Below are 57671 nucleotides of genomic sequence, written 5' to 3' on the forward strand. Positions count from 1 at the left end.
ACCAGGTGGTCAACGCACCAATGGGAACAACAATGATGACGAAGCCCATCGCAAACATGATGAAGATAGCAAGCACCATGTTCGCGTCGAACTCAATCATGGATTTCATCAGCCCGGAGGCCTCCGCCACCGACGCGACCGAGGCGACAGTGCTGTTCTTCGTCAACGCAATCAGAGTATTGCCGAGCGGGGTAATGGCGCCGCGTAGAGCCTGAGGGAAAATCACCAGGCGGGCGGTGTCGAAGAAACCCAGACCGATAGCGCGTGCCGCCTCAGCCTGACCCTTCGGCACGGTGTTCACACCCGAACGGATCGCCTCGCAGATAAACGCCGAATGGTAAATCGACAGGGCAATGACCGCGTACACGAAGAAGTTCGTGTCGAAATCGTGCGAGAAGGAGAGCTGGAACTGCGTCCACACACCCAAAATGGCGAAAGTCATCATGATGGTGAGCGGAGTATTACGGACAGTATGCACATAGGCGGTGCCCACCCAGCGCAGGGACGGGACGGGGCTGATGCGCATGAGCGCCAGCACAGTACCGAGAACGAACGAGCCAAGAGCCGCCCAGAAGGTCAGCTGAATATTGGTCATGAAGGCGCCAACCACATCGTACTTGGACAGGAGGGTGCCGAGTTGGTCAAAGAATGACATTCGTGAACCTCTCTAGAGGCCTAGGCGCAGGAGGTGCCCAGGTGCGGCGGGTTGGTTTCGGTGTTGTAGTGGTAGCCGGTGCCTTCGGTGTACTTGGTGATGAGCTTCTCCCAGGTACCGTCGGCAACCATCTCGTTGATGGCGTTGTTCACGGCTTCGCACTTGTCGGTGCCCTTGGGCAGACCCACGCCGTAGCGTTCGGTCGTGAAGGGGGAGCCGACCACTTTCAGCTTGCCCTTGTTCGCTTTGGTGGCTGCCAGACCGGCGAGGGTAATGTCGTCGGTGGTGACGGCGTCCACCACGCCGCCGTTGAGGGCGACCACGCAGTCGGAGTAGCTGTTCTGCTTGACCAGGTTCACGTTCTTGGCGAACTTGTCCTGCACCTTCTGGGCGCTGGTGGAGCCGGTGACGGAGCAGAGGTTCTTGCCGTTGAGGTCGTCCGGTCCCTTGATGTCGGTGTTGTCGGCACGCACGAGCAGGTCCTGACCTGCGGTGTAGTAGGGGCCTGCGAAGTCCACAGTCTTCTTGCGGCTTTCAGAGATGGAGTAGGTCGCAAAAATCATGTCTACCTGGCCGGTGTTGAGCATGTTTTCGCGGTTAGCGGCGGGGGATTCTACGAACTCAATCTGCTCTTCGGAGTATCCGAGCTTGCCGGCGACGTAGCGTGCCACCTCCACGTCGAAACCGGTGTAGGTGTTGCCGTCCTGATAACCGAGGCCGGGCTGGTCTACTTTGATGCCGATGCGGATCTTGTGGTCGCTGTCTGCGCTGGAGCATCCGGCGAGGACGCCGGTCAGAGCGAGGGATGCTGCTGCGGCGAGTGCCGCGAGCCTACGTGAATATTTTTGCATGTCGGTCCCTCTGATTTAGTGGTTGATAATCTTGGAGAGGAAGTCCTTGGCGCGCTCGCTCTTCGGGTTGGTGAAGAACTCGTCCGGGTGCGCCTCTTCGATGATCTCGCCGTCGGCAAGGAAGACGATGCGGTCTGCCGCCTTGCGGGCAAAACCCATCTCGTGGGTCACCACGATCATGGTCATGCCTTCCCTTGCGAGGGAGACCATGGTGTCGAGCACTTCGTTGACCATTTCGGGGTCGAGCGCGCTGGTGGGTTCGTCGAAGAGCATGACCTTGGGCTTCATGGCGAGTGCACGGGCGATGGCGACGCGCTGCTGCTGACCGCCGGAAAGCTCTGCGGGCATCTTGTGCACCTGGGAATCCACACCGACCTTCGCGAGCAGGTTCATGGCTTCTGCTTCTGCCTCTGACTTGGACATTTTGCGGATTCGGCGGGGCCCAAGGGTTACGTTATCGAGGATGTTCTTGTGCGCGAAGAGGTTGTAGGACTGGAAAACCATGCCGACTTCGGCGCGGAGCTTGGCGAGTGCGCGGCCTTCTTCGGGTAGTTCTTGTCCGTCAATGGTGATGGATCCGCTGGTGATAGTTTCGAGGCGGTTGATGGTTCGGCAGAGGGTGGATTTGCCGGAACCGGAGGGGCCGAGGAGGACGACGACCTCACCTTTTCCCACGGAAAGATTGATGTTCTTCAGAACGTGGTTGGTGCCGTAGTACTTGTTGACGTTGGCGATTTCGATGAGGTTTTTCTGCGCTTCGGGAGCTGCCTGTGCGGACATTTTGAACCCTTTCACGTGAGGTGCGTCTATGATGCGGGTTGTCTGTATGCTGAGTTTTCAGCTTACGCCTCAGGCGGTTTCCTGTCTGCAAAATATTCACTTTACTGGGTAAGCAATGTGAATTTTTAAGCATGAATGCATAGTTATAGTATTTTTGACGTAAAAATATGGGTAAAAAACACCCCATCTTCACAAAAGGCTCTGACTAGGGAATATATTCTTCCCTTTCTCTACGCACTCACGAGGTGTCAAACGCCTTTGGGGAGGTAGTCACGACTTGGTAAAAATTTCGAAAAAAGCGCAAAAAAGTGCCCGATAGGTGAGATAAACACCTATCGGGCACTCTTCAACACCCCTCACAAGAGGCTAAAACAGCTTAGGCTTCGTAACCGTTGGGGTTGTTCTTCTGCCAGTTCCAGTGGTCGCGAACCATGGTCTTAATGTCGCGGCTAGCGCTCCAGCCCAGATCCGCCAGAGCAGAGGAAGGATCAGCGTAAGAGACCGCAACGTCACCGGGGCGACGATCCACAATCTTGTACGGCAGCTCCTTACCGCACGCCTCCTCGAACGCGTGCAGAACCTGCAGAACCGAGTAGCCGTTACCGGTACCCAGGTTCCAGGTGTGCAGGCCGCCGTGCTCAGTAATGTAGTTCAGCGCCTTCAGGTGACCGTCAGCCAGGTCAACCACGTGGATGTAGTCGCGCACGCCGGTACCGTCAACGGTCGGGTAGTCGTTACCGAAGACGTTCAGGTGCTCGCGGCGACCCACAGCAACCTGCGCGATGAAGGGCACCAAGTTGTTCGGGATGCCCGCCGGGTCCTCACCGATACGGCCGGACTCATGCGCACCAACGGGGTTGAAGTAACGCAGCAGAGCAATGTTCCACTTGGAGTCGGAAGCAGCCAGGTCAACCAGCATGTCCTCAATGTGCTCCTTGGTGCGGCCGTAGCAGGACTGCGCATCCATGTTCATCTTCTCGATCAGAGGCATGGACTCGGGCTCACCGTACACGGTAGCGGAGGAGGAGAACACGATGGAGTGGCAGTCAGCTTCGTCCATTGCGTACAGCAGGTTCAGGGTGCCAGCCACGTTGGTCTGGTAGTACCACAGCGGCTTCTCAGCGGACTCGCCCACAGCCTTCAGGCCCGCAAAGTGAATCACAGCGTCGGGGCGAACCTGCTTGAAGAGAGCCTTCATACCTTCGAGGTCGAGCAGGTCAACCTTGTGGAACTCGGGGGCGCGGCCAGCGAGTTCAGCGACGCGCTTGAGGGACTCCTCGGAAGAGTTCGCGAGGTTATCCATGACGACGACGTCGTGGCCTGCCTTGAGCAGTTCAAGTACAGTGTGGGAGCCGATGTAGCCGGCGCCGCCGGTAACGAGTACCTTCATGATGTCCTTTCGGGCTTTATATATCCGGAAAAAGTGCTCCGGATGGGGGACAAAAGCTGTTGAGCTGTATCTAATGGTACAGCTGTGCATGGGGTGTAAGTACTGCGGGACACTGTGCGCTTGTGCACTCTGGTGTGAGCATGTGGGAAGCGTTCTTTAGGTGTGTCGCCACTCGCCCCCACCTCGCTGTATAGCTTGCGTCTAATCCCACCAGAAATACCACTGGCGGCTCTGGTGAATAAACTCCGTCAGCTGCTCAAAATCCTCAAACACCTGGAACGGAAGATCGGAACAGAATGCGAATTGCTCGACCGCCACCTTCTTCGCCTCGACCGGGTCTGCTACGGGGCGTTCCACCAGAAACTCCAGGCAGTCAGCACCGTCAAGAGCCGCCGGGATGGCACCGTACTTTTCACGCCAATAGTGGGTGAATGCCAGCTGCGTTTGAGCGTCCGGGCAGTCATTCCAGCCGCCGAAGGGCAGGTACGCGGGAATATCGGCGGGGTCATCGGTCGGAATCTGTAGCAGGAGCATCTCGCCTTTCTCTTCTTCATCCAGGAGCTCATAGCAGAGTAGGGCGGAAAGAGTCGGGGCGTCATCTTCGGGCTCCTCATCGGGCAGAAAATCGGAGCTCATAAACTCGTCGACAAGCTCGTTGAGGTTGAAGTCGTCCGGGTCGTTCTCGTGAGTCTCTTCGCCATCGTCCATAACCTGGCGCAACTGCTGAGCAATGGCGGCGCTACCGTACTCTTCGGCGGAGGCGGCACCCCGGGCGGTACGGTAACGCTGCAGGACAGCACGAGTGTAGGCGCTCACCTGCTCGGGGGTTAGAGTCTCAACATCGTCAATGATGTCGTGCTCAATAGACACCGCAATGACCATGCTTTCAAGCACCGTATCGTTCAGGTTCAGGAAGAAGGGGACGAACCCCTGCGCGCGCCCCAGCTTAGCCAGCTCATCGTAACGAGCCATGGCATCAGCGGCAGGAGCGCCCACTGGAATACGCTCGTGCGGGTAGGGGAAGAGACGCGTAAAGTGCCGGTAGGTTTCGCTCATCGTCGACTTTGACTTAGTCGATTCGGGCATCTGAATTCCTCTCTGAACTGTACAAGTGGTCAGTCATAGCGGGTGTGCTGTACCCGGTACTACCAGCCTAGCGAAAGCCCGAGCCGTACGCCCTGAAAACGGTCATCGTAGCCGCCGCGGATTCGCGCCCAGCCTGTAAACGCGGCGGACGAGGGAACACAGGGCACAGAAAAGGGGCCGGGATGCTTTACGCATCCCGACCCCTAAAGCCGATCCCTAAAGTTCGCGGGCCGACCCCCAACGTTCGCAAGGGCAACCAGCGCTAGTCCAGGTACAGACTAGTTCAGGTGCAGACTAGTTCAGGTGTAGCGCCTCGTTCAGCTCCACGGTGTTCTTCGCACGCGGCAGAACCTCAATCGCGCCGCTAATCGAATTGCGGCGGAACAGCAGATTCGACACACCGGACAGCTCCGCAGCCTTCACCACGCGCGCCTCCTGACCGGGCAGCAGGACGCTCACGCGCGAACCAGCGGTCACATACAGGCCAGCCTCAACCACGCAGTCATCACCCAGGGCAATACCGATACCGGACTCCGCACCCAGCAGAGAACGCTCACCAATGGACACACGCTGAGTGCCGCCACCGGAGAGGGTACCCATCGTGGAGGCGCCGCCACCCACATCCGAGCCGTCGCCCACCACAACGCCCTGAGAAATACGGCCCTCAACCATGGAGGTGCCCAGGGTACCGGCGTTGAAGTTCACGAAGCCTTCGTGCATCACGGTCGTGCCGGACGCCAGGTGTGCACCCAGGCGCAGACGGTCACCGTCACCAATACGCACGCCGGCGGGAACCACGTAATCCACCAGGCGCGGGAACTTATCAATGTGGCTCACGCTCAGGTTGCCCAGCTTGCGCAGACCAATTGCGAGCTTCTGGAACTCGGCGGCAAGCACCGGGCCGTGGTTGGTCCACGCAACATTCGCCAGGGTGCCGAACAGGCCGTCCAGGTTCAGCTCGTTGGGGCGAACCAGAGTGTGGGAGAGCAGGTGCAGACGCAGGTACGCGTCGACCGCGTCTTCGGGTGCCTCATCCAGGTTGATGGAGGCGGTACGCACCTCGGTACGGGCGTTGCGCGCAGGGTGCTCAACGGCCAGGTCCTCCAGCTCGTCCGCGATGGACAGGTCGGGGGTCTGGGTGAGGGAGGGGGCGGGGAACCAGGCATCCAGGACGGTGCCGGCGTGCTCGCCAGAGACAACAACATTGACCAGTGCGACGCCGGAGGCGTAACGGGGAGTGTTTTCAGACATGCCACCCATTATAGTTTTGGGGGTGAGAGCCCCTTCAAGACCGTCTCATATGCTCGATATGGAAGTTGTGGGCGCGGGTGTGTGTACCGGGGAACCTGTAAGGTGGAAGGATGAGCGTTTCCCCGAATATTTCTGAGCGTCACCCTGTACCGCAGCCGCCCCTGAACCTGGACGTGTCCATGCCCGAGCTGACGCGTGCCCTGCTGGATTACGAGTCGGTTTCCGGCAATGAGCAGCCAATTGCTGACGCCGTGCACATGGCGCTGTCGTTCTGCCCGCACCTGCACCTGACCCGCGACGGGGACGCCATTATCGCCCGCACCGAATTCCCGCCGCTGCCCGGCGCTGAGGGGGAACGCACCCGCATTATTCTTGCCGGTCACCTGGATACCGTGCCCCTGCCCACCGTTGAGGGCTCGCTGGGTACCGTGCCGTCCACGGTGCGTGAAGAAGAGGACGGGTACGTGCTCTACGGCCGCGGCGCAACCGATATGAAGGGCGGCGTGGCGGTCCAGTTGAAACTTGCCGCCGAACTGACCGCGCAGGACACCGACTACAACCTGACCTACATCTTCTACGACAACGAAGAGGTCGCCAGCGAACTTTCCGGCCTGGCGCGTCTAATCCGCAACCACGGCGAGCTCATCACTGACGCAGACTTCGGTGTGCTGCTTGAACCGACCAACGGCACCATTGAGGGCGGTTGCAACGGCACCATGCGTTTCTTCGTGCGCACCCGCGGCCTTGCCGCCCACTCGGGTCGTGCATGGCGCGGCGAGAACGCAATTCACGCACTGGCACCGGCGTTGGCGGCGCTCGCCTCCTACGAACCGAAGACTATTGCGGTGGAGGGTCTGGACTATCGTGAGGGTCTGAACGCGGTGCAGATTTCTGGTGGTGTTGCCGGTAACGTGATTCCTGATGCTGCGGCAATGCACGTGAACTACCGGTTTGCCCCTGATAAGACCCTGGATGAGGCGGTCGCCCACGTGCGTGAGGTCTTCGCCGGATACGAGCTGGATTTTGTGGATCTTTCCCCGGCGGCACGCCCCGGACTGGACACCCCGCTGGCAGCTTCCCTGATTGAGGCGGTGGGACAGGAGCCTCAGCCGAAGTACGGTTGGACGGACGTAGCGCGCCTGAGCGAGATCGGTATTCCCGCGGTGAACTTCGGCCCCGGTGACGCTCTGCTGGCTCACACCGATAACGAGCACGTGAGCTTTAGCCAGCTGACCCGCTGCCACGCCGATTTGCGTGCCTGGCTGCTCAGCGACCGCGACGAGGACTAACCGCGACGAGGACTAACCGCGACGCTAACTCTGTTGGTGCTGATTCTGCCGGTGCTGATTCTGCCGGTGCTGATTCTGCCGGTGCTGATTCTGCCGGTGCTGGCGCTACTATTTGAATTTAGGTGACCGTCAGGGGTTGACGGTCCTGCATGATATGAGATTGACATGAACTTTCTTCTGATTCTGCTTGCCCTGCTGATTTCGGGCATTGCGGTGCTCTCCGTTGTGGCGCTCTCCGGTGAGCGTGCCGTGCCCGGTGCCGCGTTCTTCAGCGGTGTGGGCCGTGATGGTTTGGGCACCTTTGACCGTGTGGAGGATTTCGGCTTTATCGCTCCTCTCGTCGGTGCTCCCGAAGATGACAAGGCACTCGAGAACGCACCCGCCGCGGAGGCTACCGCTTCGGCTACAGAATCTGCTGATGCTAACGTCGCTGCCGCTGAGCCGGTTCGTCGCGGTGCGGTTCCGCTGGCTGATGATGCGGAGAGCACCTTGAGCGCGCATGACTTTGTGGAGAAGCGAAAGAACCCGCAGGCTGAGGGGAACTAACGCCCGTGAGTGTTTCGCCTGAACGTAATAGTGCTTCCCCCGCGTATTCTCCCGCGCAGGGTGCCGCCACCCCCGCCTCCGGCGAGGAACGGAGCGAGTCTTTTGATGAGCTTCTGACCTGGGCGTATACCGCCGCCGGTGAGCGTTTGCGCAGGGTGGGGGAGCGTCTGCGTGCCCTGCCCGCGTGGCTGTCGGTGCTACTGATTTACGGTCTGTCCCGAGTATGGGGTTTCGTGGTGTTTGCCGTGGTCGGTCAGCAGCAGCTGCGCAGCCCGTGGGGTCAGCATCTGGATTATTTGTCGTTCATTAGCATCTGGGATGCCGGCTGGTATGAGCAGATCGCGGTACAGGGTTACCCGAGTGAGCTGCCGGTGAATGCGGCGGGTGTGGTTCAGCAGAATCAGTGGGCTTTTTACCCGATTTTCCCGCAGCTTTCCGGTGCTATTAGCCATGCGACGGGCATCGGGTACTACCCGGTGGCGGCGACGGTTGCTCTGCTTGCTGGTTTTGCGGCGGCGTGGGTGATTTACCTGCTGTTTGAGGCGTCGTTGAAGGCGACCGGTTTCAAGAGTGAGGAGTCGCCTTCTGCGCTGTCCATGTGGGCTGTGGCGTTGGTGTCGTTCTTGCCGGTGGCGCCGGTGCTTCAGGTGCCGTATGCGGAGTCGCTGAACCTGGTGTTCCTTGCCGGTGCGCTGCTGTGCCTGGTTCAGGGACGATACGGTCTGCTGGTTCCTGTGGCGGCGTTGGCGTGCCTGTCCCGCCCGGTGGGTGTGCCCCTGGGCGCGGCTGCCGGCCTGTGGTGGTTTGCGTGCTGGGTGCGTTCGAGCCGCCAGTCGGGCATGGGCACGGCGTTTGTGCGTCATCTGGGGCAGCTGGTCAGCGCCTTGGTGGTGTGTGCGTGTGCGCTGGTGTGGCCTGCGATTGCGTGGTGGGCTACGGGCCGTGTGGATGCGTACACCGCCACGGAGACGGCGTGGCGCGGTACCCATTTGGCGCCGATTCAGCCGTGGCTTTCGCAGGGGTACCTGTACTTTGGGTATGCGGCTCCGGTGTTGCTGACTCTTCTGATTTTGGGCTTTATCGCTCTGTGTTTGAGCCCGCTGGCGCGTAGGGTTTTGGCGGCTCCGCTGAACCTGTGGTGCCTGAGCTATTTTGCGTATTTGATTCTGTTTTTGAATCCGCAGTCGTCGACGTTCCGTCTGTTGTTGCCGTTGTTCCCGTTGGTGATTGTGGTGGCGGCGGCGAGCCGTTCGCGGGCGTATCGTTGGGCGTTGCTGGTGGCGGGTGCGTGTGCGCAGTGGGGCTGGGTTGGCTGGCTGTGGCATTGGAAGCAGCTGCCCGGCGGTGGAGACTACCCGCCGTAAACCGAATATCGTGACTGGAGACCGCCGGTGTGCTGCCGGCGGTCTTTTGCGTTCGGGAGGCGGGCGTGCCTGCGGTTGGAGCCGCAGCGTTTTAACCCGGCGGCGGAGACTACCCGCCGTAAACCGCTGAATCTATCCAACGGATGTTTGAGACCGCCGGTGTGTTGCCGGCGGTCTTTTGCGTTCGGGAGGCGGGCGTGCCTGCGGTTGGAGCCGCAGCGTTTTAACCCGGCGATGGAGATTATCCGCCGTAAACCGCTGATGTGGCGTTCTTAGCCGTGGGCGCAATGCCCTTCCGCGGTGCTGTAGCGTACGCCTTCTGCTTGTCCAGAGCTTAAAGACACGTCCAGAAAGCGCCGCGGGTTCGGCGGTGCTGGCTCGGAACTGATAATCTATATTCTGTGTTTGGTATTAGTGGCACCGAGTTGATTATTTTGGCCATCATCACGTTTGTGGTGATTGGCCCCGAACGCATGCCCGAATACGCCCGCCAGATTCGTGAATTCGTCAAGACTGTGCGCCGCATGGCGTTCGACGCGAAGGACGACTTCAAGGAAGCCCTGGGCGAGACGGGTCTGGAAGATATTAACTGGCGCCAGTACGACCCCCGCCAGTACGATCCGCGCGTGATTGTGAAGCAGGCATTCGCTGAGGATGACGCCGAGCGTGAGCGTGAGGCGAAGGAACGTGAAGAGGCGCTGCTGAAGGAGAAGGAAAAGTCGGAGAGCCGTGCTCTTCCGCGAGGCGCATACGCCCCCTTCGACGTGGACGCAACCTAAGATTTTGAATAGATAAGAACCCCGCACCGTGATGGTGCGGGGTTCTTTCTATTCTCAGCTGTTTGGCCGTCAGCTTCTAGACGCTCAATCTCTAAACGAAGAGCGGCAGGTTCTGACCCGCCCTCGACTCGCCCGACTGCAGCAGCTGCGAGGCGATGGACTGGATTTCTTCTGCGGTGGCGGAGTCGGGGTAACCCCACACGACAGGCATGCCATCGTCACCGCCGGTACGCAGGTTCACATCCAGCGGGACGGAACCGAGCAGCGGTACCGGGTAGGAGAGCGCCTCCGAAAGACGCTCAGCGAGCACCTGACCGCCGCCAGAACCGAACATGTCGAGCACGGTACCGTCCGGCAGGGTCATGGCAGCCATGTTCTCCACCACGCCCACGACCTTCTGACCGGTCTGCAAGCTCAGGGTGCCGGCACGCTCCGCCACATCCACCGCGGCGTGCTGCGGGGTGGAAATGAGCACCAGCTCCGCATTCGGCAGCAGCTGAGCCATGGAGATGGCAATATCGCCGGTGCCGGGCGGCAAATCGAGTAGCAACACATCCAGGGCGCCGAAGTGCACGTCCATGATGAACTGCTCCAGGGCACGGTGCAGCATGGGGCCGCGCCACGCCACCGGCTCGTTGCCCTTGAGGAACATGCCGATAGAAATCACTCGAATAAAGCCGCCGCTGACCTTCTGCTCACCCCAACGCTGGGCGGGGGCGGGAACGTCCACGGTCGGCGGAAGAATCAGGTCATCCAGGCGGGTCGGGGCGTCGGTAATACCCAGCAGACCCGGAATGGAGAAGCCGTGCACATCCGCGTCAATAATGCCCACCGCAAGCCCGCGTGAAGCGAACGCGGCGGCAAGATTCGCGGTCATGGAGGACTTACCCACGCCACCCTTACCGGACACCACACCGAACACGCGGGTCAGCGAACCGGGCGCGGTAAACGGGTTGGAACGCTCCGGCTTGAGCATCGAACGCAGGGCGGAACGCTGCTGCGGGTTCATCGCACCCACCTGCAGCTGCACACGCTCAATACCCTCAACAGTGGCGGCGGCGTCACGAACCTGCTGCTCGATGGTGTTCTTCAGCGGGCAACCCTCAATAGTGAGTAGCACCGTGACCTCAGCCCAGTGGCGGCCGGGAATCGGCTCACCGTGCTCATCCAGTTCAGGATGCACGAGCGCAGTCTCCACCATGCCCAGCTCCGTAATGGGGCGGCGCAGTTCGGGATCCTCGACGCGGGCGAGTGCCGCGTAGAGCGCATCCTGCAGGGGCGAATTAGCGGTCACGGGCGCCTCCCTCACGGGTGCGCTCTGCCTGCTGCTGTGCCTGCTGGGATTCGCGGCTCTGAGGCTGGCTCAAATCGCCTCGGTGGGGATCCTGTGCGGAGTCCTTCGCAGAGCGTTCAGCCTTGTCAGAAGCCTGCTCGGTACCGTTCTCGGTGCCTTCAGAGCTCTTTCCCTCAGTGCCCTGCTCCTCAGCCTCCTGCTCCTCAGCGTCCTTTTCCTCGCCCTCGGAGATATCGATATCGTCGATAGCCTCCTCCAGGTCCTCAATGTCCTCACTGATGTCCTGCAGCTGCTCGGCGTGACGCTCCTGCTCCTGCGCAATGTTCTGCAGTTCCTCAAGAATGTCACGCAGCTCGCTACGAACGAAGTCACGGGTCGCAACCTCACGCAGAGCAATACGCAGCGAAGCAATCTCGCGGGTCAGGTACTGGGTCTCCTCCAGGTTCTGCTGGTCACGCTTACGGTCCTCAGAGGCCACCACGCGGTCGCGGTCATCCTGACGGTTCTGCGCCAACAGCAGCAGGGGAGCAGCGTAAGAAGCCTGCAGGGACAGCATCAGGGTCAGCAGGGTGAAGTTCAGGCTACGCGGGTCGAACTGCATCTCCTCCGGCGCCAGGGAGTTCCACGCCAGCCACACGCCACAGAAAATGGTCATCCACATCAGGAACTGCGGGGTACCCATGTAGCGTGCAAAACCCTCGGTCATGCGGCCGAAAGCGTCCGGGTTGGGGCTTGAGAACAGCTTCGGCTTGCGGGTGCCGGGGGTGCTCAGCTGTGAGTCGCTACGCTGCGGGCGGGAGTCGCCGCGCTCGCGGTTGCGTTCAGCGTACTTCTTCTCCAGGCGGTCCTTGAGGATGCGCGCCTTATCGATGCGGGGGTTCTCTTCGGTACGGTTTGCGTCGCGGCGGTTCGAATCAGGCAAAGCGTCGTCCTACCTTTCGTACGGGAGTTCCATCATCGTAAGTGCGCCAGTCTTCGGGCAGGAGCGCATCGAGCACGTCGTCGATGGTCACTGCGCCTACCAGACGGTGCGATTCGTTCACAATGGGAACGATGGTCAGGTCATAGGTCGCCAGCACGCGTGCCAGCTCTTCCAAACTTGCCTGGTCAGAGACAGGCTCAGTGTCGGTATCGAGGATGTGACCAATCGGCTCACTCGGCGGCACACGCAGCAGCTTCTGCATGTGCACCAGACCCAGGTACTTGCCGGTCGGCGTTTCCAGGGGCGGGCGCGTCACCATGACGGCAGCCGCCATTGCCGGAGGAATTTCCTCGGCGCGGATGTGCGCGAGCGCCTCCGCAACGGTCGCCTCCGGGGAGAGGATGATCGGCACCGGGTTCATGAGCGAACCAGCGGTACCCTCGTCATATTCGAGCAGTCGACGCACGTCGTCTGCTTCGTCGGGTTCCATGAGTTCGAGCAGCTTTTCACGCTGGGCGTCGTCCAGCTCGATGAGAAGGTCGGCGGCGTCGTCCGGTTCCATCTCTTCGAGGACCTGCGCGGCACGCTCGTCGTCCAGGTGCGAGAGAATCTGCACCTGGTCCTCGGCGGGCAGCTCCTGCAGAACGTCCGCGAGGCGTTCATCCTGAAGCTCGGCGGCGATTTCGACCATGCGCTTATCGCTCATCTCGTGGATAGCATCCGCAAGGTCGGCGGGCTTGGAGTTCTCGTGGTTCGCCACGAACGCGGTTGCCGCCTGCGGTTCCACGTCGGTGGAGAGCACCGCCTCGTCCCAATCGACGATGAGGGTCTCCTTGGAACGGCGGCGCCACGTGCTGGAGGCGGAGCTGACGCGGGAAACGAACAGCTCGGTCACGCCCCAGTCGCCGTTGCGGCGCTGCTCAATGGCGACGTCCTCAATGACGGCGTCGCCGCTGCCGTCGAGCAGGCGCACGCGGCGGTCAAAGAGCTCACCCACGATGAGAGTCTCAGAGTTGCGCTGTTCGAAGCGGCGCAGGTTCACCAGGCCGGTTGAAATGATCTGTGAAGCGTCGATACTTCGCACACGGGTCATGGGCATGAACACGCGTTTCTTGCCGAGCACCTCAACGATGATGCCGACAACAATGGGTTCGGTGCCCTTGGCGGGGCGGGCGCCCGCAATGGATGCGCCCAGGCCACGTTTGAGTACGACGACGTCTCGGAGACGGCCGAGGCGGTCACCGAAGGGGTCAAAAACGTCGAGGCCCAGAAGGCGGGCAATATAAATCTTGCTGGGGGTGCTGAACTTCGAATTGCTCACCTCTCTAGGGTACGCTCCGCCGCGGGGATTCGCACTTTGAGGGGCTTATTTGAACAGGTGTTCGCTACGCCTGTAGAGGAGCTGACTACCCACCGGGTCCAGGGTTAGGGCGGGCGGTAGAATAGGAGCCATGACTTCTAACCTGCCGAATATTCCCTCGACCCCGCCTTCTTCGTACTTGGCGTCGCGCCTGGCGCAGGCTCAGGGCAAGCCCCTGCCCGCCGGTGAAGCGATCGCCTCCTTCGTTCGTCACGATGATGCGCTCGCCGCTTTTGACGTGCTCAGCGAACAGGATTACCCGGTCACGGCGCTGTACCTGGTCAATGATGGTATCCGCCAGGTGGAGTACCCGGTACAGCCCGGTTACGGTCGTGCCCTGATTTCTGCGGCGATTCAGGGTGCGGTGATTGGCCTGGTGTTTTCGGTGCTGATGACCCTTGCCGGTGACTCTTTTATCTCTGAAGCACTCAAGTACGTGCCGCTGTCGGTTGCCGTGTTTGTGCTGTGGCAGATGTACGTTCTGCGTCGCTCCCATGGGGGTCGCTACCCGATGCGTACCGAGGCGATTCCCTCGCGTACCGTGATGTACGCTCTGCCGGAGTACGCTCAGGATGCGCGCCGCGTGCTGGGTGCGCACCCTCGCTTCTCGGCGGCGGTTGCGGCCGCTCGTGCGGCGGCAGCCCCGGAAGCTTCGCAGGCGCGTGCCGCTCAGAGCACCGTCTCGATGAATGGTGCACCGGTTCCGACCGGCGCCCCGAAGGCACCCTCGTACCGTGCGCAGGCGGGTAGCCAGCCAGCGCCGAACCAGAACCTGCCCGAGCGTGATACTACTGCGCAGAACGCGATGGCTCAGAGCGCGGCGCAGAACATGCCCGCACCGGTTACCCCTGCACCGCCTGCTCAGCCCACTCAGCCTTCCGAACAGGAACAGGCAAGCACTGACCAGGCAACCGCCCAGAAGTCAGATACGCAGAAACGTCCGGCACAGCGGTACGGTCTGCGCGTGGACGACCCGGAAGAATACGCGAAGCTGATTCAGCCCAAGCCGCAGCGTCCAACCCCGCGCCCGCAGGGCCTGCACGATAAGTCCTCGCAGGAGTCCGAATAACCGAACCTGCAATGGCGGTAGCCACCCGTAGCGGCGGGAAATAAGCCAGGAAACAGGCAGAGAAGCAACATAGAAGACACGCGAAAGCCCCTCACCGAACGAATCGGTGAGGGGCTTTCCCTATTCAGACGTTACTACGTAACTGGGGGGGGCTAGGCGTTACTTCGCCAGCTTCGCCATCCACTCCTCAATGCCCTCAACGGTGCGGGGCAGTGCAGCAGACAGGTTCACGTTGCCGTCCTCGGTGCAGAGCACGTCGTCCTCAAGGCGGATACCGATACCGCGGTACTCCTCGGGGATAGACAGGTCCTCTTCCTTGAAGTACAGTGCCGGCTCAATGGTGAAGACCATGCCCGGCTCCAGCTCAGCCCACATGTACAGTTCAGCCTTCGCCTGCGCGCAGTCGTGCACGTCCAGGCCCAGGTGGTGGCTGGTGCCGTGCGGCATCCAGCGGCGGTGCTGACCGCCCTCAATGGTGAGGGAAACCTCGGCAGAAACCGGCAGCAGGCCCCACTCTTCCAGACGGTGAGCCAGAACCTCCATAGCGGCGTCGTGAAGTTCGTGGAACTTACGGCCCGGCTTAGCCACAGCGAATGCGGCGTCAGCAGCCTCCAGCACAGCGTTGTAGACCTTCGCCTGAACCTCGGTGAACTTACCGTTCACGGGGAAGGTGCGGGTCACGTCTGCGGTGTACAGGGTGTCGTCCTCAACACCTGCGTCCAGCAGCAGCAGCTTGCCGTCATCGACGGTGCCGTTGTTACGAATCCAGTGCAGGATGGTTGCGTTGTTACCGCACGCTGCGATGGTGTCGTAGCCCAGGTCGTTACCGTCGGTACGTGCCACGGAGAAGAACGCGGTCTCAACGACGCGCTCACCGCGGTGGTGCTCCTTAGCCTTCGGCAGTTCACGAATGACCTCTTCGAAGCCCTTGACGGTCATGTCAACGGAACGCTGCAGGTTCTCAACCTCGATAGCGTCCTTAATCAGGCGAGCCTCGGAGAGCGCCACAGCCAGCTCGGAGTCCAGCTTGTCAGCCTGCTCCAGCTCCACGCCGGTGTTGTAGCGGGAAGTGTCAACCAGCGCGTCAACAGCCGGGTCAACGTTGCGGACCAGGCGGATGTTCACGCCACCCAGGCCCTGGTTGCCGGCGTTCTTGGTGATAGCAACCTCAAGCTCGGACAGGTCGCGGGTACGCAGACCGTAACGCTCGGAGAATTCCTTCAGGGTGGGGCGGGGGCCAACCCAGAACTCGCCGTAGCGTGCATCCGCGTAGAACTCTGCGGTGTCGCGGCCAGCCAGCGGGCGGAAGTACAGGGTGACCTCGTGGTTGGAGCCGTTGTCGCCGGTGCCCTCTTCGACGGGCTCGAAAATCAGCACGGCGTCGGGCTCGTGGTCGATGCCCAGACCGGTCTGGTGCGCAAACGCCGAGTGGGGGCGGAAGCGGTAGTCGCAGTCGTTGGAGCGGACCTTCAGCGGGCCTGCGGGCAGGACGAGGCGCTCGCCGGGGAATGCCTTGGAAATCTTGGCGCGGCGCTCAGCTGCGTAGTCTGCTACGGGCTCGCGGGTGTAGCCGTCATCTTCGGCAGGTGCCCAGTTTGCGGCAATGAATTCGGTGAACGCAGACGCCTTAGGGGTGCTGCGGTGGTCGTTCTTCTGAGCTTCGGTGCTCTTCTCATTGTTCTCAGTCATGGGTTAATCATATCTCCTTCACCACAGGTGGGCAGGTGTTTTAGCGCTTTTGACCATAAGAGAGGGCGCGGTGGGGCAGAATATATCTTTGACCTGCGACCGGGTACCCGATATTGCGCCGCCGATATTGGTAGGGTTGAATCAGAAGAGTAGATGACATGCCTTAAAACCCCGCTGAGGTGGCGACGAACTAGCAGGGGCGGGGAAGGAGAGAAGATGACGCAGACAGAACACCGAAATAGTGCACCTAATGCGCAGCAGGCACCGAAGCCCGCTGAATCGGGCGCGCCTGAAAACCTGAACCGTACCGGGCGCTACGATCTGCATATTCACTCCGCTATCTCTGACGGCACGCAGAGCCTGGCCGAGCTGGTGCCGCTGATTGCTCACGCCGGGTTGGCGGGTTTCGCGCTGACTGATCACGATACGACGGCTGGTTGGGCGCAGGCGGCTCAGCTGGCGGGTGAGCACGGTCTGGATTTTCTGCCGGGTGCCGAGTTCTCCTGCCGCTACCGTTACACCGATGGTGAGGGCCGCGCACGCACGAAGACTATTCACCTGCTCGCTTATGGTTTTGACCCGGTGGGTTCGGAGTTGGCGCGCCGTGTGGAGGCGATTCGTGCCAGCCGTGAGGGCCGTGCGCAGGCTATTGTGGGCCGTCTTGCCGCCGACTACCCGCTGACCTGGGATGACGTGTTGGCGCAGGTGGGGGAGGGGAACACGGCGGTGGGCCGCCCCCATATTGCTGATGCGCTGGTTGCTGCCGGGGTGGTTGCTGATCGTTCTGAGGCTTTTGCGAAGCTGCTGTACACGGGCAGCCCCTACTATGTGCCGCAGGATGCGCTGGATCCGTTGGAGGCGGTGCGTCTGGTGCGTGAGGCTGGGGGCGTGCCGGTGATTGCGCATCCGATGAGTACGATGCGTGGACCCGCGTTGAGCCTGGAGTATCTGGGTTTGATGGTGGATGCTGGCCTGGCGGGTGTGGAGGTGTATCACCGTGAGAACTCTCCGGAGGACCGGGCGCGTCTGCTGGAGTTCATTGAGCGTCAGCGTGCGGCGGGCCGTGAGGTGCTGGTGACGGGTTCGAGCGATTATCACGGCGCGGGCAAGCCGAACCTGCTGGGTGAGAATACGACGGATGCGGTGACGGTGGCGCGTATCCGCGAGCAGCTGGCGGCCCAGTAGTAAGACGAAAGAGTGTGGGGCGGGTTCCCGGTAAAGGAACCCGCCCCATACTCTTAACACGTGCTCTCACGAACGCGCAGAAAAGACAGCCTAGACGCTCTCACGCGACGCATGATGCTGCAACACCGCACCCGCAGCCGCCGCATCCATCTGAGCAGCCGCCCGCGCCGCACGAGCCTTAGCCCGCGCCTGATGCTGACGCTGACGACGCAACTCATCACGGCCATCAATACGCATCTTCTTATCCACCGCATCCATCGACCGGTGACGCACAAACCGGCACGACGCACCCTCAACCGGCTGCGTAGTCTCCGTGAGCGTATCCAACACAGCCTTCAGCGCATGACGGCTCGCCGCCGTCAACGCATCACGACTCGTACCGCCACGAACACCCACCGTACGCTTCGGCGTGAACAACACACTCGCCCCACGCGGCACACCGCGATACTCAGCGAACGACACCGGATCCACACCCAGACGCTTAGCCATCACCTCAATAGCCGGCGGATTCTGATCCACACACACGAACTTACGACCCAGCTGAGCCGCCGCCGCACCCGTAGAACCAGAACCAGCGAAGAAATCCAACACCCAATCACCAGGGCGGGAACTCGCCGCAATCATACGGCGCAACAAACCCGTAGGCTTCTGCGTGGGATAACCCGTCTTCTCCTTACCCGTCGGCGACACAATCGTATGCCACCACACATCAGTAGGGAGCTTACCGCGAGAAGCCTTCTCCTCAGTCACCAAACCGGGAGCCATATACGGTTCACGATCAACCTCCGCAGTATTGAAGTAATAGCTACGGTGATCCTTCGCGTACACCAGAATATTGTCGTGCTTCGTCGGCCAGCGGCGCGTAGACTTCGCGCCGTAGTCGTAAGCCCAAATCAGCTCATTAATGAAGTTCTCACGACCAAAAATCATGTCGCACATAATCTTCACATAATGAACCTCACGCCAATCCAGGTGCAGGTACAGGGTGCCGTCCTGCGCGAGCAGACGATGCGCCTGCTCAATACGCGGCGCTAGGAACGCCCAATAATCCTCGAACGAGTCGTTATAGCTCGCCAGAGTCTGCAGGGTGCTCGAATAGCTCTTGCCCTTAAAACCGGTGCGGTCACCCTTCTCAGAAGCCTCCGCGCTCAACGTGCGGCGCGTCTGCTTCTTACCCGTATTGAACGGCGGGTCAATGTAAATCACGGTGAACGCACCGTCGGGCAGCTCACGCAGATACTCCAGGTTATCTGCCTGCACCAGCAGCGACGGGCCCTGCGGATCGAAAACAGTCGAATCCGTGCGGTTTGCCTCAGCGGCAGGGGAGGGCGCGGCGGGCGCCGGGGATGCTGAAATACCCAACCCCGGCCCTAGCCTTCAGAACCAGCACGGTCAGCGCCACGGCCCTTACCGCGAGAACCCCCAGCACGAGAACCTTCAGAACGCGAGCCTTCAGAGCGGCGGCGGGTACGGCGGCGGCCCTCACCCTCCATGGGCTGACCCTCAACACGGCGGGTACGGCGACGCTGACGAGGCGCACGCTCAGAACGCTCCGAAGAACGTTCGGTACGCTCGGATGCGCCCTGCTCGTTACGCTCCGCACGCTCGGAAGAACGCTCGGAACGCTCAGCGCGCTTGCGGCCCTCGGAGCGGCTACGGCGCTCGCCGCGGCCCTCACCGGAACGACCGTCGCGGCCACCGCGAGAACGGCGCGAACCCTTCTCACCGTCACGACCGCCAGAACGGCCACCCTCACGGGAACCGTCGCGGCCACCGCGAGAACGAGCCGGGCGGCCATCACGCGAGTCGCGGGCGCTCTCAAAGAACTCATCGCCCATGCCCTCAGCCACACGCTCCTCGCGCGGCAGGCGGCCCTTAGTGCCAGCCGGAATGTTCAGGTCGTAGAACAGGTGCTCAGAGGAAGAGTAGGTCTCAACCGGCTCAGGAACACCCAGCTCCAGGGCGTCGTTAATGACCTTCCAGCGCGGCAGGTCATCCCAGTCAACCAGGGTCACAGCGGTACCCTCATTGCCGGCACGACCGGTACGGCCGGTACGGTGCAGGTAAGTCTTCTCATCCTCGGGCACGCGGTGGTTAATCACGTGGGTCACGTCTTCAACGTCAATACCGCGAGCCGCCACGTCGGTCGCGACCAGAATGTCGACCTTGCCGGTGCGGAACGCCTTCAGTGCCTGCTCACGCGCAACCTGGTTCAGGTCACCGTGCAGGGGAGCGGCAGCGAAGCCACGGTTCACCAGCTCCTCCGCTACGCGGGCAGCGTCACGCTTGGTCTTGGTGAAGATGACGGTGCGGCCGCGGCCGGTAGCGCGCAGAATGCGGCCAATCATCTCGTCCTTGTCCAGGTGGTGCGCACGGTAGACGACCTGGCGGATCGACGCCTTAGTCTTCGAGGCGTCCTCGGGGTCAGCGGCGCTAATGCGCATGGGCTTGGTCATGTACTGGCGTGCCATCGCAATGACCGGGCCGGGCATGGTTGCGGAGAACAGCATGCTCTGGCGGTCCTCCGGCAGGTAGCTGAGGATCTTCTCAACCGACGGCTGGAAACCCAAATCCAGCATCTCGTCAGCCTCATCGAGGACCACGATCTTAACCTGCTTCAGGTTCAGGAAGCCCTGCTGGTACAGGTCGATAATGCGGCCGGGGGTGCCCACCACAACCTCCAGGCCGCGGCGCAGCAGCTCAGCCTGAGGCTCAATCGGCACACCACCGTACAGGGTCGCGACGCGGGCGTTGCGCAGCTTCGCAGCAATCGCCAGGTCCTCGCCCACCTGAATGGCAAGCTCACGGGTCGGAACCAGAATCAGCGCCTGAGGTGCGCCGGGGTACTCCAAATCAGCCCAGCCCTCATCGTCGCGGCCGACCACACGCTGAATGGTGGGCAGACCAAAGCCGAGGGTCTTACCGGTACCGGTCTTCGCCTGACCAATGATGTCCTGGCCAGACAGAGCCACGGGAAGAGTCAGTTCCTGGATGGGGAAGGGGGAAGTAATGCCAACCGCCGCGAGGGCGTCGCTAATATCCTGGCGAACGCCGAAGTCGGCGAAGGACTTTGCAGTCTGAGTGGTTTCCTGCGTGTTCGTTTCAGTCACTGGACCGTATCTTTCTACCCCTGTTCGGGGTGTGTTTCTCCCCAGAATTGGGGGTGTACCAGCCAGCGCCCCAATGGTGGAGGCGGTGACGGGCGGGCGTCGAAAGCCGGCCGCGGGAAATTCTTACTCGGGAAATTCTTACAGGGGAAATTCTTGCCGAGACGCCGCCTGCACGCATGGTCAATGCACATGGTTAGTGCTCATGGTTATTCATGATGAGAAGGCGGTGCAGCCTCGGGGTCTTGAAAGGGGTACGACCGGTCATTCACTTAACCCCTCAATATTAACCTGGATTTGCTTCCGGCGCACCCCCGACCGGTTGTGGCGTGCGCCCGTGATGGGCGATATACCGCCCCAAAACCGGGTGCCGCGAGGTTTTTGTGTAGGCGGTTTAAAATGCAAACCCCCGCATTCGGCACGGCGTAACCACGTGGCGCATAAAGCGCACGCACACAGCGCATAAAGCGCGGTTACGTATCGTGACGGATGCGGGGAAAGCTCAAGCTAAAGGGGGTTCAGCTACCGAACTAATTAGGCGCCGATACCGAAGCCAACGTGACGCTTAGCGTCGGAACCCAGCTCAACGTAGCCAATCTGAGCACCAGGAATCAGAGTGGTGTTGCCCTTATCATCCATAATCTGCAGCAGCGAGCCGTCCTCAATAGCCTTCGAGACCTTCTCCATGAGGATTTCCTTAGCCTCACTGGTCTCAACAACGATTTCACGAGCAATGTGGCGAATGCCAATCTTGATTTCCATGAGTCTCCTCGCAGAATAGTCCGGCACAGCCAAACGTGCGCCGGGTATGGGAACTATCTTATCTAGCATCTACTCTAGCGTGAATGCGCCCATCGGCACCGTGAACGGGCAGTACTTCGCCGGGGGCTAATAAAATACTCGCCGCCGGATGCGTGAAAATGCGCGCAAAAACGCCGGGAAGAGCAGGGGAGGGGAGGCTCTTAAGAATCCTCCACCTGAATGCCGTAGAGGGTCTCCAGCGCCTGCACGTAATCCTCCGTGCGGCCCTCCGCCGCAAGCTTCTTGGCGCGCACCGTCGGGGTGTGCAGCAGGGACTTCACCATGCGGCGCATCGCCAGCTCAAACTGCTCCGTCGCCGCACCGCAACCAAACTGGTTACGTACCTTCTCCAGCTCGGAATCCAGCACATCCATAGTGTGCGAGCGCAGCGCAACAATCGCGGAGTCAATCGTGCGGGAACGCTGACGAGACACAAACGCCGCCAGCTCAGACTCCACGATGCGCGTAGCCGTCGCCACGGACTCCTCGGTCTCCTCGGGTGCGGCAAGGCGCACCGATTCGAGGGTAATCAGCTCAACGTTCGGCAGGTCGGCGACCGAGGGGTCAAAGTCACGCGAAAGCGCCAGGTCGAGGATCGTGTGGTGGCCGCCCGGAATCTGCTCGGGAAGCAACGGGTCGGATCCGCCGGAGCAGCCAATAATCACGTCAGCCTCAGCCATCGCCTGTTCCATGCCGTCCTCGGGCACTGCGAAGACGTCGCGCTTCGCCGCGAACTCCGGGGCGCGACCAGAACGGGAATTGACCCAAATATCGGTGCAACCGCGCTCGCGCAGCGCCGCAATGGTCGCACCCGCGTAAGCGCCCGTACCAAAAATCAGGGCGCGGCGGGTCGACCAGTCCTTCTCGGCAACCTCATCCGCAAGATCCAGAGCAACAGACACAATCGAGCGGCCCTGGGCGCCAAGCGCCGTGTGCTGACCCACCTGACGAGCCGTATGCGCCGCATGCTCAAACAGCTGCACCAGCTCACCGGGAAGAGCCACACCCTCCTCCTGAGCCTTCGCCTGCGCGGCAGCCAGGGCACGGCGTACCTGACCGGCGATTTCGCGCTCGCCAACCACGGCAGACTCCAGGCCGGAGGCGACCGTCAGCAGGTGGCGTGCCGCCTCCTCGTCTGCGTACACATCGAAGCTGGAATTGACCAGTTCCTTGTCCAGGCCGGAGGTTTGCGCAATCGAATCAACAATCAGCTCACGAACCATGTGCACATGCGCAGAGACGTGTAGCTGAACATACATTTCAAGACGGTTACAGGTGGCAAGAACGACTGCACCCTTCACGCCCAGCTGGCGTGCCATATCGCCCGCCAGAACATCGGGTACGCCGGAGGCACCGGCGCTCAACGCAGCGACGGTGGTCAGATCAACGGTGTGGTGCGATGCCACAAATGCATAAGTACTCACTAGAGATTAATCATAACCACGCCGACTAAGCCCCTGTAAAGCTCACAGAACCTAAGTTCCATCATCGTAGGGGGCAAGAAAATCTGCACAGTGGGGGAGCGGGCACAAAGAGTAGGCACGAACTAAGGTTTCCCTCACCGCTAAGAAAGCCACCATTAGGTAAGAGTCACCATGACATAGTGTCGCAAAAACGCCCACATAAACCTGTCACACTAGAGACTATGAGCGAAAACCAGCACACCACCCCCGCATCGGAAAAGGGCCCCGCACAGGCACCCTCCCTGCCCGCACACCCCACTGACGCCCAGCGACCCCTGCTCACCGACGAGCAGCTCGCACACCTACCCGCCAACCACCCCCTGCGCGCAGGCACCACCGCCGACTCGCCCATGCTCCGCGCCCTCACCGGCCGCCCCTCCAGCCACCGACCCGTCTGGTTCATGCGCCAGGCAGGCCGCTCCCTGCCCGAATACCGCCAGGTACGCGAAGGCATCCCCATGCTGGACGCCTGCCTCACCCCCGACCTCGCCGCAGAAATCACCGTGCAGCCCGTCCGCCGCCACAAGGTCGACGCCGGCATCTTCTTCTCCGACATCGTCATCCCCATGAAGCTCGCGGGCGTCAACGTCGACATCGTGCCCGGTAAGGGCCCCGTACTCGACCAGCCCGTACGCACCCTCGACGAGGTGCGCGCCCTGCCCGAACTCAAAGACAGCGACCTCGACCCCATCCGCGAAGCCGTCGCCGCCACCGTAGAAATGCTCGGCGACACCCCGCTCATCGGCTTCGCCGGAGCCCCCTTCACCGTCGCCGCCTACATGGTCGAAGGCGGCCCCTCCCGCGACCACCTGCGCCCGCGCACCATGATGCACGCCGACCCCGCCGCCTGGCACGAACTCGCCGCCTGGGCGGCCCGCACCGCAGGCCAGTTCCTGCGCGCACAGATTGAGGCGGGCGCATCCGCCGTGCAGCTCTTCGACTCCTGGGCAGGCTCCCTCGGCGAAAGCGACTACCGCCGCTACGTGCAGGCACACTCCGCAACCGCCCTCGATATGGTGCGCGAATACGGCGTGCCGCGCATCCACTTCGGCACCGGAACCACCGCCCTGCTACCCGCCATGCACGAAGCCGGCGCAGACGTCATCGGCGTGGACTACCGCCTGCCGCTGTCCGCAGCGAACACCCTGCTCAACGGCGCCGTACCCCTGCAGGGCAACATCGACCCGGCACTGCTCGCCGCAGGCAGCGAAAACCTCCACGCACACGTAGACGAGGTCCTCGCAGAAGGCAACGCCGCCCCCTCGCACGTGGTCAACCTCGGCCACGGCGTACCCCCGACCACCGACCCGCAGGTGCTCACCGACCTCGTGGCATATATCCACGAACGCACCGCGCAGGCATAGGATAAATAACGATAAATAGACGGCGCAGATGCTGGAAACCCTCCGGCATCTGCACCGAACATCTGCACCCCGAACCAACCACCACACCCGTTACCGCAATGGGCAACTCCACTGCAGGCAGACCAAAGGAGAACCACCATGGGCCACACCAACCAGGCACCGCACCGCACCGCACAGGTCAGTTCCTCCGCCGCGCCCCAGAACGCACGAGCTTTCACCCGCAACGAGAAGGCACCCACCGCCATCGTTATCGGCGGCGGCCCCTCCGGCCTCATCTCGGCACGCCGCCTCGCCGCAGCCGGTATGCGCGTCACCCTGCTCGAACAGCGCCACCACCTTGGCGGTGCGGTTGGTGCCCATGAAGTTGGCGGCCTTCTGCTGGACTCCGGCGCAGAATCCTTCGCAACCCGCAGCCCCATTGTCAGCGACCTCGTCAAGGAACTCGGCCTGGGCGACCAGATCGTCACCCCCAACTCCTACGGCTCGTGGCTGTACCTGCCGCAGGGCGCCCGTCGCACCCCCAGCACCGGCATCATGGGCATCCCCGGCAATGTGAACGATAAGTCGCTGATCCCCGTCATCGGTAAGAACGGTCTGCGCCGCGCCCAGGTGGACAAGTTCCTGCCCGTCTCCGCAGGCGAGAACGCGAAGACCCTCGGTGAGCTCGTGCGCATCCGCATGGGCCAGAAAGTGCTCGACAACCTCGTCGCACCCGTAGTCTCCGGCGTGTACTCCACCCACCCCGACAAGCTCGACGTCGATGCGACCATCCCCGGTCTGCGCGAAGCCTTCCGCAAGCACCGCTCCCTCGCCGCCGCAGCGCACGCTTTCCGTTCGGCAGCCCCCGCAGGCTCACAGGTCGCCGGTATCGTGGGCGGCATGAACCAGCTGTCCGAACGTCTCGTCGAAGACCTGTACGCCTCCGGTGTTCGCATCGTCACCGGATTCGACGTCATCGCCGTAGACCGCGACGAATCCACCGGCCAGTGGTTCATCATCCAGCGCCACACCACCGACGGCGAAAACACCCCCCTCTACGCCGACTACCTGGTGCTCGCCACCGACGGCCCGACCGTGGCACGACTCATCGGCCCGCACGTCTCCACCGCCCTACCCGCCATGGAACCCGGCCCCGAAGTCGCCCTCGTCACCCTCGTCGTTGATGCCCCCGCCCTGGACAAGCACCCCCGCGGCACCGGCCTGCTCGTCTCCGAAGAAGCCACCGCCGTACGCGCCAAGGCACTCACCCACGCCACCGCCAAATGGCAATGGGTCGCCGACGCCGCAGGCCCCGGACGCCACGTCGTGCGCCTCTCCTACGGCCGAGGCGGCGAAGACGCCCGCTTCTCAGAAGTGGCACTCGCCGACGAACAGCTCATCACCCTCGCCCTGCGCGACGCAAGCCGCATGATGGACGTAGCCCTCACCCACAGCAACCTCGTCGACGCGGACGTCGTACGCTGGCGCGGCGTACTACCCGCCTCCACCCCCGGCCACCGCGACCGAGTCAAAGAATTCCGCGAACGCGCCAGCGAACTCGGAACCCTCAGCACCGTCGGCTCCTGGGCGGCAGGCTCCGGCCTGGTCTTAACCGTCAAAGACACCTACGAACAGATGGACCGCCTCATCTACCACGCGGCACAGGACTGGGAAGGCGTCACCTCCCCGAAAGCCGCAACCGCCAAGTAGACGGCGCGGCGGCGGCAGAAGCTCAGTCAATAACTCAGCTCAGTCAGTAACTAGACCAAAAAATTGAGAAAACGCGCAGCTACGGAAGCCGCGCCTCCAGCACAGCGAACCCTCGCTGAAGAAAGGAACACACAATGTCTCACGATCACGCAGCACACGGCCACGGCGGCGCACACGGCGCAGGTCAGGGCGGCTACACCCACGCAGGCCACGGCTACGGCGGCGCACCCAAGGGCTACGCAGTCCAGCACTCCGCAGCTGACGAGAACCGCCGCGGCCGCGAAGAAGGCGAAACCCTGCACTACGCCCTGTACACCGTGTTCGCACGCTCCGGCGCACGCCCCGCAGAGTCCAACACCGACGAGGCACGCGCCGAATTCGAGAAGGTTGTTGAGCAGCTGGCCGCCGAGGGCGTGACCCTGCGCGGCATCTACGACGTCTCCGCAATGCGCGACAACGCAGACGTCATGATCTGGACCCACGGCGCAACCCCCGAAAAGCTGCAGGCAGCAGTCCGCAAGATCCGCCGCACCGCACTCTTCGCAGGCACCACCATCGTCTGGTCCACCATGGGCGTACACCGCGAAGCAGAATTCACCCGCAACCACGCACCCGCCTACGCACGCGGCAAGGCACCTGAAACCTGGGTCTGCGTCTACCCCTTCGTACGCTCCTACGACTGGTACTACATGAACCCCGAACGCCGCGCAGAAATGCTCAAGAACCACGGTATGAAGGCAATCGACTTCCCGCAGATTCTGGCAAACACCGTCGCAACCTTCGGCATGAACGACTACGAGTGGGTCCTCGCCCTCGAAGCACCCCAGCTCGTTGACCTCGTCGACATGATGCGCCACTTCCGCAACACCGAAGCACGCCTGCACGTGCGCGAAGAAACCCCCTTCTACACCGGCCGCCGCATCGGCGCAGACGAAGTAGCAGAGGTTCTGGCGTGAGCCATCAGCCGCACAACGGCGTAACCCTCAACGGCACGCTCCTGCCGGACAACGTGGTACCCAACCGCACCGACCCGGCGAACACCGCCTCCAACGGCCCCGCCGTGCTCAACGAGCAGACCCTCGGCGACTACCGAAGTGAACGTAGCATCACCCGTGAACGTGCCGAAGAGGTGCGCCCCTACGACCTGGTGATTCTCTCCTCCTTCGGTGGCCCCGAGGGGCAGGAGGACGTCATCCCGTTCCTGCGCAACGTGACCGCTGGCCGCGGTATCCCGGATGAGCGCCTCGAAGAGGTCGCCACCCACTACCGCGCCAACGGCGGCGTCTCGCCGATTAACGAGCAGAACCGCGCCCTGCTCGCCGCACTGCAGCAGGCGCTCGCCGAGCGCGGCCCGCACATCCCGATCACCTGGGCGAACCGCAACTGGAAGCCCTACGTGAAGGACGTGCTCGCCGAAGCCTACGAGAACGGCCACCGCAACGTGCTCGTGCTGGCGACCAGCGCCTACCCGGGTTACTCGAGCTGCCGCCAGTACCGTGAGGACTACGGCATGGCGATTGAGCAGCTCGGCCTGGAAGGTCGCATGCACGTGGGCAAGATTCGCCAGTTCTTCGACGTGCCCGGCTTCTCCCGCGCCTTCGCTGACGGGCTGAAGGACGGCCTCGCCACGGTGCGTGAGCAGCTCGCCGCACGCGATAGCGGTTCGCTGAACCCGCGCCTGCGCATCATGTTCTGCACCCACTCGGTGCCGACCTCCGCGGCGAATGAGGCAGGTCCGCGCGGCGTGAACTACGAGGGCGGCTCCGCCTACGTGGAGAAGCACCTGCAGGTCGCCCGCGCCGTGCTTTCGCTGGTTCGCGATGAGGCCCCGCAGCTTCTGCAGAACGTCGAATGGGAGCTGGTGTACCAGTCCCGTTCCGGCCCGCCGTCCATGCCGTGGCTGGAACCGGACGTCAACGACGCCCTGGAGGCGCTGCCCACCCCCGCCAACCCGGCGGAGGACGGCGAAGCCCCCGTGGAAGGCGTCGTGCTGGTGCCCCTCGGCTTCGTCTCCGACCACATGGAAGTCAAGTGGGATCTGGACACCGAGGCGCTGGACACCTGCGAACGCCTGGGCATGGTTGCCGTGCGCACCCCCACCCCCGGCACGCATCCGGCGTACGTGGAGTCGCTGCGCCGCCTCATTGAGGAGCGCGTGGAAAACGGCGTTTCAGCTGACCTGCGCCCCGAACGTGAGAGCGTCCTCGCCCCGAGCGCGAGCGGTCAGTACGGCTGGTTCGACGAGTGCGAACCCGACTGCTGCAAGCCCGGCCGAGGTGCCCCGAAGCCGGTCATCGCCGAGTACGCAGCCGGTGCTGATACCGCCGAGTCTGAGGAAGCTCCCGCCAGCCGCTCCGGTGGATGCGGCTCCGGCGGATGCTGCTCCCACTAACACCACCCCTGTAGCTCCGGCTCGCCCCAAAACCCCCTAACCGGGGTGCGCGGGCGGGTCGGAGCGCACGTGCCTACAGGCTACCCCCAGAATTTAGACAAACACACAGCGTCGCAAACACACAGCCTCTGGGGGAAACGCACACGCCTACGGGCTATCACACACATCACCGAAAAGGAGAGATATGAGCCATCACGAGTACATCTTGGGCACCCGCGGGTCTGCTCTCGCCCTGACCCAAAGCCGTATCGCCGCCGAAACCGTCACCTCCCTCTACACCGAACACCAGGCACACCACGGCGCCGCAGATGCCGAGGTCGTGGACTTCACCCTGCGCACCGTCAAAACCGAAGGCGACGTGCTCACCGGACCCCTGGCAACCCTCGGCGGCACCGGCGTATTCGCTGCGGCACTGCGCCAGCGCCTGCTCGACGGCGAGAACGCCTCCGAAGAAAACCGCGTGGACATGGCAGTACACTCCCTCAAGGACCTGCCCTCCGCACCCTGCCCCGGCCTGGTGGTCGCCGCAACCCTCAAGCGTGAAGACCCCCGCGACGCCCTCGTGGCACGCGACGGCCTGACCGTCGACACCCTGCCCGAAGGCTCCCGCGTGGGCACTGGCTCACCCCGCCGCGCCGCCCAGCTGCGCGCCCTGCGCCCCGACCTCGAAATCGTGGACATTCGCGGTAACGTGGGCACCCGCATCGGCCGCGTGAAGGGTCTGGAAGAGCATGCCGGCAAGCAGGTCGTACTCCGCCAGAACGCTGAAACCTCCGAACGCGCCGACCACGGTGTAGGCACCGAACGCAGTGGCGACTGTGACGCCGTGGTGCTCGCCGTCTCCGGACTGAAGCGCCTGGGCAAGGAAGAACTCATCACCGAGTACCTTGACCCCACCCGCATGCTGCCCGCCCCCGGCCAGGGCGCGCTCGCCCTGGAAGTGCGCGAAAGCGAATTCGAGAACCCGGACCCCGCAGTGCTCGCCGACCCCGAGGTGGCGCGCCCGGTGCGTGCCCTCGGCCGTGCCCTGCTTGCCGCAAACCACCATGAAACCCGCCTCGCCGTCAGCGCCGAACGTGCCCTGCTGCGCCGCCTCGAAGCCGGATGCGCCGCGCCCATCGGCGCGTACGCGCACGTGGTTGAAGGCGACCTGGTGCTTAACGTTGTGGTGGCGTCCCCGGACGGCACCGACATGCTGCGCCACACCTCGGCAACCGCCGAACTGGATGTGCCCGGCGCCGAACGCCTGGGCGTGCGCGTGGCAGAAGACCTGCTGCAGATGGGTGCCGCCGCCCTGGCCGGATTGGACCTGAAGTAGGCGTCATGTCTGCCGCTAGTCCGCAAGCTCACCATGGCTCTGAATCCCCGCGCACGGTTCTGCTGACCCGCTCCGCCACCCAGGGTGCCGCCTTCGCGCGCGCCCTCACCGAAGAATGCGCACAGAACGGGTTGGGGGAGCCCCGGGTACTCTTCGCCCCCCTACAGCAGGCCCGCACCGTCGAGCCGGGCGAAGAACACGCCGCCGCGCTGGAGGCGCTCGCCTCCGGTCACTACGCGTGGGTGAGCTTCACGAGCGCCAACACGGTTCGCGCCTGCACCGAGCTGTGGGGCGCGGAGTTTGCCCGCGCCTGCGCGAGCGGGGGAGTGCGCATCGCCTGCGTGGGTGCGGCAACCGCCCGCGCCGTACACTCCCAGCTGGGGCTGAACACGGATTTTCAGCCGCAGGTGCAGAGCGCCGCCGGTATGCTCGCGGAGTTTGGGCGCCCCGCCCCCGTAAACCCCGCAGCTAATCCCGCCGCGACTGATTCAGCTACAGTGCTGGTTCTGGAAGGCTCCAACGCCCGCCCGACCCTGCGCGAAGGCCTCAAAAACCTGGGCTGGGACAGCCGCCGCTGCGTGCTCTACGACATGGTGCCCGCCGAGCAGGTGGCACCCGGCGAGCTGAGCCTTGCTGCCGCCCGCGCGCTCGTGCAGGGGAGTATCCCGGAAGCCCCCGCGCCGGATGCGCTGGTGGTGACCGCCCCCTCCCGCCTGCACGCCTTGCTGGACGGCGCCCCCGCGCTATCGCCTGAATCGGTGCCGCCGGTGGTGGCGATTGGGGCGAGTACCGCCTCCGCATGCTGTGCCCTGAACCTGCGCTACGTGCAGGCTGATTCGCCGTCACCGCAGGATTTGGCGCGCGCCGCTGCATCCCTCATCTACTAAGACCACATATTTTTATCGAGTTTTCAGGAGAGATCATGAACCTCACCCGCCGCCCTCGCCGCCTGCGCACCACCGCAGCCATGCGCTCCCTCGTCGCCGAGACCACCCTGCGCCCCGCGCAGCTGATTCAGGTGTTCTTCGTTCGCGACGGCATCGACGAACCGCAGCCGATTCGTTCCATGCCCGGTCAGTACCAGCACACCCTGGAGAGCATCATCCCCGCCGTGCGTGAGGCGTACGAGGCGGGCATCCGTTGCATTGACCTGTTCGGCATTCCCCGCGATGAGGATAAGGACGAGGTCGGCTCGACCGCGTGGGATCCGCAGGGCATCCTGAACCGTGCGATTGCTGTGTGCCGTGAGGAGTTCGGCGACGACCTGGTGGTTATGGCTGATACCTGCCTGGATGAGTTCACAAGCCACGGCCACTGCGGCGTGCTGGTCGATGACGGCCACGGCACCCTCGTGGTGGATAATGACGAGACCGTGGAGCTGTACTGCAAGATGGCGGTTTCACAGGCGCGTGCGGGTGCGCACACGGTGTCCCCGTCGGGCATGATGGACGGCCAGATTGCGGCAATGCGCGCCGCCCTGGACGAGGCCGGCTTTGAGGATGTGTCGATTCTGGCGTATTCGGCGAAGTACGCTTCGGCGTTCTTCGGCCCGTTCCGTGACGCGGTGGAGTCCAGCTTCACGGGCGACCGTAAGACGTATCAGCAGGATCCGGCGAACCGCCGCGAGTCGCTGCTGGAGGTGCGCGCTGACCTGGAGGAGGGCGCGGATATGGTGATGGTGAAGCCCGCCGGCAGCTACCTGGATATTGTGCGCGAGGTGGCGGAATTTTCGCCGGTGCCCGTGGCCGCCTACCAGGTGTCGGGCGAGTACGCGATGATTGAGGCGGCTGCGGCGAACGGCTGGATTGACCGTAAGGCTGTGGTGCTGGAGTCGCTGCGTTCGATTCACCGCGCCGGTGCGGACGTCATCCTGACCTATTACGGTACGGAGGCGGCAGGCTGGCTGCGCGAGCTGGACGCCTAAACCCCTTCTAATGCCGAGAAGCCACATGTGTTTCGAAAAGCCACGTCTTTGGTGGCTTCTCGAAACACATGTGGCTTTTCGCCGTTTATGTTTATGCTTGTTCTTCGCGCACGGGCTTGTACCCGAGGGAGGTGCACACAATGTTGCCGTTGGTGAAGTACTCCGCGAGCTTCTCCCGATCGGCGGGGGAGCGCAGGTCCGCCCAGCGTTCCTGTTCCAGGTAGAACGCAACCTGGGAGGTGAGGCAGACGACCCGCTCATCGTGCACCGCCACAATATGCCTGCGCAGCCACGGGATGCGCTTGGCAAGATTCGGCGGAATCCTGGACGGCACCTTGATTTCGATCTGCCATTGGGACGGTTCGTAGAAGGTCGGCTTGATTTGTTCGGGGTTCTTCGGGAAGACGCAGAACTCCACAATATCGGGGTAACTGTACTTCTTCGCCGGCAGGAAGAGCCGCCCGACGTAGAACGAATCGGGGTTAAACAGCAAGTAGACCTTCAAATAATGCCAACGCAACGCTAGCGCCGCTGCGGCTGTAACCGCCAGCATAATTGAGGCACCACCGATAGGCATTGGCGGGGTGTACAAAATCGTCCAGCCTACCAGGGAGTAGAGGAAGACGACGATTGCCAGCACCAGCGCCACCACCACGGTCACGCAGAGCCCCAGGTGGAGTCTAGGCGTCGAACGCACCGGTTTAGCTTGGGGATGTGCATCTTGCGGAGCAAAGAACGCGTCAATACGGTTCAGCATTTCGCCCAGGACTTGGGGCATACCCGCGGTGTGGTTATCGAGGTTGAAGTAGCGGGAGCTACGCCAAATGAAGCGGCTCCAGCACGCACCCAGGTAGACCATGTAGAACGGCAACACTAGTGCCGGTAGCAGGATACCGTCACGGGCAATGTCCTTGTACAGCAGAAAGATGGACCGCGCGATAACGCAAGCCCATACGTACATGACGGCGTGCATCCACGCCTCAAACTTAGATACGCCAGAAATGCTATCGAGTTCTTTCCTGGCGCGGGTGAGGTTGGAACGTAGCTTATGTTTGGGGAGCGGGTCGCCGTCCAGGGAGCGGCGTTCGGCGTACCTCATCGCTTTGTCTACGGGGGAGCCCTTGTAGAAAACGTGCAGCCGCCTCGCTTCTTCCTTGCTCATGGTTGAGGAGTAGGCGATATCGACTGCTACGCACACCACCAGGTACAGCAGGAAGGCTATGAGCCATATGTAGCGCAACGGCTCTAGGGGTATCCCCAAAGCGCTTAGCTCCATGAATTGTCCTCTCTACGGGTATCGGTGATGATGTGTCTACGGTGCTCAGAAGCCACATGTGTTTCGAAAAGCAACATAAAACGTGGCTTCTCGAAACACATGTGGCTTCTCGCGATATAAGAACGGTATAGGAGCTTACTTGTACTGCGCCTTCTGGAAGGACGCGCGGCGTGCCGCCTCCTCCGCATGCTTACCGGCAGGCTTATACCCCATGGTCGTGCAGATGACGCGGCCGTCCACAAAGTACTTCGCCAACATTTCACGGTCCGCCGGCGAATCCAGCTGCGCCCAGCGTCCCTGCTCAATATTGAACGCAATCTGCGCCACCAAACAATCAATCTGGTGATCATTCAGCGAATAGTCATGCTTGCGGCCGCCGGGGAGCAGAATCTCCAGCGTCCACTGGCTCGCGTCCTTCGGGTTCAGCTTGATAGCGTCCGGGTTCTTCGGGTACACACGGAACGCACGAACCTCAGAGTAGGGGCGGGACTTCGCCGGAAGGAGCAGACGCCCAGCCTGGAACGAATCCGGGTTGTACAGCACGTAATCGCGGCTACGCATCAGCAATATGATGATCAGCAGAACGCCCGCCGCCAGCAAGAACCAGGATGCGTGACCGATATAGATCGCTTCCCAATCCTCGTCGATGCTCCAGCCAGCCAGCGAAACTAAGAAGACCGAGGCGAGCAGGAACGCAATACCACCGAGGATCCAGTAGGCGGTGCGGTCGTCACGAATCGGCTCCACGCCCGGCACCGTGCCGCGCACACGGAACGGTGCGCTCAGCTTACCCAGCGTCGCCGAGTAGATGCGCGGCATGCCCAGCACACGGTCATCCTTGCTGTATCCGCGAACTGCACGCCACTGACGGCGGCCAATACGCGCACCCAGATACACCATGAGGAACGGCAGAAGCAGCGCCGGCAGTACAACGCCGTCATACACGATATCCCAGTACAGGCTGAAAGTGGAGACCGCCACAATCCAGCCCCACAGGTACATGACCGTGTGGAACCAGCCGCTAAACACGCCGGCGCCCTCAATAGAATCCAGCTTCTTCTTCGCCTTCTTCGTGGCGCTACCCTTGCGGGAGGAGCTCAGCGGCGCACCCATCGCGGTGCGTTCCGCGGTGGCGCGGCGCGCCTCATCAACGGGCGAGCCGGACACCTCAAGGTACAGTTCGGCTGCCTTCTCCTTCTTGATGGGCACCGGGTAGGCGATATCCACCAGCAGGCACAAGCCCAGGTACACCATGAAGGCGATCAGCCACACGTCGCGTAGCTGCTCCATAGGCAGTCCCAGAGCGCTCAGATCCATGAGCGGCTCACCTCCTTACGTCTCTCAAACTCCTACGCGGATGCGGCAGCAGCTGCGGCAGCCGGAAGAGCCGAGATGATACGGTCCATCGCCTCATCGTCGTGGGCGGCAGAAACGAACCACGCCTCGAATGCGCTCGGCGGCAGGTACACGCCGGATTCGAGCATGGAGTGGAAGAACGCGTTGTAGCGGCTGGTTGCCGAGGCCTTGATGTCGGCGTAGTTGTGCACGCCCTCCTGAGAGGTGCCGAACGCGACCGAGAAGAGGTTACCGGCGCTCTGGATGGAGTGGTCCACACCGGCGGCGTTGAACGCCTCGGTCAGAGCCTGCTGCAGCTGGGCGCTACGCGAATCCAGGTGCGCGTAGACGGCGGCATCAGCCAGGGTCAGGGTCGTAATGCCCGCCGCAACCGACAGCGGGTTACCGGAGAGAGTACCCGCCTGGTAGACCGGACCGACCGGCGCCAGGTGCTCCATGACCTCACGCTTACCGGCCAGCGCCGCGATGGGCATACCGCCACCAATGACCTTGCCGAACGTGAAAATATCGGGAACCCAGCCGCCATCCTCGGGAGCCGCGTAACCCCAGTAACCAGCCGAAGACACACGGAAACCGGTCAGCACCTCATCAAAAATGACGAGCGCACCATTCGCGTGAGCAATCTCGTGCAGGCCACGGTTGAAACCGGGCTCGGGGGTCACCACACCCATGTTGCAGGGCGCCGCCTCAGTGATAATTGCGGCAATCTGACCCTCGTGGTTCGCGAACGCCTCACGTACAGCGTCCAGGTCGTTATAGGGCAGAACGATGGTCTCCGCGGCGGTTGCGGCAGTCACGCCGGCAGAACCCGGCAGCGCCAGGGTAGCCACACCCGAACCAGCCTCAGAGAGCAGCGCATCCACGTGACCGTGGTAGCAGCCCGCGAACTTAATAATCTTGTCGCGACCGGTCACACCGCGCGCCAGACGAATCGCAGTCATGGTCGCCTCAGTACCGGTCGACACCATACGCACCTGATCAATAGCGCCAGGAATCACTGCGTTAATACGGTTGACCACCAGCTCAGCCAGCTCAGCCTCCGGCGCGCTCGCCGCACCAAACGACAGGCCGCGCTCAGCCGCCTGCTGAACGGCCTCCACGACCTGCGGGTGCGCGTGGCCCAGAATCGACGGGCCCCACGAGCAGACCAAGTCAACGTACTCGTTGCCGTCCGCATCGTACAGGTACGCGCCCTTAGCCTTCGCCGCAAACGCAGGAGTGCCGCCCACAGAATTGAAGGCGCGCACCGGGGAATTCACGCCGCCGGGAATCACCGCGCGAGAACGCTCAAACAGCTTCTCGCTGGCTTCGTGGTGCAGCGGGTGGGTAGAGGAAGGAGTCATCGTATCGGTGCCTTTCAACAGGGACGGCGAACTAAAGAATTACAAGGGACGACGCACGGCAGGCGACAGAGCCCGCACGTTACTAACGTCCCGTCCCTAACCATCATAGGCGCTACAGATGAACCGCAGGTGACAAGCACCTGAACGTACCGAAAGGTGACGATAAAACACAACAGACAAGTTAGGGAACAGAGAGGATGCGCAACGCGCTAACGCAGGTGCCGGTCAGTATCCAGACGGTTGAGCACCTGAGTGTCCTGATCGAACAGCCAGTTCTTATCAAAGAGCAGACGCACAAACGCCAGGCCCATACCCAACGCCATGAAAATCAGCAGGGACTGCACGAAACCGCTCGCCGCCGAGTACATGTCACCGCTAGCAAAATGCGACATCGAACGGTAGAACGGAACACCCGGAACCATCGTCACCACCGCCGGAACCGACAGGGAAATACGGGTGTACTTGCGCTGATGCAGCGGCGCCACAATCTCAGCCAAAATGCCCACACCAAACACGGCAATCGTCGCTGCCATATGCGCGGGCATACCCGCCTCCACCATATGAATACGAACGGGGTTCGCCACCGCAGCAATCACGCCACCCCACACACACGCCACCGGAGAAGCGGCAAAAAGCATCGCGAAGCCAGCCGCCGCAACACCCGAGGAAAGCACCTGCAACACTAAATACAGGGTCGGGTCAAGGTTAAGAGGCGCAGGAGCCGCTAACGGCAGGTGGAAGAGCGAACCCAAAACCCACACCGCAAACGACGCACTCAGCAACAACAAACCCACATAGGTTAGACGCGAAATACCCGCCAAAAAGTCCATGCGGGAAATATCGAGCATGCCCGTCACCATGGGGAAACCGGGCACCAAGAACAGTACCGACGAAATGAAACCAATCATATGGTTCGGGCTAATCCAACCCACCGCGACCAGCACATTAACAATCGCAATGTACAGGCCCGCCGCCAGGAAGCCGCACGCCATCCACGTTGCCAAATGGCTCACCCCGCGCTTGAGCAGGGTCGAACGCAAAAACTGGCCGGCACCCGCCGCGAAGAACACCACCGTGCACTCCACCAGACCGCCACGGTTCAAGAACGCGAACCCGGCACACGCCACCGCCGACGCCAGCGCCAACATCCAGCGGGTGTACAGAGGCTTCGCCGAATCGATACGGTCCAGCTCGGCGTTCGCCTCCGCAGGGGTGATCTTTTCAGGAAGCTCAGAAATGAACTTACCCAACTGATCCAGCTTATGAGCGTTAATGCCCATCGTGCGCTGCTCAGCCACCTCAGTACGGAAATTACCGTCAGTGTACGAAGAGGTCGAAATTTCGGTGAAGGTCACCTGCGCGTGATGCTCCTTCAACCCCACAGCCTTCGCCAAACGCGCCATCGACGCCTTAATACGGTATGCGCTCGCACCCGACTTCATCAGGATGCGGCCTAGGCGGAGCACCACCTGAGACTGCGCCACCAAATGCTCATGAGCCAGACGGGTAGACCCCAGATAAATACTGCGCGTATTAGTGTCAGGGTACGGCTCGGTAGTGCGGGGCTGATCATCCATGAGAGGCCTTCCGGGTCGTGCTATTCGTGTAGGTGTGGTTCCTTATCTAGCATAGGGGAGAAGCCCAAGCGGGGATAGTGTCAGCCCGTCAGTAAAAGAGAGGTGTTTGGGGATGCTGCCTAGGTTTTTAGCGGCGCAGGTTTAGCGGCGCACAGGCCAGCGGCCGTCAATGACCTCAGATTCCTTACCCGGCTGCGTACGCAACCACGCCTGGAAGCTTGCCGCCTGCTCCGCCGCCCACTGAATCTGCTGCTCGTGCAGCTGGCGCGCATCCACGTTGAGAACCTCGGGGAACTGCTCGGTCAGCTTCACCAGCAGACGCTCCGCCGCCAGGGCATCATCAGCGGAGGTGTGCGCGTTCTCCAGGGAGACACCGTACTCGGCGGCAAGAACCTCAAGGGTGCGCTTGCCGCGCTTACGCGGAATCACGTGCTTATGCAGAACGTACGGGTCGAGCACCACACCGGGCGGCAGCTCGCCGTTGGCAATATTGTGGCGCAACATCTCGTGGTGCAGCACCGAAAAATCGTAGGCGGCATTGAACGCAATAATCGGCACACCATCAATATTGAGCGCACCAATCGCGCCGGCAAGCTCCCACACGACCTCGCGGGCGGGACGGCCGTGCTCACGCGCGTACTCGGTCGTAATACCGTGCACGGCGGCGGCACCGGCGGGGATCTCAACGCCGGGGTCAGCCAGCCACTCGCCACGGCGCACCACATTACCCTGAGGGTCCAGCAGGATCAGGGAAGCAGTCACGATGCGGGCGGTGGTGACGTCCACACCGGTGGTTTCAAGGTCAAAAGTGGCGCGCAGGCCGTTCATCCAGGTCATGCTATAAGACTAACCCAGCGGCGGTGCGGGCGCGCGCCCGGTCGTCACGCGGCTGTGGATAAGCCCTTGGCGGGGCGGCATATTAAATCACCGAGGCAGCACATAAGTAGCCGACGAGCCCACAAGACCATCGACAAGGTACAACCGCGCTACAGCCGATAGACTGAAACCATGACAACCCAACTTCTCACCGGCATCCCCGGAACCGGTAAAACCCACCACCTCACCGAACGCGCCCTGCGCTACCTCGCCGACGGGAACGACCCCGCCCGCCTACTCATCCTCGCACCCACCCGCACCGCCGCGACCCGCATGCGAGACACCATCGCCGCATCCAGCGACCGAAGCCTCTCCGTAGCACCCACCCGCGCCTGGGCCGCATACGCCTTCGACCTGCTCAAACGAGGCCAAACCCGCGGGCTACTCAGCGGCGTAGAAGGCAACCTCAAACTCCTCTCCGGCCCCGAACAAGACGTTATCATCGGCGAACTACTCGCCAACCACGCCGAAGGCATCGCCCCCGGACCCGCCTGGCCCGACGTACTCCGCGACGCCCTCGCAACCCGCGGATTCCGCCACGAAATCCGCGACTTCTTCGACCGCATGGCAGAATACGACCTCACCGCCGAAGACGTACACGCCCTCGCCACCGAACACAACCAGCCCGCCTGGCACGCCCTCGCCCAACTGCACACCGAATACCGTGCCGTGCGAGCCCTCCGCGCCAAAAACGCCTACGACCCGGCAGTACTCATCAACGACGCCTGCCGGCTGCTACTGCGCGCCCCCGAATTCCTCGCCGAAGAACGCCGCCGCTACGACCTAATCCTCATCGACGACGTGCAGGAACTCACCCCCTCCATCTACCGGCTGCTACGCCTCATCGCCGCAGAAGTCGCCCCCGCAGACGCCACGCACCTGACCGAAACCCACCCCGACCTCTTCGCTGAAGGCCCCCAGGTTGTCATGACCTACAGCGACGAAGCCGTCGTCCAGGGCTTCCGAGGCGCCCGCCCCGACCTCGTCACCACCCTGCAGGCAAGCTTCCCCAGCATGCGCACCCGCACGCTCACCACCTCGTACCGCCTGCCCGCACTCATGATGCCGCTCGTGGCGGACATTCGCCGCCGCCTGCCACGCTACACCCGGTTTGTGCCGCTCACCGCCGAGCAGGATGGGGCGAAGAATGGTGTGCAGGAGGGGGTAAAGAGTGGTGCGCCCGCAACCTTCGGACGCATCAACACCACACCCGCCGATGAAGCCCTCACTTGGGGCGCCGCCGACGAACCGCTGCTGCACCTGGGTGCCGATGGCAAAATCCTCGACCCCGCCCACTACCGCACCGCACCCGCCGGTGTGTATAAGTATGCGCTCTCCAGCTCTCAGGATGAGGCGAACCTCATCGCCCAAATGCTGCTCGAAGAACGCATCTACGGCAACCACCCCTACCGCGAGTCCGCCATCATCGTGCGTAGCAGCGCGGACGTGGCGCGCATCCGCCGCGTGCTCTCCTCGAACGGTATTCCCTCGCGTACCTCCGCGGCGCTCGTGCCGGTGCGCGACGAGCCCGCCGTACGCCCCTTCCTCGACGCGCTCAGCCTGCTCGTCTACGCCCGCAAGCGCGGCGAGAAGGCGCTCAACCCCGCCGTGCACATGCCCGCCGCAGAAGGCGCAGAAGGTACGGAGGCGGCCGAGCATGGCGGTTACGAAACCCTCAGCGCCTCCGAAGCTGAAGAGCTCATGCGCCGAAGCCTCGACGACGTCATCGCCGAAGAAAGCCGCGCCAACCCCCTCGGTGGCGCGCAGAGCGCCATCACCCTGCTCACCTCCCGACTCGGTGGCGCATCCAGCATGGACGTGCGACGACTCCGCCAGCAGTTGCGATCCATCGAACTGCAAAGCGGCGGCCACCGCCCCAGCGACGACCTGCTCCTCGGCGCCCTGCTACACCCCGAAACCCTCCCCGAAGAGGGCGTAGGACGCGCCGTGCACCGCATCGCAGCCGTGCTCTCCGCCGGACGTAAAGCACTCGCCCGCCCCGAATCCACCAGCACCGAAGTGCTCTGGGCGCTCTGGGAAGCCAGCGGCCTCGAAAAAACCTGGGTCGCCCAGTCGCGCGGCGCAGGCCCCGACGCCGACGCGGCCCACCGCAACCTCGACGCCATGATCGGCCTCTTTGAAGCCGCCGACCGATTCGACGAGCAGATGCACGGCGCCGGTGCTGAGCAGTTCCTCGACTTCATCGACGCGCAGGACCTGCCCATGGACACCCTCGCCGCCCGCGGCGTACGCCAAGACGCGGTCGAAATTCTCACCCCCGCGCTTGCCGCCGGTCAGTCCTGGCGCACCGTATATGTATGCGGTCTGCAGGAAGGCACCTGGCCCAACACCACCGTGCGCGGCTCCCTGCTGAGCACCGGCGACCTCGTTGATCTGTGCGATGCGCGCCTCCGCCAGCGCGCCCAGCAGGCAGAACAACAGGCGGGGGAGCAGCCGGTGCCGCCCGCCCGCATCCGCAGCTACCCCGAACGCGTGCGCGACACCCGCCACGACGAGCTGCGCATGTTCGCCGTCGCCGCCACCCGAGCCAGCACCCGCCTCGTGCTCACCGCCGTACGCAACGACGATCAGGCACCCGGTGAGTTCTTCGACTTCGTGCTACCCACCGACGCGGTTGGCGAATCCACGGACGTGCCCATCACCCGCGTGCGCCGCCCCGCCACCCTGCGTTCCCTCGTGGCGGAGCTTCGCCGCACCCTCGTTGAGGAATCGATGAACGCGATGCGTGCCGAAGACGCCCAGCAGGAGGACACACAGCAGAACGGCGCGCCAATGCACAACGCGCCGGAAGAGGCGCTCACCCCGGAGGCTTCCGCGTACCGACTCGATGCCGCCTCCCGCACTCTGGCGCGTCTGGCGAACGCCCAGGCACCCGGCGCCGCACCCGACGAGTGGTGGGGTCTGCTACCGCTTTCTAGCACGGAGCTGCTCTTTGCCCACCGCCCGGCAGACCACGCTGAGCTGGACGAAAACCATGGCGAAGACGGCGAAGAACAGGCTGAAAACCCCGGCCGCCGCACGATTACGCTTTCGCCCTCGCGCCTGGAAACCATCCACAGCTCCCCGCTGGACTGGCTGGTTTCCGCCGCCCGCGCGGAAGCCCAAACCGACCTGTCCCGCTCGCTCGGAACGCTCGTTCACGCCATCGCCGAGGAGTACCCGACCGGCACCCTCGAAGAGCTCCAAACCGCCCTCGACGAGCGCATTAGCTCCCTCGGCGTGCCCGCCCGCAAGGACGATGAGACCGATGAAGAGTACCGCGAGCGCGTGCCCTGGGAATCCTACGCCCTCTACGAGCGCGCCAAGCGCATGATTCTGCGCCTGAGCTACTACTACCGTCAGCACATGGGTGACGCCGGCTGGCAGAACCTCGGTGTTGAAGGCTCCTTCGCGGTGCGTGTGCCCGTGCCCTTCGACCCCGCCGGTGAGGTCGGCGAGCTGGATGCGCTGCTCACCGGTCGTGTGGACCGCCTCGAGGGTACCGCCCCGGCGGAGGACGGAACCCGCCGCTACGCCATTGTTGACCTGAAAACCGGTAAGTCTAAGCCGACCGGCTCGGAGATGGAGACGCATCCGCAGCTTGCCGCCTACCAGATCGCGGTGGAGGCTGGTGCGGGTGAGCAGCTGGAGGAGCGCTACCGTACCGAAGCCGCCGCCTTGGAGGCGGGCGAACCGCTACCGGATGCCCGCCCCCAGGAGCTGGAGTACACCGGCTACACGGGTCATTCCGCAGGCGCGGCGCTCGTGCAGTTGGGCGCCTCGGGCGTGAACGACGAGAGCAAGACTCGCCTGCAGGTTCAGCCCGCCCTGACGGAGCACGATTCGTGGGCGGCTGAGCTGGTGCAACACGCCGCGGAGCTGATTGCTGGCTCGCAGGTGCAGGCTCGTCACCGTGAGGGCGGCTATGGGTGCCGCCTGCCGGAGATCTGCCCGATTTGTACGCGCGGCCGCCAGGTGACGCAGCCCTAGTAGCCGCGTACCCTACGTTTACTTTCGATATCACTCACCCCGAACCTCCCATGAGAATGATTCATGAGGAAGAGGAATCATGACTGACTCTGGCGCATACGGCGCTGATATGCAGGGCGCTACTAACCCCGGCGCTCACCCCGGTTCTGGCACCGGCATGCTCACCCCCGCCCAGTGGTGCGAGCACAATAGCTGGCAGCTGCCCAACGGCGTGCTCTTCTCTGCAGAAGCCGCCGCAAATGACCCCGCGCTGAAGCCTGCCGACTACCGCAGTGCCCTCGACATTGCCGAGATGCTCAACGGCGCCGACGGTAAGAAGCCGACCCCCGAGCAGGTCCGCATGATTGAGGCGGGCCCCGCCCCGACCCTCGTCATTGCGGGCGCCGGTTCGGGTAAGACTGCGACCATGGTTGACCGCGTGATTTGGCTGGTCGATAACGGTTTTGTGCGCCCTGAAGAGGTGCTTGGCGTGACCTTCACCCGCAAGGCAGCAACCGAGTTGCGCAGCCGTATGCGTGCGGGCCTGAACACTCTGCGCCGTAGCCGCCGCGTCGCCCCGACCGATGAGGAGCTGCGCGAGGGCATCGCTGACCCGACCGTGCTCACCTACCACTCTTACGCGAATAACCTCGTCAAGGAGTACGGTCTGCGCCTGGGCGTGGAGCAGGACGCGCAGATGCTTGGCGACGCGCAGAAGTGGCAGCTTGCCGCGCAGATTGTGCAGTACTGGGAGGGGGAGCTTCCCCTCGATAAGGACGGCGTGCCGGTGTCTGCGGCGACCATGATTAACCAGATGCTGCAGCTTTCTGACGAGTGCGCGGAGCACCTGGTGGAGCCGCAACAGGTTATTGATTTCTGCACCGAGCAGTTGGCGGCGTATGCGGCGGTGCCCGAGCCTCGCCGTGAGACGAAGACTGAGAAGGACATTCAGAAGGTTCAGCGTCTGCTGCGTAACCGCCGAGTGTACGCGCGCATGGTGATGAGCTACGCCCGCGTGAAAGCGCGCATGCAGGTGCTGGATTTTGGTGACCTGATGCGTTTTGCCGCCCGCATTGCGGAGGCTGACCCGGCGATCCGTGAGGGTGAACGTGCCCGCTTCAAGGTGGTTCTGCTGGACGAGTTCCAGGACACCTCGCACGCGCAGATGAGCTTGTTCTCCTCGATTTACGGTGCCGATGAGGCGGCGGGTATTCCGGCGCATCCGGTGATGGCTGTGGGTGACCCGAAGCAGTCGATTTACGGTTTCCGTGGTGCTTCGGACGGTCAGATGTTCAGCTTCTACCGTCATTTCCCGACTAAGCATGTGCAGCCGCTGTTCCTGTCCATTGCGTGGCGTAACGACATTTCGGTGCTGAACGCGGCGAACCATGTGGCGGAGAAGCTGAAGGAGGTTCCCGAGTGGGTGCGTGCCGCCGATGGCGATATTACCGCCGCTCAGGTTCCTGACTTGCGCCCGCGCTGCGCCCTGGTGGGGGAGCCTGGTTCACCCGCTTTTGAGCAGGCTGCCGCGGGCATGGTGGGGCGCGTGGATTTGACGTACCACGACTCTGACCGCGAGGAGGCTGTGGCGATTGCCGAACGTATTGCGGCGATGCGTGCGCAGGCGGTGCGCGAGTATGAGCGCACCTACGCGGCGCATCGTTCCGGCGATGGTTCGGTGCGTCCGCGTCTGAAGATGCCTGAGATTGCGGTGTTGGCGCGTGTGCACGGTCAGCTGGACCCGATTCGTGTGGAGTGCGAGCGTCTGGGTATTCCGGTGCAGCAGGTGGGTTTGGGCGGTTTGCTTTCCCAGCCGGAGGTTGTGGATTTGGTGTCGGCGTTGCGTGTGCTGGCTGATCCGAACCGTTCGGATGCTCTGGCACGCCTGCTGACGGGTGCGCGTTGGCGCCTGGGTGCGGCGGATATGTTGGCGCTGGGCGATTGGGCGCAGTCGCTGGTGCGTGAGCGTGAGCGTGCCCTGCGCGAGCAGATGGCGTTGCGTATGCTCGCCGAGGCTGAAGACGCCGACGACGCTGCTGCTATCAACCTGCAGGCGGAGCACCTGCGTGCCGCTCAGGAGCGTCTGGACGAAACTCTCAAGGGCGCGGTGGAGGATTCCTCCGGCTACGCCTCCCTGATTGAGGCTGTGGAGAACCTGCCGCAGGACGGGGTGGACGGCGAACCTCTCTACGGAGAGCAGTACCGCGGCCGCCGTTTCTCCCCGGCGGCGCTGGAGCGTCTGCGTGCTTTTGCCGAGCAGATGCGCGTGCTGCGTGCCGGTTTGAGCGAGGACTTGGGCACGCTGCTGTACGAGATTGAGCGGACCATGCTGCTCGATATTGAGCTGGCGGTCCGCCCGGGTACCGACCCGCTGGGTTCACGTGCGAACCTGGACACTTTCCACGAGGTGGCCGCCGCCTACGGCATGTCTGCGCCGCGTATTAACGCGATGATTTACGCCGGTTCTGACGGCGTGAGTGCGGAGGAGGGCGATCCGGGTGCGCGCCGCTTCCTGCTGTCTTCGGGCGGCGTGAGCTACGTGATGGGCTTCCTCGCGTGGCTTGAACGTGCCGATGATGAGGAGAAGGGCCTGGCGCTGGGCGCTGTGGAGCCTGACCCGAACGCGGTGCAGCTGATGACCATGCACGCGGCGAAGGGCCTGGAGTGGGATCATGTGCTTCTGCCGGGCCTGTGCGGTAGTGCGACCGGCGGGCAGACCCCGAACCTGTGGCAGATGTCGGCCAATACGGCTCTGCCCTGGCCGCTGCGTGGCGACCGCGAGTACCTTCCCTCGATCCTTGAGACCCCGGAGGAGATTACCTCCTTCGAGAAGGCGAAGGACCTTGAAGACTACCTGGCCGAGCATAAGGATGATGCCGCCGAGCATGCCGGCATGGAGGACCGCCGCCTCATGTACGTGGCGATGACCCGTGCCCGTAACCTGCTGGCGTTGAGCGCCTACCGCTGGAAGAGCGCCGCTATGCTCCCCCTGCCGGTGCAGCCCTTCTGGGAGGAGCTGCTGAAGATGCTTTTCAAGTCGCTCTTCGGCATGGGCACCCCCACGGTAGATACGCCCTCTGTGCGCTTCGAAGAGACGATGGATACCCCCTGGGCGGCGCCGCAGCTGGTGGGTATGGGCTTGTCGTACACGATGGCGAACCCCGCCGATAAGCGCAAGAAGGTGCACCTGAACCATGTGCGCCGCTGGGTTGAGCAGCTGGCGGAGTCGAAGTACCGCCTGGCGGAGCCGGTGACCCTGGTGCACGGTACGGTTGTGGACCCCTCGAACCTGCCGCTCGCCCCCGATGAGGCGGCGCTGCTGGAAGAGCTGGAACTCTACCCCGTAGACGCTGACGAGCTCACTCCCGTACAGGCGGAGGCGCGTGCGAACGCTCAGGCACAATACGCCGAGCAGGTGCAACGCTACGCGTGGGCGCTGGTTGAGGTCATGGCTCCCGCCCTCGCGCAGGATTGGCAGCTGGCGGCTCCTTCCGTACGAGCACGCACGGTGGCGGAGAACTGTACCCGCCTGAACCTGCCGGTGCCCGAATGGATTATCGAAGCCACCGAGCGGGAGAAATGGCGTGAGGCGCAACCGCCTCAGCCCGGTTTCTCACCGACAGTGGCGGCGGCGCTGCCGATTGAGGTGCGCGGCCAGTTCGCCCAGAAGAACTACGAGGACAGGAACCCGAACCTGGGTGCGGTGCTGACCGCCATGTGGCCTTTTGACCCGCTGGAGCGCCCCGTGATTTGGCGTTGGGCTTCTGACGATGCTCTCAACCGGGGCACGGAGGCGATGCTTCGCCGCGGCCAGCATGAGCAGCTGGAACGTGAGATTGCGATTAACTCCTCGAGCCGTCGCGAGGCGGTGGAGCGTGCCGCACTGGCGGTGGAGCTTGCCGTCGGCGCGGGTGAAGATGACGTGCACCAGAGCGGGGATGTATCGGGGGAGAGCACAAGCCATCCTGCAACCGCCGTACCCGCTGTACACGGCGAGTCCGCCATTCCCGAATCCCTGCGCCAGCAGGCGGTGGACTGGGAACGCGAAGCCGACCTGCTGCTACTCATGATGGGGCAGACCGACCCGGTGCTGAGCGATCAGCTGCCGGGGCACCTGTCCGCATCCACGTTCATTCGTCTGAGCGAGGACCCGCAGGGCACAGTGCATCAGCTGATGCGCCCGGTGCCTCAGCGTCCCTCGCGTGCGGCAACGATTGGTACGGCGGTGCACGCGCTAATTGAGGAGCACTTCGGTGTGGTGCCGAGCGCCGACCCGCTGGAGGCACCCGACGCGGAGGACACGGTGGGCGTTGACCTGCCTGGTTCCGCTGCCGCCTCCACCTCCACCGCGCCCGCAGATCCCGCTGACCTGCAGGAACAGGACCAGTTCACCTTCGAGGACGCCTTCGAGGAGTCCGAGAGCGAACTGGACGCCTCCGTTCAGCGCCTCTGGGAGCGCTTCGCCACCAGCGAGTGGGGTAGCGACGAGTGGAAGGACCGCATCTGGGCGGTCGAATACCCGGTCGAAACCCACATCGAGGGCGTAAGCCTGCGCGGCCGTATCGACGCGGTGTTCCGCACCGAGGATGAAGACGGCGAACGCTGGGTCCTGGTGGATTGGAAGAGCGGCTCCCGCCCGAAGATGGCGACCATGCAGTCTCGACGCTTCCAGCTGGGCCTGTACCGCATCGCGTTCTCCCGCATTATTGGCGTAGACCCGGAGCGTATCAGCACCGTGTTCGTGTACCTGGGCGGCAAGGGCGTTGCGGAGGTGTGGGACCACCAGATCCGCGGCGGCCTGCCCACGGAGGCGCAGCTGGCGAAGGTGATTCGTGAGGCGCGCAAGGGCTAAGCAACAAGGCTAAGCGGCAAGGCTAGGCGGCGGAGACATGCGCTCGCGCGTTAGCTTTGAGCCAATAACCGAATACAGAAAAGCAGCTCACGGAGGCATTGCGCCTCGTGAGCTGCTTTTCTGTGTGGACTTCTGCGGTTAATGGCAGAGAACGCCTCTTCACCCCACTGCATTAGGGTGATGAGGCGTCCTCAGCCGCTGAAGAACTATAGAGGTACTTCGTGCCCTCGCACGCTCCGGGAAAGAATCGCGCCGAACGACTGCCGCTCTCGCGGCCTCACTCGCGCCGCCGGCGCCCCGTGGGGTTTGCGTGCGTCTTTACTCTCAAACACAACCTCGAAAGTAACTCTATAGATTTCTGCCATCGGTGATTGGTTGCGCGGTGCATGAATCCGGCTCGGGTCTGACATGACCGGTCAGGGTCCCGTCCAATCTGTCTCCCCACTTTATCGCTGCCACGATATCAGCGCTGGTCAGTGCGCTATGGGGAGTGTGTCCGCTGGTTTTCTCGCGGCACAGCAAAAGTATTCCAGGAGTTTTTGAAAAAATCTACAGGGTAAGTTTTTACCCTAAAATGCACTATTTTGAGCATAGTTCAAGGTGAAGTTGATGCTCTGTGGACTCTTGAAATCAAAAGTTGGTTTATGTGGGTTTGTGGCGTATTTGCGTCCGGGAAATATTGTGAATGGCACCTTTAGCGCACCTTCAAGTCTCAGCCTTAATCTGAGTCATTCATGCACAAAAATGCAAAACTGGCGCTCAAAAGGTGAGGGGAAACACTTAAAGAAATTTCGGCAAAAAGCCCACTAAAGCCCCTCCATTAGCCCTTATAGGCATCATCCCGTCGGTTCGACAGACAGTCAGGAGAGCTGGTTTCACCGGGCGCGAGGCAACGGATTACAACCTAGCGGATATACAGCCCAGTAGATACAGCTCAGCCCCGCAGCGCAGTACTGCGGGGCTGAACCGAAAACCTAGCTGAACCGAAAACCTATGCGGCAGGTGACACCCTGGCTGGCAACACTCTGGCGGCTACTTACCCTATGAGCTACTCGGCGGGGCCGACCAATATCTACTCGGCGGGACCGACCAGCGGGCCGACCTCCTCCTGTCCGAGCAGTTCGCCGGAGGCACGCAGGTCGTCCTGAATGTCCAGGAGCATGGACACTGCGTGGGTTGCGCCGTCGCGGTCGCCGACCTCCACGGTGTGGGTGAGCCACTGGGCGATCGCGAACTCTGCGTAGAAGTTCGCGCGCTGCGCCAGGTAGGCGTCGGGCAGCTGAGGCATCTGCTGGCGGTACACCTCGATTGCCTCGTCGGTGAAGTCGATGTCCTGGCAGGAGTACAGCCATGCGAAGTCCTGTGCGGGGTCGCCCACGTGCACCTCGGACCAGCCGGTGACCTCCACGATGCGCGCCTCCGTAGGAGTCACGTGCAGTACGAGGTTCTCTGCGCCCATGTCGCCGTGGACCACACGCGGACGGAACTGCCACATGGGTCCGGGGGAGAGCACAGCACGCCAGTGCGCGAGCAGGTCGGCGGGCACCTTACCGGTTGCGGCGGCACGCTCCAGCTCGGCGTTCTTGCGCAGGCGAATCTGCTCCGAAGAGTAGGAAGGCAGGTCGGCTTCGTAAATGATGTCTTCGGGCATCACGTGCAGGGTCGCGATGTCCTTGGCGATGATGGACGCCAGGGAGGGGCGGCGCGCCGCAACTTCGCGGCGGCTCAGCTCGGCGAGCTGGTCCACGTCGTAGATGGTGCCGGGGATGTGCGTGTACACGAACACGTTGCCGCCCGCGTAGGGTACGGTGCCGGCGACGGTGGGCACGGCGAAGGGCAGTCGGGCGCGCAGACCGGGGCTGAACGACTGCAGGATGAGGTGTTCAGCTTCCAGGCGCATGCTGGCGTCGGGGCGGCGCGGGGCGCGCACTCGCCAGCGGCGACCGGTGGAGTCGGCGATGATTGCCGAGTCGAAGTCGTCGCTGTCTTCGCGGATCGGTTCAGCGCCGACGGGGTAAATCCCGGGCACTCCGGCGGAGACGATGGCTGCTAGCTGAAGGGGAGATAAAGTCACGGGTTAAGGTTACCAAACCAATGTGTGCCGTTTAGTAGTTTTTGGGATCTTTATGCCAAGTGGTGAAGATACTTGTGGACAAGCCTAAACGTGCTCGCCTGCGCTGCCTGTTGAGCTTCTACTTGCCCACTCCAAAAGAGGCTGGTTCCTCACGCCCTGAACGAAAGCAACAGCTAAGAAGCCGCGGCGGGTCTGGAGAACACAGTCTGGGAGAATACAATGGAAGACCGGCTATCACCGTCTCACGCACACGCATACACGCATGTCCGTATGCCCGCGCGAGCGCACGCCGCCTGCCCGTACCGCCCGCCTTACTGATGGAGCATTATGACCGCCACACCTCAGCAGCCTCAGCATATGATCTCCGCAGACGATATCCTTGCCGGGCTTGACCCGGATCAGCGTGCGGTCGCGACCGAGCTGGACGGCCCCATGCGCGTGCTGGCGGGTGCCGGTACCGGTAAGACCCGCGCGATTACGCACCGCATCGCCTACGGTATTGCGATTGGCCGCTACCAGGGCCCGCGCGTGCTCGCCCTGACCTTTACCCTGCGCGCGGCGGAGGAGATGCGTACCCGCCTGCACCAGCTGGGTGCGCACGGCGTGCAGGCGCGTACCTTCCACTCGGCGGCGTTGCGTCAGCTGGCGTATTTCTGGCCGCAGGTGGTGGGCGGTACGTTCCCGTCCATCGTGCAGAATAAGGCAGCACTCATTACGGAGGCGGCGAACCGTCTGCGCATCAGCACGGACCGTTCTCTGCTGCGTGATTTGGCATCGCTGATTGAGTGGGCGAAGGTTCAGCTACTCACCCCGGATACCATCATGCAGCGTCTGAGCGAGAAGCAGCTGCCCTCGACGGTTACCCCGCAGAATATGCAGCGTATTTTCCAGGCGTATGAGGATTTGAAGGATGAGCGTAACCTCATCGACTTTGAGGACGTGCTGCTGCTGACCATCGCCATGCTGGAGGAGGATGAGAAGCTCGCCGCGACCGTCCGCAACCAGTACCGCCATTTTGTGGTGGATGAGTACCAGGACGTGTCTCCGCTGCAGCAGCGTCTGCTGGATGTGTGGCTGGGTGGCCGCGACGATATTTGCGTGGTGGGTGACGCCTCTCAGACGATTTACTCTTTTACCGGTGCGACCAGCCGTTACCTGCTGGATTTTGCGCGCCGGTACCGTGGCGCGCACACGGTGAAGTTGACCCGCGACTACCGCTCGCATTCGCAGGTGGTGGAGTTGGCGAACCGTCTGTTGGCGGCGCGTCGTCCGCATCCGGATTCGAGCCCGCATTCGTGGGCGCCGCCGCTGGAGCTGATGTCTCAGCGCGGCCCCGGCGTGGATGTGGAGTGGTTCGGCTATGCCGACGATGAGCAGGAGGCGGCCGGCATTGCCGAGGATATCCGCGACCTGATTGAGAAGGACGGCGTGCCGCCTTCAGAGATTGCCGTGCTGTTCCGCACGAACGCGCAGTCGGCGGCGATTGAGTCTGCGCTGGCTGCCGCCCATATTCCGTACCAGCTGCGCGGCGCGGAGCGTTTCTTTGAGCGCCCCGAGGTCAAGCAGGCGATGCTTGCCCTGCGCGGTTCGGCGAAGTCCACGGACGGTACCGAGGACGTCACCCGCTACACCCGCGATGTACTCGGCGGCCTCGGCTATAAGGAGGAGGGCCCCCTTTCGGGAGGCGCCACCCGCCAGAAGTGGGAGTCCCTCGCCGCCCTGGTGCACATGGTGGACATGATGGCGCAGCACCGCCAAGAGCAGCTTCAGGAGCACCGCGCGAACCCGCGCCCGGGCGTGCCCGAGCCACTACCTTTGACCATGCACGAGGTCGTGGCGACCCTGAACCACCGCAGCGAATTCAATGACGCACCGCAGGTCAACGGCGTAACCCTCGCCTCCTTGCACGCGGCTAAGGGCCTGGAGTGGGACGCCGTGTTCCTGTGCGGCCTGAACGAGGGCCTCATGCCCATCACTTTTGCGACCACCCCGGACGAGGTGGATGAGGAGCGCCGCCTGCTGTACGTGGGCATTACGCGCGCCCGCAAGTACCTGTGGCTAACCTGGACGATGACCCGCACCGTGGGCGGTCGCGGTCAGCGTAAGCGTTCGCGTTTCCTGGACGATATTGATCCGGCGAAGCGCCGCCGCAGGGTGGAGAGCGCCGGTTCCTCGTACGGCCAGGCCCGCTCGGCTCAGACTCGCCGTTCGTCGAAGGGAAGAGGAGATTATGGCTCAGCGTTTTAAGCGTGAGATTCTGCCCGCCACCGAGGACCGCCCGCAGATTGAGCTGGTCCGCTCGGCGCGCCGCACCCGCACCATCAGCATGCAGCGCAACGGCGTGGACGAGCACGGCAACCCCGCCTACCGCCTGCTCATTCCCGCCGCGAGTACGAGCGAAGAGATTGACGAGCATATTGCCCGCCTGCTGCCGCGCATTCAGCGTCGTGCCGCCCGCCGTGAGCGTGCCACGCAGCTGACGGTCACGGACGAGTACCTGTGCTCCCGCGCCCTGCACCTGGCGCAGAAGAACCTGCCGGAGCTGGTCGCCTCGGGCAGGCTCGAGAAGCTGTCGATTCGCTGGGTGAGCAACCAGCGTCAGCGCTGGGGCTCGGCAACCTACGCGAACACGCAGATTCGCATCTCCTCGGAGCTGCAGGGCGTGCCCGAGTACGTGCTGGATTCGGTGATTCACCACGAGCTCTGCCACCTGCTGCAGCCGAATCATTCGGCGGCGTTCCGTGCCCTGGAGGCGCGCTACCCGCAGCTGCTGCGGGCGCAGGCCTACCTGGAGGGGTACGCGCTGGGGCGCTCGCGTGCTGAAGGTGAACGGGGCGAGCGCGGCGAAAATAGCGCCGGCTAAAATCCAGCCGGCTAAAATCCAGCCGGCTAACGCGCTTCCCGAAAATCAAAGAATCAAAAACCAAACGAAACACCTCGAGCGGGGGTGGCTTGTACATTCACAAGCCACCCCCGCTCGAGTGTCAGCTATTTACTTTCGCCGCTCAGCTTTACTTCGCTCAGCGTTACTTGGCTCAGCTCTACTTTTCTTCGGGCGCGTCGCCGAATCCGCCGTCCAGCAGCTTCTGCAGCTCCGAGTCGAAGTCCACGTCGTCCAGGCTGATTTCGTTCATGCGTGCATCGTATGCGGTGAAGTCTTCCAGCTCGGCGGGGGTGGGCAGGGTCTCCGGGGTGTCCCAGAGGCCGTCGCGGGCCTCAATGCCGTGGGAGTTTTCGTACCAGCGCCAGAACTGCTGTGCCTCACGCACCAGGCGCGGGCGCAGTTCCAGGCCGACCAGGTTCTCGAAGACCTGCTCGCTGGGGCCGCCGTCGATGCGGCGGCGCGCCATGATTTCGGTCAGCTGCGGTGCCTTGGGCAGGTTGCGGGTCGCGTCCTCGGTGACGACGGATACCCAGCCTTCGATGAGGGCGAGCAGACCCTCCAGGCGCTGTACCGCCAGTTCCTGGTCTTCGGTGCGCTGGGGGCTGAACATGCCGCCTTCGAATGCTTCCTGTACGGCGTCGGGGTTGCTCATGTCTACCTGGGATGCGGCGTCCTGCATTCGGTTCATGTCCACGCGGATGCCGCGGGCGTAGCGCGCCACGAGCTGAACCAGGTCTTCACGCAGCCAGGGGTTTGCCTTGTGCAGACGGATCAGCGCGGATTCACGCACGGCAAGGTAGAGCAGGATCTCCTGCGGGGGCACCTCGATGCTCTCGGCGAGCTGCTGGTAGCCGTTGGGCAACAGCGCGGAGGAGCCGGGTGCGAGGGGGAAGCCCACGTCGGTGGATGAGTACACTTCACCGGCGAGCTGCGCGAGCGCCTGAGCCATCTGCGCACCAAAAATTACGGAACCAATGTTGTTCAAGAAGCCGCTGTTGAGGATCTGAGAAATCTCTTCGGGCACGTCTTCGGGTGCGCCGGGCATGACCATGGACTGGGTGACTTCGGCTGCGACCGGCTCGACCATTTCGCGCCAGGAGTCGAAGGAATGCTCAACCCATTCCGCCTTGGACCATGCCTGCACCGGGTGGTTGTGGCGCTCAATGGTGGTTACGGCATCCAGCCAGAGGTCTGCGAGGTTCGCCGCGTCTTCTACGGCGCGCTTGAGGTTTTCGGGTACGGAGGGGTCTTCACCCATGGAGGCGAGCATCTGGCGGGTCTGGTTCTTCACGCTATCCCAGTTCACACCGCTGGGGCTGTCGGATGCGCCCGCGCCGGAGAACATCGCCTGCACCTGCGCGAACATGCTCTGCATCATGGCGGGGTCAAAGCTCATGCCCATGTTCTTCAGGTCTTCGGGGTCGATGCTGATGCCGAAGGGGTTCTGGCCGCCTTCGCCGAAGAGCGCGCTGAAGGGGTTCTGCGCGTTGGAGGAGGCGCCCTTGCCGCCCTGGCCGGTTGCCCCAGCGGAGGGGTCGAAGCCCTGCTCCTGCATCTTCTTAATGAATTCTTCGAGGGGGTCGCGCTCGTTGGAGGCGCCGCCGGTGGGGTTCTCAGACATGTAGAAGCCTTTCGTAATCCGGGGGTGGGCGCAGCTGGCCCGCTCGCTGTCCAGCCTACCGATTTTTGCTGAGAATTTCCCGTGCCACCGCTGTGGAAGCGGGTTAATCAGCTAAGGGCTCACAAGCTTGTCTTTGGGGCCGGGGTTTGGGAGTTTTTTTCGTGCCGCTGTCACCGTGCGGTGCTGATAAAGCGCGGTGCGGGTCGGAACGTAAACGCCTCCTGGGGCTCTATTTTTAGCGGGGTAACGGTGCCCGCCCGCGTGTTGAAAAGCAGGTTTATCCGGTACTGTAGAAACCATGACTAAGTCCACCCCTGATGCTGAGCAGCAGTCGAACGCCGCCTCCGCGAGCGTGAAGAGTAATGAGAAGGCGGCTAAGCGCCGTTCGCGTTTTGCGCCGCGCCGCGTGAACTTGCGTTCGGTGAGCGCTGTGGCGACGTGCGCCCTGCTGGCTGGTGCTTTTGTTCTGCCCAGTTCCTATGTGAAGGAGGGTCCCGGCCCGCTCTTTGACGTGCTCGGAACGTACCAGGAGAAGGACGTCATTGAGGTTTCTGGTGCGCCCAGCTATAAGACGTTCGGCAAGATGAACATGACCACGGTGTCGGTTTCGGGTGGCCCGTACACGGAGCTGTCCGGTGCGGAGGCGTTCTACGGCTGGTTGGCGTTTGACGGTAACCGCAGCCTCGTGGTGCCGACCGATGCCCTGTACCCGCATGTGAGCCACGAGCAGGCGACGGCGGCGACCGGCGCGCAGATGGCTGATTCGCAGACTCAGGCGAAGGTCGCGGCGATGCGCCAGCTGAAGATGGCGGTGACCGAGAAGGTTCAGGTGCTTTCCACGGTGGAGGGTTCCCCGGCGGCAAGCGCGCTGAAGGCTGATGACCGCATCGTGAAGGTGGGGGAGAAGCAGATTGAGACTCTCACCGATGTTCCGAAGGCGGTGAACGCTTCGAACGGCTCGCCGATTGATGTGACCGTGGAACGTGACGGCAAGCAGCAGACCTTTAAGCTGACCCCGGTTCGTTCCAGCGACAATAGCCGCTGGATTCTGGGCGCGGGTTTGAAGCAGAGCTATGACCTGCCGGCGCACGTGCAGTACAACCTGGACGGTGTGGGCGGCCCGAGCGCCGGTCTGATGCTGGCGCTGGGTACGGTGGATAAGCTGAGCGAGGGTACTCTGCTCGCCGATGAGGATGCCGGAGGCGACCCGTACCGCAGCTACATTTCGGGTACCGGCACGATTGATGCAGACGGTAAGGTCGGCGCAATTGGCGGTATCAAGTACAAGATTCTGGCGACGGGCCGTTACGGTGCGCGCTACTTCTTGGCGCCTAAGGAGAACTGCGATTCGATTGTGAAGATGCAGGCGCAGGACCCCGACCTGTTCAACTACTATCACGCCGGTCAGGTGCGCGGCACGATGGTGGTTGTGCCGGTGTCGACCCTGGATGAGGCGGTGAAGACGGTCGAGGCGATTAAGTCCGGCACCCCGGATGATTCCCTGCCCCGCTGCGGTTCCTAACATAACGTTTTTCTCCGCAAGGTTCTCACCCGTATAGCGTAGAAGTCAGCCCCGGTACTTTACGGTACCGGGGCTGTTCTGTGCCCTATTCTCTGTCCTCGTCTGCGTCTCCGTAATCCTCGCCAGCACCTCTCATCTCAGCATTTCGCGCCCCAAAACCTCTCAACCGGTCATATTTCGCCCCGAGCTTCTACGAGGTTCTGCCCTTCTGCGTCACCTCTGAGATACTTAAAGGCAGTTATTTTCTCTGAACGTATGATGAGCGAGGAATTGTGTCTGAGTCGACCAATAACACCGCGCATCCCAAGCCGACGAATCCTGCCCCCAAGCGCCGTAGCCCCCTGAAGGCAACGATTGCTGTGGTGGCGGTGCTCATTGCTGCTTTTGTGGGTGCGTCCCAGGTGTACACGGACTGGCTGTGGTTTGATCAGCTGGGTTATAGCACCGTGTTCACTACCCAGATTTTGTTGAAGGCAGCCGTGTTTGTGGTGGCTGCCGTGGTGATTGCTGTGCCGCTGTGGGCTTCGATGTCCTACGCGGTCCGTCATGCTGATGTGGCGCCGGCGTCCGAGAAGAAGCCGCAGGAGGCGCCGAACCCGAATCAGAGCGTGCCGACGAGCGGCACGGATGCTGCCGAGCAGATGCTGCGTGACGTGTTTGGTCAGCAGCGTGCTGAGGAGAGCATGCGTCGCTACCACGAGAGCGTGGATAAGGCGCGTAAGGTTCTGCTGATTGTGGTTCCGCTGCTGTTGGGTCTGTTCATTGCTTCAGCGACGATGACTCAGTGGAGCACCGTCGCGCTGTTCTTCAACCAGCAGTCCTTCGGTAAGACTGACCCCGAGTTCGGTCTGGATTACGGGTTCTTCCTGTTTGCGTTGCCGTTCTTCCGCATGGTGGTGACTCTGGTGACCTCCGCTGTGGTGCTGTCGGCGCTCGCGGGTCTGTTCATGCACTACTTCTACGGCGGTATTAAGGTTCAGCCCGGTGGTGTGAGTACCACGTCGGCATTCCGCCGTCACGCTGCGATTGTGGTGGCTGTGTTTTTGCTGACTCGTGCGGTGAGCTTCTGGCTGGATCGTTATTCGTCGACTCAGCAGCAGGTGGGCCGCTGGGCTGGCGCAATGTACACGGATGTGAACTCGTCGATTCCGGTGAACGCTATTTTGGCGATTTCTGCTTTGCTGGTGGCGATCATGTTTGTGGTGGCTGCTTCGATGAATCGTTGGCGTCTGCCGCTGATTAGCACCGCGATGCTGGTGATTGTTGCCGTGGTTGCTGGCGGCCTGTACCCGTGGATTGTTCAGCGTTTCCAGGTGGTTCCGAATGAGCAGGGCGCTCAGTCAAAGTTCATTCAGCGCAATATTGATGCGACCCGTTACGCGTACGGTCTGGACAAGATTGAGACCACCCCGTATGACGCGACGATTGATACCCGTGCCGGTGCTTTGAGCTCTTCGAGCGCGACCATTGCGAATATCCGTCTGTTGGATCCGAATGTTGTGTCCTCGGCGTTTGCGCAGATGCAGCAGTTCCGCCCGTACTACCGTTTTGATTCGCAGCTGTCGGTGGACCGCTATGCGGTGGGTAACACCACGCAGGATACGGTGTTGGCGGCTCGTGAGCTGAACCCGGCGCAGACGAGCGGCGATTCCTGGTATAACCGCCACGTGGTGTACACCCACGGTTATGGCGTGATTGCCGCGTACGGTAACCAGGTGGATTCTGCGGGTAACCCGAAGTTCTTGCAGTCCGGTATTAAGGCGACCGGTACCCTGAGCGAGGATTATGAGCCGCGTATTTACTTTGGTATGAGCTCGCCGGAGTATTCGATTGTGGGCGGTAAGGGCGACACCCTGGAGTTGGACCGTCCGCTTTCTGCTGAGGAAACCAACGCCTCCGATGCGAAGTACACTTTTGCCGGTTACGGTGGTCCTCGCGTTGATTCGCTGCTGGCTCGTCTGTCCTACGCGATTAAGTTCCAGTCCTCTGACATTCTGCTGTCGGATGCGGTGCGTGAGGGTTCGCAGATTCTGTATGAACGCAACCCGCTGGACCGTGTGCGTAAGGTGGCGCCGTACCTGAGCGTGGATTCTAAGCCGTACCCGGCGATTGTGAATAACCGCGTGCAGTGGATCGTGGATGCATACACCACGAGCGATCAGTTCCCCTACGCGCAGGGTAGCTCCCAGGACGCGGCAACCGCTGCGGGTGCTCAGCGTTCTAACTCGGTGAATTACATCCGTAATTCGGTGAAGGCTACGGTGGACGCGTATGACGGTTCGGTGACCCTGTACGCGTGGGATGAGGAGGATCCGGTGCTGAAGGCGTGGCAGGGTGTTTTCCCTGGCACGGTGAAGAGCTACCGTGAGATGAACGCTTCGCTGATGAGCCACGTGCGTTACCCGACTGACATGTTCAATATTCAGCGCACCATGCTGAATAAGTACCACGTGACGAACGCGAATAGCTTCTACGCCGGTGACGATGTCTGGTCGATTCCGAACGACCCGACTAATGATCGTAACCAGCCGATTTCGCCCTACTACCTGTCCCTGCAGATGCCTGGTGATTCTCGTGCGCACTTCTCGTTGACGACCACGTTCATTCCTCAGCAGAGCGATTCGAACTCTCGTAACGTGATGTACGGCTTCCTGGCGGCTAATGGTGATGCCGGTACCGGTAAGGACGGCGAGCGTAGCCCCGATTACGGCAAGCTGCGTCTGCTGGAGTTGCCGCGTTCTTCGGTGGTTCCC

At 62.6% G+C, this 57671-nt stretch carries 40 protein-coding genes (2 of these 40 only partly in view); 19 read left to right on the forward strand and 21 right to left on the reverse strand.

All coding sequences use genetic code 11. From position 1 onward, the window contains the following. From O3649_RS01460 to dapD, 6 genes are all read right to left on the reverse strand, one after another. Nucleotides 1-655, reverse strand: the 5' portion of a protein-coding gene (locus O3649_RS01460) for an amino acid ABC transporter permease (RefSeq protein ID WP_049327621.1). The gene continues 29 nt to the left of window position 1, outside the view; 655 of the gene's 684 nt are visible here — the first part of the coding sequence; the start codon lies at nt 653-655; its stop codon lies beyond the left edge, outside the window. 20 nt (nt 656-675) lie between these two features. After that, nucleotides 676-1506, reverse strand: coding sequence for a glutamate ABC transporter substrate-binding protein (locus O3649_RS01465; protein WP_005508488.1), 831 nt, complete (start codon nt 1504-1506; stop codon nt 676-678). A 15-nt stretch (nt 1507-1521) separates the two neighbouring features. Next, complete coding sequence (locus O3649_RS01470; protein ID WP_049337287.1) at nt 1522-2286, reverse strand: amino acid ABC transporter ATP-binding protein; 765 nt, start codon at nt 2284-2286, stop codon at nt 1522-1524. A 376-nt stretch (nt 2287-2662) separates the two neighbouring features. Then, entirely contained in the window at nt 2663-3676 is a 1014-nt protein-coding gene (galE, locus tag O3649_RS01475) for a UDP-glucose 4-epimerase GalE (RefSeq protein WP_049346894.1), read from the reverse strand. A 201-nt stretch (nt 3677-3877) separates the two neighbouring features. After that, the gene (locus O3649_RS01480) at nt 3878-4762 is read right to left on the reverse strand and encodes a DUF4253 domain-containing protein (RefSeq protein ID WP_371572421.1); all 885 of its coding nucleotides are present in this window, start codon (nt 4760-4762) and stop codon (nt 3878-3880) included. A 294-nt stretch (nt 4763-5056) separates the two neighbouring features. Next, entirely contained in the window at nt 5057-6022 is a 966-nt protein-coding gene (dapD, locus tag O3649_RS01485; protein WP_315328335.1) for a 2,3,4,5-tetrahydropyridine-2,6-dicarboxylate N-succinyltransferase, read from the reverse strand. 101 nt (nt 6023-6123) lie between these two features. Here dapD and dapE point away from each other — a divergent pair, with 101 nt between their 5' ends. From dapE to O3649_RS01505, 4 genes are all read left to right on the forward strand, one after another. Further along, on the forward strand, nt 6124-7302 hold the full coding sequence (dapE, locus tag O3649_RS01490; protein ID WP_070629890.1) for a succinyl-diaminopimelate desuccinylase: 1179 nt from the start codon (nt 6124-6126) through the stop codon (nt 7300-7302). Nucleotides 7303-7467: 165 nt separating this feature from the next. Beyond that, entirely contained in the window at nt 7468-7848 is a 381-nt protein-coding gene (locus O3649_RS01495) for a taurine ABC transporter substrate-binding protein (RefSeq protein ID WP_219100950.1), read from the forward strand. A gap of 5 nt (nt 7849-7853) precedes the next feature. Then, complete coding sequence (locus O3649_RS01500; protein ID WP_219100952.1) at nt 7854-9212, forward strand: hypothetical protein; 1359 nt, start codon at nt 7854-7856, stop codon at nt 9210-9212. Between the two features lie 401 nt (nt 9213-9613). Beyond that, nucleotides 9614-9991, forward strand: coding sequence for a twin-arginine translocase TatA/TatE family subunit (locus O3649_RS01505; RefSeq protein WP_005505243.1), 378 nt, complete (start codon nt 9614-9616; stop codon nt 9989-9991). Nucleotides 9992-10082: 91 nt separating this feature from the next. On the opposite strand, the gene O3649_RS01510 is transcribed toward O3649_RS01505, so the two are convergent. From O3649_RS01510 to O3649_RS01520, 3 genes are read right to left on the reverse strand one after another with little or no spacing between them, the layout of a single operon-like run. Further along, nucleotides 10083-11285 carry a P-loop NTPase gene (locus O3649_RS01510; protein ID WP_371572424.1) on the reverse strand — a complete coding sequence of 401 codons (1203 nt, stop codon included), beginning with the start codon at nt 11283-11285 and terminating at the stop codon, nt 10083-10085. Then, entirely contained in the window at nt 11275-12207 is a 933-nt protein-coding gene (locus tag O3649_RS01515) for a DUF1003 domain-containing protein (protein WP_102033393.1), read from the reverse strand. Before O3649_RS01515 ends, O3649_RS01510 begins: the two co-directional genes overlap by 11 nt. After that, nucleotides 12200-13528 carry a magnesium transporter MgtE N-terminal domain-containing protein gene (locus O3649_RS01520; RefSeq protein ID WP_049327630.1) on the reverse strand — a complete coding sequence of 443 codons (1329 nt, stop codon included), beginning with the start codon at nt 13526-13528 and terminating at the stop codon, nt 12200-12202. The genes O3649_RS01515 and O3649_RS01520 overlap by 8 nt, the downstream gene beginning before the upstream one ends. 130 nt (nt 13529-13658) lie before the next feature. Between O3649_RS01520 and O3649_RS01525 the strand changes: the two genes are divergently transcribed. Beyond that, the gene (locus tag O3649_RS01525) at nt 13659-14636 is read left to right on the forward strand and encodes a hypothetical protein (protein ID WP_368885799.1); all 978 of its coding nucleotides are present in this window, start codon (nt 13659-13661) and stop codon (nt 14634-14636) included. Between the two features lie 159 nt (nt 14637-14795). On the opposite strand, the gene O3649_RS01530 is transcribed toward O3649_RS01525, so the two are convergent. Continuing rightward, a complete protein-coding gene (locus tag O3649_RS01530; protein ID WP_371572427.1) occupies nt 14796-16325 on the reverse strand; it encodes an aminopeptidase P family protein in 1530 nt (509 codons plus the stop codon). Nucleotides 16326-16541: 216 nt separating this feature from the next. Between O3649_RS01530 and O3649_RS01535 the strand changes: the two genes are divergently transcribed. Beyond that, nucleotides 16542-17510, forward strand: a complete 969-nt coding sequence (locus O3649_RS01535; protein ID WP_371572429.1) for a PHP domain-containing protein — start codon at nt 16542-16544, stop codon at nt 17508-17510. Between the two features lie 90 nt (nt 17511-17600). On the opposite strand, the gene O3649_RS01540 is transcribed toward O3649_RS01535, so the two are convergent. The 4 genes from O3649_RS01540 to O3649_RS01555 all read right to left on the reverse strand — a co-directional run bounded on the left by O3649_RS01540 (nt 17601) and on the right by O3649_RS01555 (nt 22842). After that, nucleotides 17601-18872 (reverse strand): site-specific DNA-methyltransferase, encoded by a 1272-nt coding sequence (locus O3649_RS01540; RefSeq protein ID WP_371570876.1) that lies wholly within the window; start codon nt 18870-18872, stop codon nt 17601-17603. Between the two features lie 8 nt (nt 18873-18880). Beyond that, nucleotides 18881-20620 (reverse strand): DEAD/DEAH box helicase, encoded by a 1740-nt coding sequence (locus O3649_RS01545; protein ID WP_371572431.1) that lies wholly within the window; start codon nt 20618-20620, stop codon nt 18881-18883. 531 nt (nt 20621-21151) lie between these two features. Further along, nucleotides 21152-21379 (reverse strand): DUF3107 domain-containing protein, encoded by a 228-nt coding sequence (locus tag O3649_RS01550; RefSeq protein WP_371572433.1) that lies wholly within the window; start codon nt 21377-21379, stop codon nt 21152-21154. A 200-nt stretch (nt 21380-21579) separates the two neighbouring features. Further along, a complete protein-coding gene (locus O3649_RS01555) occupies nt 21580-22842 on the reverse strand; it encodes a glutamyl-tRNA reductase (RefSeq protein ID WP_371572435.1) in 1263 nt (420 codons plus the stop codon). A 221-nt stretch (nt 22843-23063) separates the two neighbouring features. Here O3649_RS01555 and hemE point away from each other — a divergent pair, with 221 nt between their 5' ends. The 7 genes from hemE to hemB all read left to right on the forward strand — a co-directional run bounded on the left by hemE (nt 23064) and on the right by hemB (nt 31568). Beyond that, the gene (hemE, locus tag O3649_RS01560) at nt 23064-24245 is read left to right on the forward strand and encodes a uroporphyrinogen decarboxylase (protein ID WP_371572437.1); all 1182 of its coding nucleotides are present in this window, start codon (nt 23064-23066) and stop codon (nt 24243-24245) included. A 138-nt stretch (nt 24246-24383) separates the two neighbouring features. Beyond that, nucleotides 24384-25934 carry a protoporphyrinogen oxidase gene (hemG, locus tag O3649_RS01565; protein ID WP_294631936.1) on the forward strand — a complete coding sequence of 517 codons (1551 nt, stop codon included), beginning with the start codon at nt 24384-24386 and terminating at the stop codon, nt 25932-25934. Nucleotides 25935-26068: 134 nt separating this feature from the next. Continuing rightward, a complete protein-coding gene (hemQ, locus tag O3649_RS01570) occupies nt 26069-26890 on the forward strand; it encodes a hydrogen peroxide-dependent heme synthase (protein ID WP_294631934.1) in 822 nt (273 codons plus the stop codon). Continuing rightward, nucleotides 26887-28326, forward strand: a complete 1440-nt coding sequence (locus tag O3649_RS01575; protein WP_371572440.1) for a ferrochelatase — start codon at nt 26887-26889, stop codon at nt 28324-28326. The genes hemQ and O3649_RS01575 overlap by 4 nt, the downstream gene beginning before the upstream one ends. A gap of 184 nt (nt 28327-28510) precedes the next feature. Next, nucleotides 28511-29644 (forward strand): hydroxymethylbilane synthase, encoded by a 1134-nt coding sequence (locus O3649_RS01580; RefSeq protein WP_070846875.1) that lies wholly within the window; start codon nt 28511-28513, stop codon nt 29642-29644. A gap of 5 nt (nt 29645-29649) precedes the next feature. Continuing rightward, a complete protein-coding gene (locus tag O3649_RS01585) occupies nt 29650-30531 on the forward strand; it encodes a uroporphyrinogen-III synthase (protein WP_371572442.1) in 882 nt (293 codons plus the stop codon). A 35-nt stretch (nt 30532-30566) separates the two neighbouring features. Further along, complete coding sequence (gene hemB, locus O3649_RS01590; protein ID WP_070599487.1) at nt 30567-31568, forward strand: porphobilinogen synthase; 1002 nt, start codon at nt 30567-30569, stop codon at nt 31566-31568. A 91-nt stretch (nt 31569-31659) separates the two neighbouring features. On the opposite strand, the gene O3649_RS01595 is transcribed toward hemB, so the two are convergent. The 5 genes from O3649_RS01595 to O3649_RS01615 all read right to left on the reverse strand — a co-directional run bounded on the left by O3649_RS01595 (nt 31660) and on the right by O3649_RS01615 (nt 37957). Beyond that, complete coding sequence (locus O3649_RS01595) at nt 31660-32829, reverse strand: transcriptional regulator (RefSeq protein WP_371572444.1); 1170 nt, start codon at nt 32827-32829, stop codon at nt 31660-31662. A 150-nt stretch (nt 32830-32979) separates the two neighbouring features. Continuing rightward, the gene (locus tag O3649_RS01600) at nt 32980-34161 is read right to left on the reverse strand and encodes a sugar dehydrogenase (RefSeq protein ID WP_371572446.1); all 1182 of its coding nucleotides are present in this window, start codon (nt 34159-34161) and stop codon (nt 32980-32982) included. Between the two features lie 32 nt (nt 34162-34193). Further along, nucleotides 34194-35543 (reverse strand): glutamate-1-semialdehyde 2,1-aminomutase, encoded by a 1350-nt coding sequence (gene hemL / locus O3649_RS01605; protein ID WP_070687495.1) that lies wholly within the window; start codon nt 35541-35543, stop codon nt 34194-34196. A 209-nt stretch (nt 35544-35752) separates the two neighbouring features. Continuing rightward, nucleotides 35753-37120 (reverse strand): threonine/serine exporter ThrE family protein, encoded by a 1368-nt coding sequence (locus tag O3649_RS01610; protein WP_070687496.1) that lies wholly within the window; start codon nt 37118-37120, stop codon nt 35753-35755. Nucleotides 37121-37261: 141 nt separating this feature from the next. Further along, the gene (locus O3649_RS01615) at nt 37262-37957 is read right to left on the reverse strand and encodes a 3'-5' exonuclease (RefSeq protein ID WP_049353292.1); all 696 of its coding nucleotides are present in this window, start codon (nt 37955-37957) and stop codon (nt 37262-37264) included. 171 nt (nt 37958-38128) lie between these two features. Here O3649_RS01615 and O3649_RS01620 point away from each other — a divergent pair, with 171 nt between their 5' ends. Together O3649_RS01620 and O3649_RS01625 are read left to right on the forward strand one after the other, a co-directional pair. Beyond that, entirely contained in the window at nt 38129-41986 is a 3858-nt protein-coding gene (locus tag O3649_RS01620; protein WP_371572449.1) for a PD-(D/E)XK nuclease family protein, read from the forward strand. Between the two features lie 79 nt (nt 41987-42065). Further along, nucleotides 42066-46817: an ATP-dependent helicase gene (locus O3649_RS01625; protein WP_371572451.1), complete on the forward strand. Its 4752-nt coding sequence runs from the start codon at nt 42066-42068 to the stop codon at nt 46815-46817. A gap of 1072 nt (nt 46818-47889) precedes the next feature. On the opposite strand, the gene O3649_RS01630 is transcribed toward O3649_RS01625, so the two are convergent. Further along, nucleotides 47890-48891 carry a phosphotransferase gene (locus O3649_RS01630; RefSeq protein ID WP_371572453.1) on the reverse strand — a complete coding sequence of 334 codons (1002 nt, stop codon included), beginning with the start codon at nt 48889-48891 and terminating at the stop codon, nt 47890-47892. Between the two features lie 327 nt (nt 48892-49218). Between O3649_RS01630 and O3649_RS01635 the strand changes: the two genes are divergently transcribed. Together O3649_RS01635 and O3649_RS01640 are read left to right on the forward strand one after the other, a co-directional pair. Beyond that, entirely contained in the window at nt 49219-51138 is a 1920-nt protein-coding gene (locus O3649_RS01635; RefSeq protein WP_314848936.1) for an ATP-dependent helicase, read from the forward strand. Further along, the gene (locus O3649_RS01640) at nt 51122-51754 is read left to right on the forward strand and encodes a M48 family metallopeptidase (protein ID WP_314848938.1); all 633 of its coding nucleotides are present in this window, start codon (nt 51122-51124) and stop codon (nt 51752-51754) included. Before O3649_RS01635 ends, O3649_RS01640 begins: the two co-directional genes overlap by 17 nt. A gap of 178 nt (nt 51755-51932) precedes the next feature. Here O3649_RS01640 and O3649_RS01645 read toward each other — a convergent pair whose 3' ends face one another. Further along, nucleotides 51933-53396, reverse strand: coding sequence for a zinc-dependent metalloprotease (locus tag O3649_RS01645; protein ID WP_371572455.1), 1464 nt, complete (start codon nt 53394-53396; stop codon nt 51933-51935). 298 nt (nt 53397-53694) lie between these two features. Between O3649_RS01645 and O3649_RS01650 the strand changes: the two genes are divergently transcribed. Together O3649_RS01650 and O3649_RS01655 are read left to right on the forward strand one after the other, a co-directional pair. Further along, a complete protein-coding gene (locus tag O3649_RS01650; protein WP_296548575.1) occupies nt 53695-54918 on the forward strand; it encodes a PDZ domain-containing protein in 1224 nt (407 codons plus the stop codon). 272 nt (nt 54919-55190) lie between these two features. Beyond that, nucleotides 55191-57671: the 5' portion of a UPF0182 family protein gene (locus O3649_RS01655; RefSeq protein ID WP_371572457.1), read on the forward strand. It continues 672 nt past the right edge of the window; the window shows 2481 of its 3153 coding nt (coding positions 1-2481); it begins with the start codon at nt 55191-55193; its stop codon lies off the right edge, out of view.

Origin of the sequence: Rothia sp. 27098_8_29, from assembly GCF_041432785.1 — a bacterium.
GTDB lineage: Bacteria > Actinomycetota > Actinomycetes > Actinomycetales > Micrococcaceae > Rothia > Rothia mucilaginosa.

Bases quoted from the DNA above. Each gene is read 5' to 3' on its own strand.
- O3649_RS01465 (WP_005508488.1), bottom strand. From the start codon at position 1,506: ATGCAAAAATATTCACGTAGGCTCGCGGCACTCGCCGCAGCAGCATCC.
- O3649_RS01470 (WP_049337287.1), bottom strand. From the start codon at position 2,286: ATGTCCGCACAGGCAGCTCCCGAAGCGCAGAAAAACCTCATCGAAATC.
- galE (WP_049346894.1), bottom strand. From the start codon at position 3,676: ATGAAGGTACTCGTTACCGGCGGCGCCGGCTACATCGGCTCCCACACT.
- O3649_RS01480 (WP_371572421.1), bottom strand. From the start codon at position 4,762: ATGCCCGAATCGACTAAGTCAAAGTCGACGATGAGCGAAACCTACCGG.
- dapD (WP_315328335.1), bottom strand. From the start codon at position 6,022: ATGGGTGGCATGTCTGAAAACACTCCCCGTTACGCCTCCGGCGTCGCA.
- dapE (WP_070629890.1), top strand. From the start codon at position 6,124: ATGAGCGTTTCCCCGAATATTTCTGAGCGTCACCCTGTACCGCAGCCG.
- O3649_RS01495 (WP_219100950.1), top strand. From the start codon at position 7,468: ATGAACTTTCTTCTGATTCTGCTTGCCCTGCTGATTTCGGGCATTGCG.
- O3649_RS01525 (WP_368885799.1), top strand. From the start codon at position 13,659: ATGACTTCTAACCTGCCGAATATTCCCTCGACCCCGCCTTCTTCGTAC.
- O3649_RS01530 (WP_371572427.1), bottom strand. From the start codon at position 16,325: ATGACTGAGAACAATGAGAAGAGCACCGAAGCTCAGAAGAACGACCAC.
- O3649_RS01535 (WP_371572429.1), top strand. From the start codon at position 16,542: ATGACGCAGACAGAACACCGAAATAGTGCACCTAATGCGCAGCAGGCA.
- O3649_RS01550 (WP_371572433.1), bottom strand. From the start codon at position 21,379: ATGGAAATCAAGATTGGCATTCGCCACATTGCTCGTGAAATCGTTGTT.
- hemE (WP_371572437.1), top strand. From the start codon at position 23,064: ATGAGCGAAAACCAGCACACCACCCCCGCATCGGAAAAGGGCCCCGCA.
- hemG (WP_294631936.1), top strand. From the start codon at position 24,384: ATGGGCCACACCAACCAGGCACCGCACCGCACCGCACAGGTCAGTTCC.
- hemQ (WP_294631934.1), top strand. From the start codon at position 26,069: ATGTCTCACGATCACGCAGCACACGGCCACGGCGGCGCACACGGCGCA.
- O3649_RS01580 (WP_070846875.1), top strand. From the start codon at position 28,511: ATGAGCCATCACGAGTACATCTTGGGCACCCGCGGGTCTGCTCTCGCC.
- O3649_RS01585 (WP_371572442.1), top strand. From the start codon at position 29,650: ATGTCTGCCGCTAGTCCGCAAGCTCACCATGGCTCTGAATCCCCGCGC.
- hemB (WP_070599487.1), top strand. From the start codon at position 30,567: ATGAACCTCACCCGCCGCCCTCGCCGCCTGCGCACCACCGCAGCCATG.
- O3649_RS01600 (WP_371572446.1), bottom strand. From the start codon at position 34,161: ATGGATCTGAGCGCTCTGGGACTGCCTATGGAGCAGCTACGCGACGTG.
- hemL (WP_070687495.1), bottom strand. From the start codon at position 35,543: ATGACTCCTTCCTCTACCCACCCGCTGCACCACGAAGCCAGCGAGAAG.
- O3649_RS01610 (WP_070687496.1), bottom strand. From the start codon at position 37,120: ATGGATGATCAGCCCCGCACTACCGAGCCGTACCCTGACACTAATACG.
- O3649_RS01615 (WP_049353292.1), bottom strand. From the start codon at position 37,957: ATGACCTGGATGAACGGCCTGCGCGCCACTTTTGACCTTGAAACCACC.
- O3649_RS01620 (WP_371572449.1), top strand. From the start codon at position 38,129: ATGACAACCCAACTTCTCACCGGCATCCCCGGAACCGGTAAAACCCAC.
- O3649_RS01625 (WP_371572451.1), top strand. From the start codon at position 42,066: ATGACTGACTCTGGCGCATACGGCGCTGATATGCAGGGCGCTACTAAC.
- O3649_RS01635 (WP_314848936.1), top strand. From the start codon at position 49,219: ATGACCGCCACACCTCAGCAGCCTCAGCATATGATCTCCGCAGACGAT.
- O3649_RS01640 (WP_314848938.1), top strand. From the start codon at position 51,122: ATGGCTCAGCGTTTTAAGCGTGAGATTCTGCCCGCCACCGAGGACCGC.
- O3649_RS01645 (WP_371572455.1), bottom strand. From the start codon at position 53,396: ATGTCTGAGAACCCCACCGGCGGCGCCTCCAACGAGCGCGACCCCCTC.
- O3649_RS01650 (WP_296548575.1), top strand. From the start codon at position 53,695: ATGACTAAGTCCACCCCTGATGCTGAGCAGCAGTCGAACGCCGCCTCC.